The organism is Ruegeria sp. SCP11 (assembly GCF_040329455.1).
Classification (GTDB): Bacteria; Pseudomonadota; Alphaproteobacteria; order Rhodobacterales; family Rhodobacteraceae; genus Ruegeria; species Ruegeria atlantica_E.
This window is the reverse complement of record NZ_JBDZYG010000016.1, coordinates 1-57,671: the sequence shown is the minus strand read 5'-3', so window position 1 is coordinate 57,671 and position 57,671 is coordinate 1. Positions and strand designations below refer to the sequence as shown.

Here is a 57,671-nt window from a genome sequence, read left to right as displayed (position 1 = left end):
TCGGCACTTTGACGTCTTCAAAGAACAGTTCAGCCGTGTCGTTGGCCTTCATTCCCAACTTCTTGAGATTTCGACCCTTGCGGAACCCTTCGGCTCCCTCCGTTTCGACAGCGACCAAAGATACGCCTTTGGAGCCCTGCGACTTGTCGGTTTTGCAGGCCACAAGGATCAAGTCCGCCGACTGTCCATTGGTAATGAATATCTTGGACCCGTTAAGACGGTATGAGTTTCCGTCCTTGTCAGCGGTCGTGCGAATGGATTGCACATCCGATCCGGTTCCAGGCTCAGTCATCGCCAACGCGCCGATCATTTCGCCCGAAGCCAATTTTGGCAACCATTTCTGCTTTTGGTCCTCGCTGCCGTAAGCGGTGATGTAGTGGGTCACGATAGACTGGATCGCGTAGCCCCAGCCGCAATCCCCGTGTGAAGATTGCGCGTACAGCGTGACTGCATCAAAACCAATTCCACCGCCGACACCGCCAAATGCCTCGGGGATCGCCCCGGCCATCAGTCCCATTTCCCCGGCCTTGTGCCAGAAGTCACGATCGACGACGCCGTTCTCGTTCCAGCGGTCGATATTGGGCACCAGTTCATCTTCAATGAATCGGTCCGCCATTTCAGCGAACATCTGATGTTCCTCGGTCACCCAAGCTGCGGTCGTGGTAAATAACGGCATGCGGCACCCTCCCCAAGTCTCTTCCCGATCAAAGTAGCTGGGGTGTCCGCACAATCCAATGCGCCCAAGGCGCTGTAACGCAACGTCCTTTCAATGCTCATGCCAGCGCGGAGTCCAACAGAACTTGCGCGGCCGCCTTGGCATCTCGCGCCGGGTCACAGGATTTCAGGAAAACCGCAGTCACAATTGCACCTTCCTGCAACAACAGAATCTGACAGGCCAGATGTTCCGGCTCACGCACTCCGGCCTGACGCGCCAAATCGGTGAAGTGATCCAGCATGATCCGTTTGTGTTCGGCCGATTGCTTGTGGATCGGGTGATCCCGCTCCTGAAACTCTGCTCCGGCTTTTATGAACATGCAGCCACGATACTCTTCTTCCTGAAACCATTCGCCGAGCACGTCGAAACTGGCCAACAGCTGACCCGCCGGGGAATCCGACATCTCGCCGATACGGCGCAGGAAATCTTCGCGGAAGCTTTCGTCCCGCAACTGCAGGGCCGCCAGAATCAAATCCTCTTTGGTGCGGAAATGTTTGTACATCGAGGTCTTGGACACACCCGTTTCCACCACCAGTTTGTCCATTCCGGTGGCGTGAAACCCGTCGCGGTAAAAGACCTGCAAGGCCTTGCGAACCAGCTCGTCGCGTTTGTTGGGGCGCATAAATCGGCTCCTAAGTGTACAGATCAGTACATAATGAACATCGCACTGAACTACAACCTTCAAGCGAGCTCGGCATTGAACTCAAAATAAGACTTGCAAAAGTTTACCGATCAGTACACATTGACCATAAGATGTACCGATCTGTCAACCTTGGAGCAATCTGATGCGACGCCGTGCCAGCCTTATCTCTCCCCAGTATGTCCCAATCCTTTTGACCCTGGCTTTGATTGCGGCAGCGTTGACATGAAGGACCACGCGATCAGCCGCCCTCCGCTGCCGCCGTTCTCGCAGGAAACCGCGGTCCAAAAGGTCCGCATGGCCGAAAACGCCTGGAACAGCCGCGACGCGGATGTAGTGACCCCGGCCTATACCGAGGACAGCGAATGGAGGAATCGTGCGGAGTTCCTCAGCGGTCACGCCGATATCCACGCCTTTCTCACCCGGAAGTGGAACAAAGAGCTGGAGTATCGGCTAATCAAGGAACTGTGGGCTTATTCCGGCAACCGTATCGCCGTGCGCTATGCTTATGAATGGCGCGACGACAGCGGCCAATGGTTTCGCTCCTATGGCAATGAGAATTGGGAATTTGCCGAGGATGGCCGGATGGCCAAACGGCACGCCTCACTGAACGATCTGCCGATTCCCGAAGAAGACCGCTTGTTCCACTGGACACAAGGCCCACGCCCTGATGACCATCCCGGCCTGTCTGATCTGGGGCTCTGAAAGGACAAGATATGCCGCGCGCCTTTTCCGAACTGACCTTCACCCCTGCCGTCCGCGCGCATCAGGAGAGGATGGGTTCGGCCAAGACCTACGCGAAATTCGTCGAGGATGGCCCACAACAAGGCCACCAGATCGGCCCGACGGAAAAGGCATTTATCGAGGCACGCGACGGGTTCTATCAGTCCACCGTATCCGAGACCGGCTGGCCCTATGTGCAATATCGCGGCGGGCCGGTCGGGTTTCTGAAGGTGCTTGGTCCGCAGACCATTGGGTACGCCGATTTCTCGGGCAACAAACAGTATATCTCGCGCGGAAATTTGGACGGGAATGACCGTATCGCCCTGATCCTGATGGATTATGCCAATCAGCGGCGTCTCAAGATTCTGGGGCGGGTCGAATTCACCGAAGGTGAGACCGCCGCATCCAGCCTTTACCCCGAAGGGGCGGAAGCCCCCGCCGAGCGCGCAGCCGTGATCCGGGTGGACGCGCTGGACTGGAACTGCCCGCGCCACATCACGCCGCGCTTTACCGAAGCCGAGTTGCGCCCGCACCTGAACGCGCTTGGAAAGCAATTGGCGCAGCTTCAAGCCGAAAACGAAAAGCTGAAGCAAGAATTGACCAAATACACCTGACCCCCGCTGCGCCGGACTAACGGGCACAGCAGAAATGAGGAGCCCCGCCCATGCTGCGATCTGCTTTGAATGTTGTCAGCTTATGTCTGATTGGGGCTGTTTTGTTGATCGCGGCCATGATGGTAGCTTTCTTTGCCTCGCCGCAGTCTGTGCGCACCTCCCCGCCCGTGTCATACGATTCACTGCTGCTGGAACGCATTTCGAACAACTGACAGGCTTAGCCGGATTGCGCAGAATTCTGACATGACCCCTTGACCTTCCCGTGACTGGAACCCTCATTTGGAGGGTGTAAGAAGACACAGGATGAGTCGGATGGCCACGCCACAGGCAATACAGTTGAAAATTAATGGCATGGGGTGCGCCTCCTGCGTCGGGCGCGTGGAGACCGCACTGCACGATGTGCCGGGTGTGTCTGACGCCTCGGTCAACTTCGCAACCGAGACTGCACATGTCACTTATGACGGTGAGATCGGCGCACTGGTCGATGCCTTGACCCACGTGGGCTATCCGGCAGAGGTCCGGAAAACGACCCTTAGTATCGGCGGGATGAACTGTGCCTCGTGCGTGTCAAAAATCGAGCGGGCGTTGACCTCCGCCCCATCGGTGGTTGAAGCCCAAGTTAATCTGGCCACCGAAAGCGCCCAAGTCACTTATGTCGACGGCGTCACCGATCCGCAGGCGCTGGCTCAGCTCTGTACAGATATCGGCTATCCGGCACGCGTGGCGAACATGGCCACCGATGCTCCAGACGACCGAACCAAAGAGGCCCACATCCTCACACGCGCGACGGTGATTGCGGCCGTTCTGGCGCTGCCTGTGTTCGTGCTCGAGATGGGCGGTCATATGATCCCTGCTTTCCACCACTGGGTACAGGCCACCATCGGGACGCAAACCAGCCATCTGATCCAGTTCGCACTGACCTCGGTGCTATTGCTGGGGCCGGGGCGGGTATTCTATGCCAAAGGCATCCCTTCTTTGCTGCACGGATCTCCGGATATGAACGCGCTTGTGGCTTTGGGCACGGGGGCGGCATACCTGTTCTCGGTCACGGCCACCTTTGCGCCGCAGATCCTGCCGCCCGGCAGCGCCAATGTGTATTTCGAGGCCGCCTCGGTCATCGTGGTCCTTATCTTGCTGGGCCGGGGGATGGAGGCACGTGCCAAAGGCCGAACCGGGGCCGCAATCCGCAAATTGGTGGGGCTCCAACCCAAAACCGCGCGGGTTGAGGTGGATGGGCGTACAATCGACCGCCCGATTGCCGATATAACAGTTGGCGACATTCTACAGATCCGCCCTGGTGAACGGGTCCCTGTGGATGGCGACGTGCTGGAAGGCACCTCGTACGTCGACGAAAGCATGATCACGGGCGAGCCTGTACCCGTTGGCAAGTCACCCTTAGACCAAGTTGTCGGCGGCACGGTGAACGGCACCGGAGCACTGCGCATGCGCGCCACAAGGGTTGGGTCCGATACGGTATTGGCGCAAGTCATCCGGATGGTTGAGCAAGCACAGGGGGCCAAGCTGCCGATTCAAGGGCTGGTTGACCGTATCACCGCGAGGTTCGTGCCGGTTGTAATCGCCGTCGCGCTGCTGACAATCGCTGTTTGGCTGATCTTTGGTCCTTCGCCCGCGCTGCCGATGGCCTTGGTCACGGGCGTCTCGGTCCTGATCATCGCCTGCCCCTGCGCTATGGGGCTCGCGACACCGACTTCGATTATGGTGGGTACCGGCCGGGCGGCAGAGCTGGGCGTGCTTTTCCGCAAGGGCGATGCACTACAGCAATTGCAGGAGGCCAGGGTTATCGCCTTGGACAAGACCGGAACGCTGACGTTGGGACGGCCCGAGTTGGAGAATGTCTCTACGGTAGATGGTTTTGAACGCGACACGGTGCTACGGCTGGCTGCGGCGGTCGAAGCGCGCTCGGAACACCCGATTGCCAATGCGATCACACGCGCGGGACCAGCGGAATTGCCTAATCCATCCCAGTTTGAGTCCCTCACTGGGTTGGGCGTTCGGGCTAAGGTGGAAGGGCGCGATGTTCTGATCGGCTCACCCCGCCTGATGGCACAGAACGGCATCGAATTGACCGCTCTGACGACCGAAGCCGACCAGCGCGCTAAAGAAGGCGCGACACCCTTGTTCGTTGCGATAGATGGTCAGGCAGCAGCGATGCTCGCGGTCTCGGATCCGGTGAAACCCGGCACGCAACAGGCGTTGGAGCGTCTGCACGCGATGGGCCTAAAACTGGCTATGGTGACTGGCGACAATGCGCGTACCGCCCAGGCACTGGCCGACAGGTTGGGCATCGACCATGTCACAGCCGAGGTTCTGCCGGACGGTAAACTGGCCGCAATCACCGCTTTGCGCGATCAGTTCGGTACTCTTGCCTTTGTCGGGGATGGCATCAACGACGCTCCGGCGCTGGCGGCGGCGGATATAGGCGTCGCCATCGGCACCGGGACCGATGTAGCGATTGAAACGGCGGATGTGGTGCTGATGTCCGGCGATCTGCGTGGTGTAGCCAATGCGGTCGAAATCAGCCGCAGAACCATGCGCAATATCCGCCAGAACCTTGGTTGGGCCTTTGGTTACAACATCCTGCTGATCCCTGTTGCCGCAGGTGTGCTGTACCCGTTCAGTGGCCATCTTTTATCCCCTGCGCTCGCTGCCGGGGCCATGGCCTTATCCAGCGTGTTTGTTGTCTCGAACGCGCTGCGTCTTCGGCGGGTGCGGGCGAGCCTGCCGGACGAGACCCAAAATCAGGTAAATCAAACGGTGACGACATGAATATTGGAGACGTGGCAACCCGGACCGGTCTGCCTGCCAAGACGATCCGGTATTACGAAGATATCAGTCTGATCAAACCGATGCGCGACGCCAACGGCTATCGCCGTTTCCGCGATCAGGATGTGCACAAGCTGAATTTTCTGGGCCGTGCGCGTGCATTGGGGTTCACGATCGAAGATTGCCGCACCCTGATGGCGCTGTACGAAGACGAAACCCGCGCCAGTGCCGATGTCAAAAAGGTTGCTCGTGCCCATCTGGCGCAGATCGAGGCCAAGATCGCCGATCTCAATGCAATGCGTGACACGCTGGGTCATCTGATCGACGCTTGCGCCGGGGATGACCGGCCGGATTGTCCGATCCTGCAGGATTTGGGTGGCAAAACCTGACGCGGGGTTGCTCTTTGCGCGTGGCTTTGCTTTGTCTCTGACTGAAAATTCAGCCTTCCAAAACGAGATGGGCGCAGGCAGCAGAGAGGATCACCAATATGACAAAAGTCGCGTTTCTGGGTCTGGGCGTCATGGGCTACCCTATGGCAGGCCACCTGCAGGCCGCAGGGCATCAGGTTACCGTCTATAATCGTACGACATCCAAGGCAGAAGCATGGGTTGCCGAACATGGCGGCGCTATGGGCAAGACCCCAGAAGAAGCCGCCAAAGGGGCCGAGATCGTTCTTGCTTGTGTGGGCAATGACGACGACCTGCGCAACGTATGCACAGGTGAAGGCGGGGCGTTTCACGGCATGTCTGAGGGCGCGATCTTTGTCGATCACACCACGGTCTCGGCCAAAGTGACCTATGAACTTTACGACGTCGCCAAGGCTCAGGGGGTCGCCTTTGTCGACGCCCCGATTTCGGGTGGCCAGGCTGGGGCGGAAAACGGTGTTCTGTCGATCATGTGCGGCGGTGATCAAGCCGCCTATGACACAGCCGAGCCAGTGATGCAGGTGTATTCGAAAATCTGCCGCCGGATCGGTGAAAGCGGTGCAGGGCAGCTCACCAAGATGAGCAACCAGATCGCCATAGCTGGTGTGGTTCAGGGTCTGAGCGAAGCGCTGCATTTCGCCGAGAAAGCCGGGCTGGATGGTCGCGCGGTGGTTGAAGTGATCAGTCAAGGCGCTGCCGGCAGTTGGCAGATGGTGAACCGGCACGAGACGATGCTGGACGATCATTTCGACTATGGCTTTGCGGTGGACTGGATGCGCAAGGACCTTGGAATCTGCCTGGATGAGGCAAATGACAACGGGGCGTCGCTGCCTCTGACGGCGTTGGTCGATCAGTTTTACAAGGATGTGCAGAAGCTGGGCGGTGGCCGGTGGGACACATCCTCGTTGTTCAAACGGTTGCGCGCGTTGGACTGACAATAAAGGGGCTGTCTGCCCCCTCTTGGCCCGTAGGGCCAATTCACCCCCGAGGATATTTTAAGCCAGATGAAGGGGGTCCCGATGACAGAAGGACAGGGAATCGGATGAGCGACATGACGGAATTCTGGGCAGGTGCCCTGCGCGCGCATTGGGGGCTGGACGCCAAATTGACGCGGCTGGATGGCGAGTATGACCTGAACTTCATGGTTCGGGCCACCAATGGCCAGGATTACGTGCTGAAGGTCATGCGCGCAGGGTGCGAAGCGGAATTCGTCGACCTTCAGGTCAAGGCGCTGGCCCATATTGCGGGTGAGGCGCCGGGCTTGCCCTTTCCCCAGGTCTACCCGGACCTGAACGGAGCGCTGCTGCCAGAGATCACCGACCCGGAGGGGCGCGGGCGGCTGGCCTGGCTGCTCGAATGCCTTCCAGGGCAGTGCTATGCAAAGACCGCACCCAAATCCGAAGAATTGATCCTGAAACTGGGCCGTGTTCTGGGCGCAACCGACAAGGCGCTGGAACGGTTTACCCACAACGGGTTGCATCGTGCCGAGTTTAAGTGGGATCTGACTCAGGCGGGTTGGATCTCGGATCGACTGGATGTGATCGCCGATCCTGCTCGTCGGGGCTTGCTGTCAGAAATATGCGATAGGTTTGAGGCAATATCGGGTCTTCTGACAGGCTTGCCCAAGCAGGCGATCCACAATGACGCCAATGACTACAACATACTGGTCGAAGGTGAGTTGGGGCAGCGCCAGAGCATCTCGGGCCTGATTGATCTGGGTGATATGTGCGCGGCGCCGCGCGTCTGTGATCTGGCAATTTCAGGCGCCTATATCGTTTTGGACCACCCAAAACCCGAACGCGCGCTGACGGCATTGGTGCGCGGGTATCACGCGGCCAACCGGTTGCGTCCCGATGAGATCGATCTGATCTGGCCGTCGCTGCGAATGCGGTTGGCAGTCTCCGTTGTGAACTCGACCCTCATGGCCGTTGAGAACCCGGACGACCCCTATGTGACGATCAGTCAGGGACCCGCTTGGCGGTTCCTGGAAAATACGGGTGTGAATGGCGACCTGATGTCGGCGCGGCTGCGCGCGGCCTGTGGCCTGCCTGTCACGGACGGGGCCGAGCGCATCCACGCTTATCTGTCCGAGCACCGCGGTCAGTTCGCCCCGATGTTCGCTCAGGACCTTAGCGATGTGCCTATGGGCTCGCTATCGGTTGAAAACTCGACATGGCCGCAAAACCCGTTCCATATGCCGCTGGAAGAAGCCGCGCGAGTAGGTGAAGAATTCGGTGAGGGGCTCTGGCTCGGCTACTACAATGAACCACGCCTGATCTATGCCGAGCCTGGGTTCCGCAAGGGGCCATGGAAAGCCTCGGACCGGCGCACGGTGCATCTGGCTGTGGATGTGTTCGCCCTCGCAGGTACTGTGCTGCACTCGCCGATGAGTGGTCGGGTCGAAGCGGTCGAAAACAGGGATGCCCATCTGGACTATGGCGGCGTTGTGATCCTGCACCATGAAACGCCCGAAGGTGATCCATTCTATACACTCTATGGGCATCTGGACCCTGAGGTCTGTGACCGGTTGAAACCGGGCGACCCGGTGGCGCAGGGCGCGGCCTTTGCACGGTTGGGTGACGCCAGCCAAAACGGAGGCTGGGCACCACATGTGCATTTCCAACTTGCTCTGACAACGGACGGGATGCAGACCGACTGGCCCGGTGTCGGCGATCCGGATGAGATGGAGCTATGGCACGCCGTCTGCCCCAACCCTGCGGCGATGTTGAACCTGCCGGACGACAAGGTGTTCTACCGCCCGACAGACAAGCAAACGATCCTGCAGGGCCGGCACGATCATTTCGGCAGCAATCTCAGCCTGACCTATGATGATCCAGTCATGTTGGTAAGGGGCTGGAAACACCACTTATTCGACGAATGGGGCCGTCCATATCTGGACGCATACAACAACGTCCCCCATGTGGGTCACGCGCATCCGCGCATCCAAGCGGTGGCGGCCGATCAGCTGAAGCGGATGAACTCGAACACCCGTTATCTGCATCCGGCACAAACGGCCTTTGCCGACAAGGTGCTATCGAAACTGCCGAACCACTTCGAGGTCTGCTTCTTCGTCAACTCGGGCACAGAGGCCAATGAACTGGCCCTGCGGTTGGCCCGGGCTCATACCGGCGCCAACGGGATAGTGACCCCCGATCATGGCTATCACGGCAATACAAACGCTGCCGTTGCAATCTCGGCCTATAAGTTCAACAAGCCGGGTGGTGTTGGACAGGCGGATTGGGTCGAACTGGTCGAGGTTGCGGACGACTACCGTGGGTCTTTCAAACGCGATGATCCGGACCGCGCTCAGAAATACGCCGATTTGGTGGATAGAGCGGTTGCTGCCTTGCAGAGCAAGGGTCAGGACGTGGCCGGTTTCATCGCCGAGACGTTTCCTTCGGTCGGCGGTCAGATCATTCCCCCCAAGGGCTACTTGCCTGCGGTTTATGAGAAAATCCGCGCTGCGGGCGGTGTCTGCATCGCGGATGAAGTACAGACCGGGTTGGGACGTTTGGGCGAGTACTATTTCGGCTTCGAACATCAAAGTGCGTTGCCGGATATCGTTGTCATGGGAAAGCCCATCGGCAACGGACACCCGCTGGGCGTGCTGGTGACTACAAAGGAAATTGCCCGGAGCTTCGACAACGGGATCGAGTTCTTCTCGACCTTTGGCGGCTCGACCCTATCCTGCCGGATCGGCAAAGAGGTTCTGGACATCGTCGATGACGAAGGGCTTCAGGAGAACGCCCGCGAAATGGGTACACGCCTGATGGACGGCCTGCACAAAATTGAATCCGAGTTTGGTTGCGTTGGCGATGTGCGCGGCATGGGGCTGTTTCTGGGGGTAGAATTGATCAACTCCGACGGCTCGGAAGGCACCGAGATCTGTAAATACATCAAGAACCGCATGCGTGATCACCGCATTCTGATCGGCAGCGAAGGGCCAAAGGACAATATCCTGAAAATCCGCCCGCCACTGACGATCGAGGCCGAGGATGTCGACATGATCCTCTGGGCGCTGCGGGACGTGCTGACTGAGGTAGGTGACCATAGCCCTCCTCCGGTCTGCGACCATCACCATCATCACGCAGGGTGTGGGTGCTGCTGACAAAATACAAAACCCCGCCGCCAATTGAGCACCGGGGTATTGTTTTCGCGGGTCCGCTGCTTAGTGAAGCACGGCTGCGGGCGGTTGATGCCCGGTTGTAGGCAGCGGAACGGAAGCAGCCATGCGCCGCAAGGCCAGCCCCAATTCTTCGGACAATGAGGCCAGAGCAGGTGCAAAATCCGGCCTCACGATCAACGACGCCATCATCATCGCGTCTTCGCGTGCGCCTTCGGAGGCTGCTCCAATCATCTGCGCAAAACAATTCTCATCCGCACCCAGACAGGAACAACTCCGCCCGTGACGGACAAGCGGACGACGCCCATGATGCGCGCAGAGCGAGCACAGATGATCCAACGTCATCATAGCGGCGCGGCCACATTCCATGCCCAGCGCAATCTCAAAGTCACTGGCGGCGTCCGCGCGGCCCTGTACCCCATCGCCCCAGAGTCGCAGATACATCACAGCTCCGGCTTCGATAGGGTTGAGGTCAGAAAGGCGACCAACGGCCGCCCCGCCCCGAGAAGTCGGCTCGCTCATTTCGTCAGGATCAACTTACCAGCGCGGGTGATGCGCAGCGTATACAGCTGATCGCCCAGCTCGATATGGGCAAGGTTCCCACCCTTGGTCAGATCTTCGGCCTTATGGGCAGGAAGCATGGACACGGCGTAGGATTGGCTGGGATTCGGGTTCTGCATATTCATCAGGACAACTCCAGAGGTCTGGGGCGAAATGCCTTAATCTGTTTGCGGTTTTCTGTGTTTTGGCTCACCCGAGTAAAGGGTTGGCTGACGACTTCCTGAGTAATCTGATTATTTTAGTCAGGTATGTCAAGAACGTTCTGCAGATTCTACAAACCTGCTTGATTGCGCTAGAAATTCAGACAGTTTACCTGTTCCGTGGAAAATGACACCAAAGGGGCAGCCGATGAGCGCGACAATCATGTTCGATCTGGACGGAACGCTGGTGGACAGCCTTCCGGACATTGCCGCGGCCACAAACAGGATGCTTCAAGACACCGGTGTCGCGCCACTTCCTCAGGAACAGATCAAACAGTTTGTGGGCAAAGGTCTGCCCAAATTGGTTGAGCGGGTGATCCGCCATTGCGATCTGCCAATGGACCGCCATGCCGAGCTGTCCCGAAAGACGCTGGAACACTACAACGCCGCGTCGAGTGATAAGACCGTTGTCTACCCTGGCGTCCTGCAGGCACTGGTAGAATTGCGTGATATGGGCTGCGTTATGGGCGTCTGCACGAACAAACCCGAAGCCCCAGCCCGCCATGTGTTGGAGGCGTTGGGTCTCGCCCCGCACTTTGCCACTATCATTGGCGGAGACAGCCTGAATACCCGCAAACCTGACCCGGCCCATCTTGAGGCCAGTTTTGCCGCCGTCAGAATCGCCGGACCACAACTGTTTGTCGGCGACAGCGAGGTCGACGCTGAAACCGCCCGGCGCGCAGAAGTGCCGTTTTTGCTTTTCACCGAAGGCTATCGAAAATCACCGATTGCCGAGATTCCGCACACAGTCAGTTATGAAGACTCATCGGAACTGCCTGCGCTTGTCAGATCTGTGCTGCAATCGCTTGGACACAACGCCTGAAGGTCGTTTCCAAGAGAGAGGCCGGCATTTCTCGGAGGTGACTGAGGGGCCGGCCGAGGGGGTAAGTAGCCAGCCCCTCACAGGGGAAAAGTGGTATCGTCCGGGATAACCCTTTTGATACATCACAGATAACGAATCGACACGACAGTCGATATTGGGGGTTTCCCGTAGCCCGCCAAAGAGCGTTGAAATCACGTTCCTTTTTTTGCCAATTCAGGTCAACTGGTGGGTTGCTCTCAAACATTCGGCTGCAAAGCGGGCTTGCCGGGCGCAGGAGACGCGACAGCAAAAGGCGGAGTGGTCATCCCACTCCGCCTTACGCCCTCCCCCGAGGAAAGTGCTGAACAGGTGATCCGGCGCGTCTCAGATCGCCAGATACTCCTCACGCAGTTGCGTGTTTTCCAGCACTTCATTCGCCGACCCATCGAACACGATGCTGCCAGTATCCAGGATGATCGCCCGGTCCGCCAGCTCCAGCGCCCGGACGGCATTTTGCTCGACGATGATCGTGGTCATGCCCTGTTGCTTGACGTGGATCAGCGTCTTTTCGATCTCGTCCACAATGACCGGCGCAAGCCCTTCATAGGGTTCGTCCAGCAGCAGCACCTTGATGTCCCGCGCCAGCGCGCGGGCAATCGACAGCATCTGCTGCTCGCCACCCGACAGCGTCACGCCTTCCTGTTTACGACGCTCGCCCAACCTTGGGAATAACTCGTAAAGACGCTCCAGCGACCAACCGATTGGCGGCGCGATCTGAGCCAGTTGCAGGTTTTCCTCGACCGTCAGGCCAGGGATAATCCGTCTGTCCTCGGGCACAAGTCCCAGCCCAGCGGCAGCAGCCTCATAGCTCGTCATTTTATGCAACGGCTGGTGGTCCAGCCAGATCTCGCCATGGCGCACTTCCGGCTCGCCAACCCGCGCAATCGACCGAAGGGTCGAGGTCTTGCCTGCCCCGTTGCGCCCCAGCAACGCAAGGATTTCGCCTTCATGCACATTAAAGCTGACGCCCTGCACGATATAGCTTTCACCATAGTAGGAGTGCATGTCCCACACCGACAGAAAAGCAGGGGCGGTGCTGGCCTTGTTGGCGTTTCTCGAAAAGTCAGGTTTCTCGTTCATAGCTTTTCCTTACGCAGCCTCGCCCAGATAGGCCTCGCGGACCTTGGGGTTCCCACGGATGTTTTCCGGAATGTCTTCAACCAGAGGCGTCCCTTGCGCCAGAACCGTGATGCGTTCGGCCAGGCTGAAGACCACATGCATGTCGTGCTCGATGATGGCGATGGTGATGTCACGCTCGTCCTTGATCTGTTTCAGCAGATCAATCGTGTTGTTGGTGTCAGCCCGCGCCATGCCCGCCGTTGGTTCGTCCAGCAGCAATAGCCGCGGGTTCTGGCTGAGGCACATGCCGATCTCCAACCGACGTTTGTCACCCCGAGACAGCGAGGCTGCATGCATCTCACGTTTATCGGCCATGTTCATCTCTTCCAGCATCGCCTCGGCCTGTTCGACAACCTCCTTTTCATTGGCGATGGTCTCATAGGCGTGCATCCGGAACGCGCCGTCCCGCATGGCGAAGATCGGGATCAGCATGTTTTCCATCACCGTCAGCTCGCCGAAAATCTCAGGCGTCTGGAACACACGGCTGATGCCCATCTGGTTGATCTGGAAAGGCTCCAGCCCCAGCACCGAGTTGTTGTCGAACAGCACCGACCCGGTATCTGGCATCAGCTTGCCCACCAGACAGTTCAGCAGGGTCGACTTGCCCGCCCCGTTGGGGCCGATGATGGCGTGAACCGAGTTCTCTTCGACATTGAGGTTCACGTCCGTCAGCGCCTTGAGGCCACCGAAGCGTTTGCTCACGTCTTTGACGCGTAGAATTGCCATGATCCGCCCCCTATTCCGCCGGCTCTGTTTTGCCCGACGGCGCATCGTCGGTGCCTGTTTTTCTGCGTTTGAACTTGTTCAGCAGTCGCTGACCGCCTTCAACAAGACCGCCTGGCAGGTAGATCACCACCAGCATGAACAGGATGCCCAGAGTCAGGTGCCAACCCTTGCCGATGAACGGATGGATCAGGAAGACAACCGCGTCCTCCAACCCGTCCGGCAGGAAGGCGAACCAGCTGTGCAAGACGTTGTCGTTGATCTTCGAGAAGATGTTTTCGAAATACTTGATGAAGCCCGCGCCCAGTACTGGACCGATCAGCGTACCGGTTCCGCCCAGGATGGTCATCAGCACGACCTCACCCGAGGCGGTCCACTGCATACGTTCAGCCCCGGCCAGCGGGTCCATCGCCGCCATCAGACCACCTGCCAGACCGGCATACATACCGGAGATTACAAAGGCCGCCAGTGTATAAGGCTTGGAGTTCAGGCCGGTATAGTTCATTCGCTGCTGGTTTGACTTTACCGCCCGCAGCATCATACCAAAGGGTGAGCGGAAGATACGAATGGCCAGATAGAACACCGCCATCATGATGACAGCGCACAGGTAGTAGCCTGCATTGAAGTCGAAACTCCATGCGCCCACATCCATCGTGTAAGTCGCGCGCATCGGCAAGCCAAAGAGATGCGGCAGGTCCGGTGCGTTTGCCCCCTGCAGGATCTGCGGGTCGTCCGCATAGACCTGCAGGCCGGTTTCCCCGTTGGTAAGGTTGAATTTCGGGTTCGACAACACCGAATAGGCCAGCGCAAAGCTCATTTGCGCGAAGGCCAGCGTCAGGATCGAGAAATAAATGCCCGACCGCCGCAGGCTGACAAAACCGATCAGCAGTGAGAACAGCCCGGCGACCACCACGCTCAGCGCGATGGCGGGGATGACGTTATAGCTGAGCAGTTTGAACATCCAAACGGCTGAGTAAGAGCCCACCCCTAAAAACGCCGCGTGGCCAAAGGACAGGTATCCGGTCAAGCCGAACAGGATGTTGAAGCCGATGGCAAAGATGCCAAAGATCACAAACCGTTGCATCAGATCGGGGTACCCCGCGTTGAACTGCGCCATGGCGCTGCCCTCGGGGAACGGGTTCAGGATGAAGGGGGCCAGCAGGGTCAGGATCGCTACGATGATCAGCAGGCTGGTGTCTTTTTTGTTCAGTCCCAACATGACTTAGTCCTCCATCACGCCTTTGCGCCCCATCAGCCCGCGCGGGCGTGTCAGAAGCACAATGATGGCGACAAGGTAGATGATGATCTGATTGATGCCCGGGATCGTGGTGGTGGCCCACGTGGTCGAGGCGAAACTCTCAAGAATACCCAGCAGGAAGCCCGCAAGCACCGCTCCGGGCAATGAGCCCATGCCACCGACAACAACCACAACGAAGCTGAGGACCAGGAAGTCCATGCCCATATGATAGTTCGGTGGGTTAAGCGGCCCGTACATCACCCCGGCCAACCCCGCCACCGCAGCGGCGATGCCGAACATGATGGTAAAGCGACGGTCGATATTGATGCCCAGCAGGCCCACGGTTTCCCGGTCTGCCATCCCGGCGCGCACGACCATGCCAAAGGTTGTGAATTGCAGGAACGAGAACACTGCTCCGATAATCCCCACTGCGAACCCGAAATAGACCAGACGCCAGATCGGATAGATGATTGCATTCGGATCGAAGCCGATCATGGTACCCAGATCGACAGATCCGCTCAGCGCGTCAGGCGGCGGGGTCTGGATCGGGTTGGCACCGAAGAAATACTTGACGATTTCTTGCAACACGATGGCCAAACCGAATGTCACAAGAATCTGGTCTGCGTGGGGGCGCTTGTAGAAATGTTTAATCAGCCCGCGCTCCATCACATAGCCGACGAACAGCATGATCGGGATCGCGAACAGGATGGCTAACGGGACAGACCAGTCGATGATTGATGCGCCGACCTCGGGGCCGAACCAGGCCTCGACATAGGGTGTTTCAACCTTCAGAGGGTTGCCTAGAAAGTCGGTCTGAGTTTCGTCGATGGTCACAAAGCTCAGGTTCATGACCTTCTGCAAGGTCACGGCACAGAATGCACCGATCATGAACAACGCCCCGTGGGCAAAGTTCACGACGCCAAGCGTCCCGAAGATAAGCGTCAAGCCCAGCGCGATCAGCGCATAAGCCGAGCCCTTGTCCAGACCGTTGAGAATTTGCAGTAGGATGGCGTCCATTGGCCCCACCTCAGGGTTGGTCAGCGTGGATTTAGTGGAAGTGACCGGGACCGATATCCCGGCCACAGGGGGTCTGGCCGCCGGTTCGGCGGTCAGACATCAGTCAAAGACTTTATGCGCCCGGGTTGCACTTACCCAGATCGCCACCGGCGAACATCGGGTGTTCCGGATCGTATTCGACCTGCGCACGCGGCGTGATCTCGACAATCTCGAGCGTGTCATAGGCGTTGGTCGGGTTTTGGTTGCCGCGCACAACCAGCACATCTTTGAAGCACTGGTGATCGGCGCCACGGTACCAAGTCGGACCGTTGCCCAACCCGTCGAACTCAAAGTCTTCCAGAGCCTCAACGACACCGCAGGGGTTGAAGGTGCCCGCACGCTCAACCGCATCTGCATAGAGCAGCACCTGCGCATAGCAGGTCTGGGCCGAGTTGGACGGCGGCTTGCCGTACTTTTCACCGAACGACTTAACAAAGGCCTTGGTGCCTTCATCCTGTAGCTGCCAGTTCCAGTTCATCGAACCCAGAACGCCCTTGATGTTCTCGCCCGCACCGGCGGCCATCAGTTCGGAATACAGCGGTACGACAATCTTGAAGTCTTTACCGTTGGCCACCTTGTCGAGCAAGCCGAACTGAATCGCGTTGGTCAGCGAGTTCACCATGTTGCCGCCATAGTGGTTCAGAACCAGCACGTCCGCGCCCGAGTTCAGAACCGGAGCGATGTAGGACGAGAAGTCTGTTGACGCGAGTGGTGTCTTGACCGTGTTGACCGTTTCCCATCCCAAGGCTTCGGTCGAGGCGACGATCGACTCTTCCTGGGTCCAGCCCCAGTTGTAGTCGGCCGTCAGGTGGTAAGCGCGGCGTTCCTTGCCCATCTCAGCCGCCAACACGGGCGCCAGTGCGGCCCCTGACATGTAGGCATTGAAGAAATGGCGGAAACCGTTGGCCTTCTTGTCCTTGCCTGTTGTGTCGTTGGCGTGGGTCAGACCGGCCATGAAGATCACGCCCGCCTCTTGGCACAGACCCTGAACCGCAACAGCCACGCCCGAGGACGAACCACCGTTGATCATGATCGCGCCGTCTTTTTCGATCATCGACTTCGCCGATGCGCGCGCGGCGTCAGATTTGGTCTGGGTGTCGCCGGTGACGAACTCTACCTTTTTGCCCAAGATGCCGTTCCCTTGCAGCGCCTTGGACGAGAAGGTGTTCAGGCAACCGCCATCGCCTTCACCGTTCAGATGCTCGACCGCCAGCTGTTGCGCCAACAGCTCGTCATTCCCTTCTTCGGCATAAGGACCGGTCTGGGGAACATTGAAACCCAGAGTGACGGATGACCCCGTCGGTTCGTTGGTGAAAGCAGCAGCCGACGAAGCCGTGAAGATCGTAGGCAGGGCCAGACCGGTGCCTGCGACTGCACCGGACTTCAGCACGCCGCGGCGTGTGACAGATTTGTTAGTCATTCATTCCTCCCATTTCCCTTTCTTTCGACCTCTGGCTCCTCTTCCAGCGGGCGAAAACGCGGTTTCACGCGAATTTGAGTATGGAGGCGGTTTTGAAAAATCACCAATAACCTATTCAAAATGAAAGAATGTTATGTAAACAAATGCACAAACAAAATGACGAAGTGTAAACAAAATAGGCATCGATAATCATAAACAATTCAAAAAAATACATATTTTTGAAATTTTTGCGCCGCAGCAATTTAGACGATCAGGCAAGCCGATGATCACCTGATGAACGTCAGGTATCAGAATGGGTGTTGCACTGCCCGAGCGACAGGACCCTAAACCGTGACGCCTTGCAAGACCTGATCGCGAGAAAGCTCGGATTTGAGGCCCGACATCAGGATTTCCCCGCGCCTTAAAACGACGAACCGGTCGGCGAGATCATAGGCGAAATCGAAATACTGTTCGACCAAGACAATGGCCATATCCCCCTTCGTGCGCAGATGCCGGATCACCTCTCCGATCTGCTGGATGATGTTGGGCTGGATACCTTCGGTCGGTTCGTCCAACAGCAACAAACGCGGCTTGGTGATCAACGCTCGCGCGATGGCCAGTTGCTGTTGCTGACCGCCCGACAAGTCACCGCCGCGCCGGTTCTGCATTTTCTTGAGCACCGGGAACAGCTCGAATATTTCGTCCGGGATGAAGTGCTCGCTGGCTGGCAAACAGGCAAAACCGGTTTCCAGATTTTCGCAGACTGTGAGCAATGGAAAGATTTCACGCCCCTGCGGCACGTAAGCCACCCCTTTCCACGCCATTTTGTGCGCGGGCAAGATGCCCAGTTCCTCGCCGTTCAGTTCCACCTCGCCACCAGAGCGGGGATGCGTGCCCGAGATCGCTTTGATCAGACTGGTCTTGCCCACGCCATTGGTGCCCATCACGCAGGTCACTTCGCCCAGCGCGGCCTCCATCGAGATGCCGTATAGGATTTGTGAATGCCCGTAGTGCAGAGTGAGCTCGGTAAGTTGCAGCATTGTTCAGCGCCCCAGATAAACGTCGATGACGTTCTGATTAGAAGTCACGTGGTCAAGCGACCCCTCGGCCAGAACCGAGCCTTCGTGCAGCACCGTGACCTTGCAGTTAAGGCGGCGGACGAATTCCATGTCATGTTCTACGACTACTACGGCGCGGGTCTTGGCCGCCTGTACCAGCAGATCGGTCGTGTGTTCGCGCTCCTGCGGGGTCATCCCGGCCGCTGGTTCATCGACCAACAACAGGCGCGGTTCCTGCGCCAGCAGCATGCCGATTTCGAGCCACTGTTTTTGCCCGTGACTCAGTTCGCCGGACTTGCGTGTTAGTTCGTACTTAAGGCCAATCTCGGTTGCCAGTTCTTCGACTTTCTCCAGATCGCCTGCGGAGGGGTGAAAGAACAGAACCCCCAGCCAACCGCGTTTGTTCTTCAGGGCCATCAGCAGGTTTTCCTGAACGGTCTGATCTTCGAACACGGTGGGTTTCTGGAACTTTCGCCCGATGCCCGCCTGAGCGATCTTGGCCTCGCTCATCCGCAGCAGGGACACGGATTTCTCGCCCCAGATCACACGCCCCTCATCCGGCCTGGTCTTGCCGGTGACAATATCCATGAAGGTTGTCTTGCCCGCCCCGTTCGGGCCAATCACGGCGCGCAGCTCGGCCTCGCCGATCTGGAAAGACAGGTTATTGATGGCGCGGAACCCGTCGAAGGTAACGGAAACGCCGCTGACCTCTAGCAGGGTGTTCATTGGCTGGCCTCCTTCTCACGCAAGGCGCCGTCGTCGGGACCTAGATTGGCGCCGTGGCGGTCCGGATGGCGGCGATTGGTCCAGAGGTCGAACAGCCCTCCGATCCCTTGCGGGGCGAACAGCGTGACCAGCACGAAGGACACACCCAACAGCACCTGCCACCAATCGACCCATTTGATCGTGTTGAAGCCCAGCGGGATGTCCGGGGCCTGCCCGCCGGTAAACCACGTGCTGAGCAAGCTGACGAAGGCCGCGCCGATAACCGCACCGTATAGACGGCCCCGTCCGCCGATGGCAACCCAAACGGCCAGATAGATCGAAGCGATGGGGGCCATTTCCTCGGGGTTGATGATGCCCGCCTGCGGGTAATACAGCGCACCCGCGATGGCCGCGATGCAGGCGGTCAGGGTGAAGACGACCAGTTTGTAGACCTCGACCGAGTAACCAAGGAACCGCACCCGTGCCTCGTTATCGCGGATGCCGCGGATAACCGAGCCGAACTTGCCCGACACGATCCACGCCGCCAGCATGTAGCCCAGCCCCAAGGCCAACGCCGAAGCCCAAAGGAACCAGATCGACACCACGTCCTGCGAGGCGGTAATGCCCGGCAGGTTCTGCAAACCCGACAAACCGTTGTTGCCACGCAAGCCACTGTCATTTTGGAAAAGGTACAGCGCCAGTGCCAGCGTCATCGCCTGCGTCAGGATCGACAGGTAGACGCCCGTCACCCGACTGCGGAAGGCAAGCCAACCGAAGATCAGCGCCAGCAGACCGGGCACCAACACGACCAGCGACAATTGCAGCACCAGACTGTCCGAGAAGGCCCAGATCAGAGGGAACTCCGACGAACCGACAACGCCGAAGATTTGTGTGCCGATGGCGTCCACGACCTCAGCAGATGTTGGCGGGATGTCGGCTTGCGACAGCGACTCAACCACGATCAGGCGGGTGCGTTCATACATCAACCACATGCCGATCATGTAACCACCCAGCCCGAAGAAAGCGAAATGCCCCAGTGACAGGATGCCGGTGAAGCCCCAGACCAAATCCATTGCCACAGCGATCAGGCACAGGCACAGGGTCTTGCCCAGCGTCTTGACGAAGCTGGTCGAAATCACACCGATCCCGAACCCTTCGGACAGGACGGTCACGGCGATGGTAAACAGGGACAAGATGGCCAGAAAGACCAGCACCGAAGGGTTCTTGGCAACAAAACTGCGTTCCATGACTCAATCCCCCGCCGCGCGGCCTTTGAGGGCGATGATGCCCCGTGGCCGGAACTGGATGAAAATGATGATGAAGATGATCATGTAGGTCTGCGCCGCGAGGGTGTTCGACGGGTTCATCCACTCGATCCCCTTTTGCAGGAAGCCGATCATCCCGGCACCCGCCAGCGCGCCCCAGATGTTGCCGACACCACCGACAACCACAGTCATGAAGCTTTGCACGATGTAGTCGCTGCCCAGATCGGAGGTGACCTTGGCGAACAAGCCAATCGCGACGCCGGCAATCCCGGCGATGCCCGAGCCCAGTCCGAAAGTCAGCATATTCACCCGACCCGGATTGATGCCCATCGACCCTGCCATACGCGGGTTCTGCGTCACCGCGCGCATCTCAAGCCCCAGCCGTGTGCGTTTCATGATATACAGGAACAGCCCCAGAAAGATCATCGCCAGCACGAAAATCGCGATGCGGATATAGCTGATCGAAACCACATCGTTCATCACCCACGCCCCGTCCAGCCAACCGGGCGCTGTCAGCGGGCGGGCCTGCGTGCCAAAAATGTTCTTGGCCAGCTGTTGCAGGGCAATCGAGATGCCGAAGGTCGCCAGCAAGGTCTCCAGCGGACGGGCATAAAGCCAGCGGATCACCAACCGCTCCATCGCGACGCCCATGGCGAAGGTGACGGCAAAGGCCATCGGGATGGCGAAGATGATCGACAGTGTATGGTCCGGAATGAATTGTTGTACCACGTAACCTGTGTACGCGCCCATCATGATGAACTCGCCATGAGCCATGTTGATCACGCCCATCACGCCGAACGTGATGGCAAGGCCGATGGCGGCAAGAAAATAGATCGAGGCCAGCGATATCGCGTCCAGCGTCAAGTCGAGCGTCTGGTTAAGACTAACCTTCAGCTCGATCTGCTCCAGCGCCTTTTCGGCGGCAGCAGTTACTTCGGGTGAAGGCTCCACATATGTCTCAAAGAACACATGCGCGCCCAGCGCGGCCTCGACATCGGCCTGCGTGACCAGAGCAGGAACCACTCCGGCCTGAGCGAGTGCGGCATAGGCCTGCGCACGTGACGCGTCGGAGTTCAGCTGCGCAACCGGGACACCACCGACCCGGCCACCGTCGATATTGGCGGATAACGCAGCGCGGATACCTTCGGGCGAAACGTGCGGGGCGGCCAGATCATGCGCGACCAGCAGGTCGTATGCGTCGGTCTCGCTCAGCGCATCCGAGCCCGGCTCAAGTATGGTGGCGATGTTGGCGTCCGCAGGAATCTCGGCAGCAACCTGCCTTTTGGTCACGACCAGAGGGTTCAACGCGGCGCGGACGTCAACGCCCAGATCGTCCGACATTTCTTCGATCGCAGCGACCCGCGCCGCTGTGTCATCTTCGTAGCCAATGGTCAGCAACCGCTCGAGCCGTTGCTTCTGCGCTTTCAGACCGGCGTCGGGTTCTTCTTCTATCGAGGCCCTCAACGGCTCCAGCAAAGTCCCATCAGGATCACGCTGAATGGAACGCAGCGCTGCGGACCGCTTGGCGCGGCTTGGGTCCATCAACTGGAATTGCACCAGCGCGGTGCCGATCATCGCGCGGATACCGCTGTTGGGTTTCAACTGTTTCAGGTCGGATTTCTCGAAAGTACCTACGACCTCGCCGGTATCGAAGTCGGTCAGCTCATAAGACCGCCCCTCGGCCTTTGTGCCTGCGAAGAAGTAACCATCCGACTTGCGCATCCACATGTTCTTGGCGGCCCATGTCTCAAGCATCACTTGCGCCTGCGGCAAGCCACTGGCGGCAATCGCATCAATCGCCGGCTTGATCGTCTTGCGCGAGCTTTTGGCGATGATCTCCTGATGCTCTTGCAGGATCGGTTGCAAACCGCCCTCTTGCGCGTTGGCGGTCAGGCAGGCGCACAGGATTGCGAGGCCCGCAAGGAATAGTCGTAACATGTGGTGAAACCCGAGTGTCTTGGGCAAGGCGGGCGCTTACACCCGCCTTGCGAGAGGATTAGTAGTTCGACAGGGTCTGAACGCAGGTCTCGGTCTCGGTGTTGTACATACCGCAACCCAGATCTTTCCAATCCGATTTCAGCACTGCCGATTCCGGCAGGAAATCGGTCCAGGCGTCGCCCGCCACAACGTCGGTTTCGCTGATGATGTCGAACTGGCCGTCTTCCTGAATTTCACCGATCAGAACCGGTTTCGCCAGGTGGTGGTTCGGCAGCATCACGGCGGTGCCGCCGGTCAGGTTCGGGAATTCCTGCCCGTACATGGCCGCGCGCACAGCGTCGACCTCAGTCGAGCCAGCTTCGGTCGCGGCGTTCACCCACATGTTGAAGCCGATGTAATGCGCTTCCATCGGGTCGTTTGTCACGCGGTCTTCACCCATGGTGGCTTTCCATGTTTCGACGAATTCGGCGTTCACGTCGGTATCTGCGGACTGGAAGTAGTTCCACGCGGCCAGGTGACCGACCAGGTTGGTGGTATCCAGACCCGAGAGTTCTTCCTCACCGACCGAGAAGGCCACGACCGGGATGTCGTCCGCCGAAACGCCAGCCGCTGCCAGTTCCTTGTAGAAGCCGATGTTCGCGTCTCCATTGATGGTCGAGATCACGCCGACTTTCTTACCATCCGCACCCAGAGCGACTACGTCTGCCACGATCTTGGACCAGTCAGAATGACCAAAGGGGGTGTAGTTGACGAAGATATCCTCGTCCGCGATGCCTTTGCCCTTCAGATAGCTTTCCAGAATATTGTTGGTGGTCCTGGGGTAGACATAGTCTGTGCCGAGCAGAGCGAATTTCTCGACCCCCAGTTCCTCCAGGAAATAGTCCGTCGCAGGGATGGCCTGCTGGTTCGGGGCAGCACCGGTGTAGAACACGTTTTTCGAACTTTCCTCGCCCTCATACTGAACCGGATAGAACAACAGGCCGTTCAGTTCTTCGATCACCGGCAGTACAGATTTGCGGCTGACCGAAGTCCAGTTACCAAAGATCACGTCCACGTCGTGCACGGTCAGCAGCTCACGGGCCTTTTCTGCGAACAGGGGCCAGTCGGATGCCGGGTCGACCACAACCGCCTCAAGCTGCTTGCCCAGCAGGCCGCCCTTTGCGTTTTGCTGGTCGATCAGCATCAGCATTGTGTCTTTCAGCGTGGTTTCCGAGATCGCCATTGTGCCTGACAGCGAATGCAGAACGCCGACCTTGATTGTATCCTCTGCCGACAGCGCAGCCGTAGCCATGGCAGCAAAAACCGCCGATCCGGCGAGGGTGGATTTTAGAAATGACATGTAAGCCTCCTGGCGGGATCACAGGAGAGGGCTTGCGCAAAAGCGCGCTCTTCTTCTACCTGTTCCCCGCAACTGTTGTTGCGTTCCGTGTGGCGGTTGTGTCCGAGGTCCAATTCGCGCAGCCGTCACACACCCCCGGTTCATCTTCTCGGCGGGCATCCACACGGTTTCCGCATTGCAGCAATCTTGGCAAATTGACTGACACCCAATCGGTAAATTTGGCAGCACCTGCTTAATTTTTAGCCCCTTGTTTCGCCATGTGTTCAAAAATTAATCAGCCATCGCGGAATGCCACCCAAATGCGGCAACGCAGAATAGAGTTCCGACGCCACAGCGGTGAAACATGAGGCACAAATCCTAACCCCGCAGGTGTGCCATCACCCATCTTGCCTCCATATTGCCCACACAGGGAGCGACACCACCACGGGCCCAGGGTGCGATTCGTCTGAGCGCCAAGAAATTGGGCAACAGGACGGTTTTGGACGGTTTCCGCCAATCAGGTTCGTTCAAGTGCCTGTTCCCCAGAAGTGATGACGTGGGGTTGGATGCAGTTCTGCTAAACACGGCAGGCGGGATTACAGGTGGAGATGCGTTCCGGTTCACCGGTCACGCCGCTGTAGGCACGACCCTTACGTTGACGACACAGGCTTGCGAACGCGCCTACAAGGCACAGCCCGGACCATATGGCCAAGTCTCAAACCACCTGAGCGTCGAGGCCGGTGCTCGGCTGAACTGGCTACCGCAGGAAACCATCCTGTTTGACGGCAGCGCCTTGGACCGCAGGTTGCTGGTCGAAATGGCGCCGGACGCAAGTGCGCTGGTAGTGGAACCGCTGATCTTCGGACGCGCCGCCATGGGTGAGACATTGACCGATATCCGCCTGCTCGATCGGATCGAGCTCCGACGTGGAAACACGCCCCTTTTTTTGGATGCCACGCGGTTCGCGGGCGATCTACACGCTCATTTGGCTAAACCTCACATTGCAGAGGGTGCCGGTGCGATGGCGCTGATCGTTTTTGCCTCATCAACTGCGGAGGGCCAAATCGACCCTGTCCGCCGGATGCTGCCCGACGCAGCGGGAGCCAGCCTGATCCAAGATGACCTGCTGGTGATCCGGGTACTGGCCGAGAACAGTTTTGCCCTGCGCCGCACACTGATGCCGGTGCTGCGGCGCTTGAACAACGACACGCTTCCCCGATGCTGGATGATCTGATATGAATCTGACCCCTCGCGAAAAAGACAAACTGATGGTCGCCATGGCCGCCGAGGTCGCCCGCAAAAGGCTGGCCCGCGGCGTTCGGCTGAACCACCCCGAGGCCATCGCCCTAATCACTGATGCTGTGGTCGAAGGTGCGCGTGACGGGCGCTCGGTCGCAGACATGATGCAGGCCGGGGCCGAGGTGATCACCCGCGGCCAGTGCATGGAAGGCGTGCCCGAGATGATCCACGAGGTTCAGGTCGAAGCCACTTTCCCGGATGGCACCAAATTGGTGACTGTCCACAACCCCATTCGCTGAAAAAGGAACTCTGACATGACTCGCATGCTCTTCCCCGCCCTGATACTCGCAAGCCCTGCAGCCGCCCATACCGGCACCCATGTTCACGCGCATGGCACCGACTACGCCAACTTGGGCGTTGGTCTGGCGCTGGTGGCACTGGCCGTGGTTACTCTGATCGCAAAGCTGCCGAAATGATCCCAGGAGAAATCTTCCCGGCAGACGGAATGCTGACGCTCAATGCCGGGCGCAGCGGGAGGCTCGTGATGGTGGCTAACACCGGCGACCGCCCTGTGCAGGTCGGCAGTCACTACCACTTTGCCGAGGCCAATCCGGCGCTGGAATTCGATCGCTATGCGGCCTTGGGAATGCGTCTGGATATTCCAGCCGGAACCGCCGTTCGCTTTGAGCCGGGGCAGATGCGCGAAGTCATACTCGTGCCTTATGGCGGACGACGTCACATTTACGGCTTCAACAAGCATATCATGGGGGCTCTGAAAAATGCCGGGCAAGATCAGTCGGAGTGACTATGCCGCAATGTTCGGTCCGACCGTGGGTGACAAAGTGCGCCTGGCCGACACGGACCTGATCATCGAGGTGGAAAGAGACCTGATCGTTGATCGTGCAACCGCTGCCTGGTTCAGCGAAACGGGCCATCGCGAAGACGTTTATGGTGAAGAGGTCAAGTTCGGCGGCGGCAAGGTCATCCGCGACGGAATGGGGCAGTCTCAGGCCACACGCGCAGAGGGGGCCGTGGATACGGTTATCACCAACGCGCTGATCGTGGATCACTCGGGCATCTACAAAGCGGATGTGGGTCTGAAAGACGGGCGCATTGCCAAGATCGGCAAGGCCGGAAACCCTGACACTCAGCCCGGCGTGGATATCATCATCGGCCCGGGCACCGAGATCATTGCAGGTGAGGGGCGCATCCTGACCGCTGGCGGGTTCGACAGCCATATCCACTTCATCTGCCCGCAGCAGATCGAGGATGCGCTGCATTCCGGACTAACCACCATGCTGGGCGGTGGCACCGGTCCGGCGCATGGGACTCTGGCCACCACCTGCACGCCCGGCCCTTGGCATATCGGGCGGATGTTGCAGGCGGCGGATGCCTTCCCGATGAATCTGGCCTTTGCAGGCAAGGGCAACGCCTCGCTGCCCGCCGCGCTGGAGGAACAGGTCAAGGCCGGGGCCTGCGCCCTGAAACTGCACGAGGATTGGGGCACCACCCCTGCCGCCATCGACTGCTGCCTTTCGGTGGCCGACGCGATGGACGTACAGGTGATGATCCACACCGACACGCTGAACGAATCCGGCTTCGTCGAAAACACCGTGGCCGCCATGAAAGGCCGCACCATTCACGCATTTCACACCGAAGGCGCGGGCGGCGGGCACGCCCCCGACATCATCAAAATCTGCGGCGAGAACCACGTTCTGCCCTCCTCGACCAACCCGACACGGCCTTTCACCGTGAACACGGTCGAAGAGCATCTGGATATGCTGATGGTCTGTCACCACCTCGACAAATCCATACCCGAGGACGTGGCCTTTGCCGAAAGCCGCATCCGGCGTGAAACCATCGCCGCCGAGGACATCCTGCACGACATGGGCGCATTCAGTATCATTGCGTCCGACAGTCAGGCCATGGGCCGGGTCGGAGAGGTTTTGATCCGTACCTGGCAAACCGCCGACAAGATGAAGAAACAACGGGGGCGTTTAGCTGAGGAAACCGGCGACAACGACAACCTGCGCGTTCGCCGCTATATCGCGAAATACACCATCAACCCGGCCATAGCCCACGGCCTCAGTCATCAGATCGGCAGTATCGAGGAAGGCAAGCGCGCCGATCTGGTTCTTTGGAACCCTGCATTTTTTGGCGTAAAGCCTGAGATGGTTCTGCTGGGGGGCACTATTGCTTGCGCGCAGATGGGCGATCCAAATGCCTCGATTCCGACTCCACAGCCGGTTTACAGCCGCCCAATGTTCGGGGCCTATGGCCGCTCGGTCGAACATTCAGCGATCACTTTTGTCTCCGAAGCTGCGCAGGCGGAGGGGATCGGTGATACTCTGGGACTGGCGAAACAGACTGTCGCCGTTCAAAACACACGCAATATCGGCAAGCACGACCTGCTGCTCAACGACGCGACTCCTGAGATCGACGTCGACCCCGAAACGTACGAAGTCCGAGCAGACGGCGAATTGCTCACCTGCCAACCCGCCGAAGTGCTGCCGATGGCGCAGCGCTACTTCATGTTCTGAGATTTAAGGAGGCCCCGATGACCACCGCGATCAAAACCGCCCGCATCTATCACGACCACCATCATTCTCAGGCACACGCCCAGGTTTCGCTGGACTATGACGGGCGGTTCCTACGCCGCAAGATGTTGGCAACCGACGACGGAGAGGCTTTTCTGGTCGATCTGGCGCAAACCAAATCGCTGGACCATGGCGGTATTTTGGTCCTGGAAGACGGCCGCGAGATCGAGATCATTGCGGCACCCGAAGACCTGCTGGAAGTGACCGGCGACAACCTGCTTCGGCTGGCTTGGCATATCGGCAACCGCCACACCCCCTGTCAGATCGAAGAGGACAGGCTGTTAATTCAGCACGATCACGTCATCCGCGATATGCTTGAGAAGCTCGGGGCAGAAATCCGGGAAACCGTCGAGCCCTTCACCCCTGAAGGCGGCGCTTATGGCCACGGCAGGACTCATGGCCACGCCCACTGACGCGGATATTCTGACGCTGACGCAATGGCTGTCGCCTGCCTACCCGGTGGGAGGTTTCGCCTATTCGCACGGGCTGGAATGGGCGATTGAACGTGGCGCAGTTACCAGCGCGACGAATACCGGCGAATGGATTGCTGATGTGATCGAACATGGTTCGGGTCGCAACGATTGCGTATTCTTGGCCATGGCCTACCGGGCGGACACGCCCGAGGCACTGACGGAAGCCGATCAGACTGCGCGCGCATTCAGCGCCTCGTCCGAGCGGTTGTTGGAAACGCACCTGTTGGGTGAGGCATTTTGCAGTGTCACCTCTGACGTCTGGTCGCTGGAGATGAGCACCCTGACCTACCCGGTTGCTGTTGGCCATGCCGCAGCCACCCGGTCCCTTCCCCTTGGCCTGACAGCGCAAATGTACCTACAGGCGTTCATGGCCAACCTGGTGGCATGCGCAACCCGTCTGGTGCCGCTGGGCCAGACCGACGGGCAGCGACTGATCCGCAATTTGACGCCTCTGAGCCAGCGCGTAGCAACTGACGCGATCAAGGCCGGGCTGGACGATCTGGGATCGACCGCCTTCCTGCCTGACATCGCGTCGATGAAACATGAAACTCAATACTCAAGGATATTCCGAACATGAGCAGCATGAACGGTCCTCTGCGCGTGGGCATCGGCGGCCCGGTGGGCGCTGGCAAAACCACTCTGACCGCCGCCTTGTCCGAGGCGCTCCGTGACAAGGTCTCAGTCGGGGTGATTACCAACGACATTTACACGCGGGAGGACGCCGAGGCATTGATGCGCATGCAGATTCTGCCGCAGGACCGGATCATCGGCGTGGAAACCGGCGGCTGCCCGCACACGGCAATCCGCGAAGATGCCTCGATCAATCTGGCCGCCGTGGCCGAGATGCAGGCCCGCCACCCGGATGTCGAAGTTGTGCTGATCGAAAGCGGTGGCGACAACCTGTCGGCCACGTTCAGCCCCGAACTTGCCGATCTCACGCTATACGTCATCGACGTCGCAGCGGGCGAGGAAATACCCCGCAAAGGTGGCCCGGCGATTACAAAATCCGACGTGCTAATCATCAACAAAACCGATCTGGCACCGCATGTCGGCGCTTCGCTTGAGGTGATGGACCGCGACGCTACCAGAATGCGCAAAGACCGACCTTTTGTATTCGCTTCGCTACGGCAAAAACAGGGGGTGGACGAAATCGTGTCCCTTCTGGCACAGATCGGCGGGCTGAACGTCAACGACACGTTAGAGGTGTAGCCCTGCCGGCCGTCCAACGCTCATATGTCCAGCAGGTGTCGACCAACCGTTTTGGGCTGCCCGAATTGTCGAACTAGGCTGTGGTCCTTTGCCGCTCAGATTGAGGGAGCTGTCTGTGAGCGCGTTGACTGAACGGCTTTCCGAACTGAGGCAGTCGCCAGCATTCGCAGCAAATGCATCCGCATTGGGGAAAAAACTATCAGAAGAAGACGGTGTGACCGTTGCTGTCGGTTTGATTGAAGAACATTTTTGCCACTAACAAATCTGACCGCTAGCCCGCCGACAGGATAATGAAGGTGCACCAACCTCCGCTTTCTTCAAGGGTGAAAATCTGCTGACATCCGACGAAGGTGTCGCCAGCGTGTTACTGCTCCAACACTAACGCAGCCCTCGAGCGAACTTGAGAGTGGAGCAGTGTGGGACCCAAAAAAACCAATAATGTTTCTTTTTGATCTATGGCTCGAAATGCCATTGCTTTTGGCTATACAAGGCATTTTTCTTTTTTCATGTTGTTGCCCAGTTTCAAAGAACTAAAGCAAGGACTGCCGAGTGATCTCGTGCGGTATTTGTTGTCTTTCTTAATTTTCCACATCACCTCGGGACCTTCAGCGGCACAATCCCTGGACGATGGGAATGGCTTTGACGTGCGCGAAAATATCAAAGGTGCGCTCGCAATTTTGGGAATTTCGGCTGCGCCAAATGAATCGGCCAGCGTTCTCTTATTGGATAAAAACGCCGCGAATGGAGACGACTATGACCTAAGGGGCGGTCAAATCGGGGGCGGTTTTCGAATTTCAAAAAGCGTTCCAGTTTATTTGGAAGGGTATTTTGGATTTTCCAACTATGATCCCGTGTTTTTGTTGTCTGGGAGCAGTACACGCACGGACATAGAGTCCTATTGGACTAGCATTGCTGCCACGGGAGGGGTCGGTTGGCAATTTGATATTAGCGAGAATTGGAAAATTCGCCCCATGGTCAATTTTTCAATTGGGCGAGTCCAAAGTGACAGTTCAATAGCAGCCCAAGTTATTAGCAATGCCTTGGAAGAAGATCTGGATTTTCTTAGTGACGGAGGCATAACCGCATTGGGTTATGGGGGATCCTTGGTTGCCGAGTTCAATCGCCGTTGGGCCAGTGACTATGAACTGGACCTTCGATTCAGACACACTCACATCATTCTGGAGCCGCTGGATACCGATCTTGTTGGGCAGGCTGAGGCCATATCAACCGTCGCGTGGTCGCGGGTCAGAGTGCCGACGCAGTTTACGGCGTTTTCTCAACCTACCAGATGGGTTGGAGAGGCTTCGGTTTCTTATATCCCGGGTGATCAGGGGATCGTCTTGGACAGCGAATGGCTGGCACAACGGGGAGGTGGTGTGGAGCTGGATTACTCCAGAAACGAATTTGCCTGGATCAAAGAATTTCGACTAATGGCCCGCATTGCGAAAGGTGACAATATCAAAGGGTATTCGGCGGGTATTGCCATAAAGTTCTGACTACTTAAGTCTGGTTTCTCTGCCCAAGCGTTCAGCTCGGGAGGGGGAACTTCCGAGCTGAACGAGACCTCCCCCCAGTGTTTGATGCTGAAGCTCTTGCTCTCGGTGAGCAGCATAAGCGTTTGAAACAGCCGTTACCAACACGGCAAGCGTGACAATTGCCGCAATCATCCATCGATGTGTCATCAGTAGCCTCCTTCGATTCAACGTAAGCATCTCCGGTGGCTCTAAGATGGGGTGGAGAAGGAATTGGCGGTAGGAAGTTACATGTTGCTATACAGTAGTTGTGGTTGACACAAATTAGTTCGTGACAGTGCAGGAGAATAGTCGTGGCCGGAAATGTCGACAAAGCGGATATTCTGAAGCAACTGGAACGCATAACGACGTCTGAAGGGTTCCCATGCAGTGCACGGACAAAGACGTTCCTGGAGCACCTTGTTCATCGAGAGCTTGAAGGCCGTGGTGACGAGTTGCGCGGCACTGCATTGGCAATGGACGTCTTTGGAAGAGGCGCTGAATTTGACCCAAATGCTGATCCGGTAGTTCGGATTGAGGCCGTCAAACTGCGAAAAGCATTAGACTATTACTACCTGACGACAGGGAATAACGACCCGGTTTCTATATCTGTCCCCAAGGGGCAGTACCGTCCACTTTTTGAAATAAACTCCCCAAAAACCGAACCGCAAGAGTCGTTCGCAGTGCTCCAAACAGGGCGGCCCGTTCTCGGGATCACTGCCTTTGACGGCTCGGATACGTCTCGCGCGAAGCTTTTCCGTGAGGGCTTTCCAGAAGAACTAGGTCTGGAACTCGCACGTTTTACTCATATCCGGGTTCTGACCGGATATTCAGACAAGAGCCCAGGCGGGTCTCAGGAGCAAGTCCTCCCCCCTTGCGATTATGTTCTGGATGGTTCAGTGCGGGATAATCAAGCCAACTTGCGCCTGATTGTGAGACTAAAACGGACCGTTGACGGGTCTGTTTTGTGGGCCGACCGGCGTGATATCAATCCGGACGTCTCAGGTCATTTCAAAGCCCAAGAAGAAATTGCCAAACAGTGCGCGGCAAAGTTGGCTGACGCGTATGGGGTTGTCGCTACCGATGCCGCGAGTCATCAAACAAACCGCTCGTTAGCCGGGAGTAGTACCTATCAAGCTCTACTGGCCTTTCATGCCCACGTTCGCACCTCTAGATCGGGCAGCTTGCAGCAAATGTTGGATTTGGCGCGTTCAGCAATTCAGAACGATGGTGCCAGCGGACTGGCCCATGCGCTGATGGCCTTGGGATATGTGGAAGAGGTGGCATTAGGCCAAAAACGCCTAAGTGCCATCTTGGAACTGGGGCAAACTCACGCTGAAAAGGCCGTGGCTCTGGAACCTCAATGCCAAGAAGCTCTGTTTGCAGCGGCGATATATGCGCTATTGGCCAGAGACACCCAAAGGTTCAATCGCTTGATGGACGCAGCAATTCAGGTCAATCCCAACAGTGCCTTACTGATTGCGTTGGCTGGCGCTTGGATTGCGCTGGTGGGTGATATCAAGCTTGGCGCGGAAATGGTAAGGCAGGCTTTGGATATCAATCCGCTGTTGCCGATCTGGACAAACATCACACTTTGCTTGGAGCACGTTGAGGACGGAGACTATGCAACGGCCTCAGAAAAAGTCCAGCGGATTGATGCTCGTGAACATGCAGGCGACTGGTTGCTGATAGCAGCCATTCACGGCTTGGCGGATAATACGGAATTGGCAAAGAACGCGCTGTCGAACTTCCCTACTACTCAGTTTTCTCTCGAAGAGTATCTTGATGATCTTCCTTATGCATCTGGCGTGGTGGAGCTGCTGCGGGAAGGCACGAAACGTGCGCGTTCTGTCGAGACCTGATCTTGTTTTCACAACATTGCAGCCGAACAATCACAGCCCATACACCACTTGTTGTCTATTACTAATGAGTACAGTGATTTCTTCACCAACAGAAGATCGGCTCGGGCTGAAAAGCCGAACTGTGAGAATAGGCGCGGCGGGAAATTCTTCCTGAATCTGTCTGGAAACGTGGAATCTTGCAATCCGCATTACAATTGCTTTTCAATTGGCAACCAACCAGAAACCTTGGCAACCAGTTTTCGCCAAAGTCCCGCTGATGGCTCTTGAGATAACGGGGGGTTATTGTTCGAGGTTGTATCTTCCCATTGCAAATTCCCAGCGTCATTAAGTGACACCGAGTAAGTGTAGATCGGTAAGGCCGCATCCAACTGCGCTTTGATTTGTTTCGCAAGACTAGGGCTGCGCACCAACATTCCGATTTCCGAGTTTTGCCGGATGGACCTGGGATCGACATTTGCAGAACCCACAAAAACATAAGTGTCATCAATCAAGGCAATTTTGGTGTGCAGGGTCAGAGGTGTCTCGACGCCCTCTTTCGAGGGCGGCGCCTTGGGTCGAACCTCAGAGAAGTTAACTCCGGCCTGCAACAGTCGTTTACGATAGCGCGCATAATGACCGTGAGTATAGGGGTGGTTGGTTGAGGCAAGAGAATTTGTCACGATCGAAACGTCAATTCCATTTCGGACCAGCCGCTCAAAGTACCCCGCACCGTAGTCCTCTGGAATAAAGTAAGGCGTAACCACAATTACATTTTTTTTGGCGCGCCCCAGACTATTATAAAATGCGTCCCCTACAGAAAATGGTCCGGTGCCGGAGGGAGTGCGAAGCTTCCTGAGGTCATCCGCAACGATATTTACACGGCCATAGTAGATAGGCACCTGACCATTTTTGAGCTGTCTTATGTATTCAGAATCGAGAGCCCGATCGTAAATAGCAACTTCCTGGTCAAGAGCACGGTTCTGAAACTGTTCATACGCCTCGCTCAGAGGAGCAATGTCGCCATCGTGCATGGCGTCAAAGGGCAGAGACCAGGCATCATTCCAATATGTGTCAAAGGTCGCAGACAGTTTCTGAACAGGCTTGCCTGCGACAAAGAGATCGAAATCGGCAAAGTCGTATTGCGTTCCTATACTGAAGTATTCGTCTGCGATGTTTCTGCCGCCCAGAATTGCAAAACTGCCATCCGTGATCATGATCTTGTTATGCATGCGGCGGTTCACACGGGAAAAATCTAACAGGAAATTGACGGCCACAGTGCTATTTCGGGAAAGTGGGTTGAAAACGCGAATTTCCACGTTCGGGTGAGCGTTCAATGACGCGATCTGATCATCGCGTGCAGTTGTGAAAACGTCGTCGAATAACAGCCTGATTTTAACGCCACGCTCTGCTGCGGAATACAGGGCCAGCCACATTAATGAACCGGCTAGATCGGGTTTGATCAGAAACGTTTGCAAGTCAATTGAGCTTTCCGCTGTTTCGATCATCCGCAGCCGCGCGCCGAGCGCATCATTACCGTCGAACAAGGGGGCCATCGCCAGTACTTGGCTATCGTGGCCCGTGAGGTCGGAAACAACACGTCCCGCACTGGTCCCTTCAGCAGAAATAGCCCGCGAGCTTTCCTTGGGAGTATCGACCGGAACATAGGTACAGCCACTCATGAACAGAAGTAGACCACACACGACAAAGGCGATTATTGCGGTCTTCATTGGTCCTCCGGTTCGGAAAAAGCTGGTCTCGCCGCGCGTCCAGGATGGATTCGTCATTCTTTGAAAACAACTCAACTCAAAGTCCAGCACGTTAGGATCTTGAAGCTGGGCGCGCGAGTGAGGATAGGTCAGAACACCGGTAAGTCAATCGCCGCACCAAGAGCACGCAGGGTGGCAAGCGTAGGTTTCTTGATGTGACCAGGGTTGCTGTATCGAAGAGGTTCTTTGCTTTCAGTTTGCCGGGCCACGGCCGTTGTCTGGGTTAAGAGATCATTCTGATCTTCGCAATGCTTGTCCTTAATTCAGCAGTTCCAAGTTTGTTAGAATTTCGAACTGCCTCGACCAAGCAATGATTTTTATTTTTTCTTGGGCGGTGGTCCTCGCGAATTTGAGAGGGTGGTCTTGGAGCTTATTTGAGAGGACCTGTCGATACCAGCACTGCGACGATCAACGGAATACTACGCACACTGCAAGAGGAAAGAGTTATACCAAGCGCTCCGTAACTTCTCTCATTCCGACCAAGTTTACGCGATATTTCCCAAACATTCTGTTCTAACCTATCATTTCAGATGAGAACGCCGCGTTATGATGGCAGTTCATCGACAGGTCTTAGTCGATGCGAATAACATTGAGGAACTTTGGCGCTGGTCTTTTGAGGTTATGATTGCAACGTAAAGTGAGAACCAACCAGCGGCATAGTTCGTGTCACTCAAACGCAACCCGCGCTCTATGCGGCCCTAGTTATGATAGAACAAGAGAAAGAGCCTTTTATCGTCGGGGAATGAATAATTGATGCATCTTGTCCGAACGCCTGTGGCACTATCTAGTTAAGCGGTGTCTCTTGCAGGAACCATACCTTTATGTGTCACAATAGACTGAAATTTGTATGAGTAGATACATGATGCAATTCAGTTTTGACATCATCGCCAGGGCATTCGTTTCTGCCTGTACTATGGTGTTGTCCGCTGCGTTGCTTTTGTCGCTGTATTTGGGAGCGGCCAATGCACAGCATCTCACTCACTCGGATCCGTATCAAAACTCAATCGCCATTGCGAGCGATGCAAATGTACATGAAGACGTCCTTGCTCGGCATGTGGTTGCATTGGGTGTAGATGATCTCACAGATCTTGCAGATATCTGGCAGCGCCGCGTCCAAACCAACCTGTCGAAAATGGCTGATGGTTTAACGCGGCTGAAAACTGTGGCAGATGATCAAGTTCCCGAACTCGTCGCCGAGATCAAGGCAATAAACCGACAAAACATCGGTGATTTTCAGAACTATATCGTCGTGGTCAACGCTTTGGGGCGCAAAGACGGACCAGAAGAAGAATTGAAGAAGCATGAAGGCTTCATAAAGGGGTTTGTTGGCGAACTTATGTTGTCATACCAGTGGTCCGCAATCGCTCATCTTTCATGGGATTGGTTGCGGTCTGGTAGGGGTGGGCTAAGGGCACTTAGCGGGATTATCCGGTCTGTTTTAATCCTCGGTGCTGCAATTCTCCTCGGGGGAGCTCTAAAACGACTTTCTAGCCAATGGTTGCGTAAGCGCGATGAAGAGCATCAAATTGCTGCCGTTGTAATCCCGAATGTTATTCGATGGAGCGTTATTGCTCTTGGTTTGCTCTTCGCCATGTGGGGACTCGGTGTAAATATAGGTGTCACGACGGCCATTATCGGTGGTATCGGATTTCTTATCGCCTTCATGATGCAGAACCTATTTCAAAGTGTGATAGGTGGTTTTCTGCTTCAAACGACGAACCCGTATTCAAAGGGTGATATTATTTCAATTGACCAAACCATCGGAACTGTCGTCGACGTTAATGTGATTTCTACAAAGCTGAGAACATTCGACAATCGTTTGGTCCAAATTCCAAACCAGTCGATCTGGCAGGGCTCCATGGAAAACCTTACCAAGTATCGTGTTCGGCGCGTCGATCTTGTTTTTGGCATTGGATACAAAGATGATATCGAGCGCGCGAAGGCGATCCTTGCCGAGATGGTGGCCGCTGACGAGCGTTGCCTGAAGAGCCCGGAAGCGCGCATTTTCGTCGGTGAGTTAGGACCCTCTTCTGTGAACATCTTTTGCAGACCGTGGGTGCGTACCGATGACTACTGGGATGTGATGTGGGACTTTACAGAGACCGGTAAGACCCTCTTGCAGAATGAAGGTATCTTTATCGCGTATCCGCAAATGGACGTACATGTACACACCAACGAGGTGGTTTCTCCTGACAGTTGAAACTGTGCTGTGCCGAATTGCTTTTACCAACGAAAAAGCGCTGTTTTGACCGTTGAATTATTAACCATATGCCTCATCTGCACCTATTTGTTTGCAGAAATGCCAGACGGATGAGAGCAACCGGTTCCTCGAATGGTGAATACAACCAACAACGGCAATGGGAGAAATTAACCTGAGGCTCACATTGGGTTTCGCGTGATCGCCGAAAACGTGGTGAAGGCGGAGCTTCACAAAATGCATGTCAAAAAAGTCAATCTCAATCAACAACCTCCGACACATTGACCAATCACAAGCACCTCGGTGTATGGTGGAATGCGTATGCAAATCGCCGCAGCTGGAAACATCAAGATAGCTGATTGACTATTGGGGTGAAGTAAACTCCTCGGGGACCTTCAAACTGGATTGGATTAATGCCCACTTCTACACCAAAAGGTAAAACCCCAAGGTTGGTTTCGACTATCAGTATGGCGTTGATCGGGGCAAGCTTATTTCTGTTGTTCCTGTCTCGCGATCTTTCGGAAGGTTTGCAAGATGAATGGGCAAGGGAGAACTGGGGACTTGTTGTTCGTTACGTTATCGCAATGTTGCTGGGCGGTGCGATAATGGGCTATCTGCTTGCTTCCATGTTTGGTCATGCTGGTTTGGGCGGGTGGATTTGGGCCTTCATAGGAGGGCTACTATCAACTTTGGTTGCGGGGGCCTGTGGAAGCCTCATCGGGTTGCTACCCGATCTACTTGCGGACGGATGGCAAGCGAAAGACTTAGTGGCCATTCTGTTTGGATTTCTGGTTTTACCAATTGCCGCCGCCGAAAAACTTGGCTCATCCGTGATTTGGCTGGCAGCTGTGGCAGCGACACATGTGTTGTCAAAGTATGTACGCTCAAAGCTTAGGAAGCGTGTTTGAGCTGCCCCAAACCACTTAACTGAACTCTCGCAGCCAGGGTCGGAATAGCAATATCAGTTGGATTGGGCGGAAACCGCCCGACAGGTTTAGGCTATATCCTTGCTTGGGGTTCCTGTCGGGCGATCAACTGGTTCAGGCTTGGTATCGTCAACCAGGGTCTGTCCGCTCAAGCCTGGAGCATATGGCCAAGCTCTGGCTGACCTACGCCTCTAACTACCAAATGCTCCCCTTTAACCTGAGCAAGGGCATCGACTAGCATCGAGTCCGCATTTTCACTAGCGTCGAGCAAGTAGTCCGTTACCTGGGGCAAAGCGCCATTCCATCTTGGGCAAGCCAGCGCAAACTGAGCGAAAAAGTTGGCGAGGAACTTAAACAGCCGTTCCGGACTCGTTTCTCTGGATTCTCGGGCCGCCCACAGTAGAGTTTCCCACATAGCGTTTTCAAACGCGACCTGTGCTGTGTTGGATCCTTGAAAGTCAATCCAGATTTGGTTTTCGCGGGCAAGCCTCAGTTCTGATACCTTCAGCACAAGGTTGTGTGCAGCAGCAGTGGTCGAAGGGTATTGATCCCTTAAGATTTTCAGAAGTTCAAATTGTGACATTTGTCTCTCCCGTTTCCGTTTTCACAAAACAGAAATGTGAAAGAGCGACTGCAAACAGCAGGTTTCCTACTGTAGTGTAACTGTAAATTACAGAGACATGATTGCAGGAAAGCCGGACATCTTTTTCCAGCCAACTATCAATTAATATGAAAACCTGTTTAGTTCTCAGCTCGGACTGCATCACATTGAGAAAGCCATTGCAGGATAACTCCGCCAAAAATACAGAGTACATTCGCTGTGTGGAGAGTCAGGGCACCGAAAATTTGCAGAGAAACGAAAGGTAGATAGACTGGTCTAGTAAGGCTCTAAAAATAGAAAAGAAGCTCTCCGAAGGGAGGATAAAACCTGAGGTTTAGGCCAATGTCTACCGTGTCTGTCAGCCTATACCTTTCGTGGAACGTGGAAACAGGCAAAAGAAAAAACGCCGAGGTTTCCCAGATACGTAAGTGACCGACAGAACGGGGCAGAGAATGAGTGACATTTGGGTTGTTGGAATACCTATTTTGTTGGTGGACGTAGTCAGCCCAGTCCTCCTGGCTGCAACGGCTTTTGCCCTGACAGGGAGCCGGCCAATTGCAAATAGTTGCGCGCTTATCTTAGGCCATACAATTGCGTACTTTGTGATGGGGGTCCTGATCGTTTACGGGCTTGCGGAACTGCTAGCTCCAGTGGTGGATTTTGTCGTCACGGGGTTCGTGAATCCAACGCGTATCAATTTCGTAATTGGCTTTCTTCTCGGCTTAGTTTTGCTCGGCCTCGCTTCTAGGGTGAGTACAAGTGCGGAAATGGAAAAACAGTCTGCCCGGTCCGAGGCGAGCCAACAGAAGGAAGGTGTGCTGCCGTCCGTAGTAATGGGGGCGACCCTGTGTATCGTAGGGATGCCATTCGCTGTACCCTATCTCGGCTTCATAAATGAGATGTTCCGATTCAACGTACAGTCGAAACCTTTGGGTTTGCTGGTCTACAACCTCTTCTACGCGCTGCCTTATTTTCTGATTCCAGTTGCATATGCTGTCACTGGCAAGGCAATTGTAGATCGACTAAGCGCGCTCAATCAGTTCATTAGCACTACCGCGGCGTGGCTTGTCCCACTCTTGTTTGGAGTCTTGGGATTGGCTTTCATTGTCGACGCAATCAAGTATTTCCTTACCGGGTCTGGATTGGTTTGAATTCAAACGCATTGTTCGGAAACGAACTTGTGGCATTTAGGCACCTGTTTTCACGCCGATACGTTACTTGTGAACAAACAAACCCAATCCAATCCGGCAATGACGTTTACTCTAAATAGTGGAACAATTGGGCGCTGATTTACCAACAACACAAGTCTTCTTGCGTGAGCGACACTGAACTTTTGACGATACGTCGCACAGAACCTCGCAGCGCTAGCAATACGTTAGTAGTTTAACTGTATAGGGAAATGAATGGGCGTTAGTGCATCAGCTGGTTTGTCCGCGGCCTTGAGGGCATTGGCACTCTTGGCTGGCACACTGGTCTGCAGCATTGCGACAGCCCAATTTCCTATCGCAGGAAACTATGGGCTAGGGGCTGGACTTGGACAGACCTCTGCCATTCTGCCGCCACAAGGGACCAGAGTGATCGAAAACGGATGGATAAATTATGACATCCAACGATACGTCGATGACAACGGAAACGATATCGGCGCACCTACTTCGACAGTGAACGCGGCACGACTGACCTTCCGCTACGTTTTTCGCGACGTCAAACTGCTGGGTGCCGATTATTCGGCGGGGGTAGTCCTTACATACAGAAATCAGGTCTTGCGGCCAGAGCCTGGGCTGGGACAAGGATATCATCTAGGCGACACGGTTGTGACGCCTGTTGCTCTGGGCTGGCATCACGAAAACTGGCATTTTCAAACATCATATACATTGTGGACTCCAACCGGAGAATTTGAAGCCGGAGGATATCCCAATACCGACAAGCGGCTGTGGAGCCATATGCTTTTCGCTGGTACGATCGGGAAGCAAAACGCCGATCTGCCTTGGGCAGCGACGTTTCAAGCAAGGTGCGAGAAATTCGGACGTCAGGAGACCACTGACATACGCCCCGGTGACGTTTTTTCTTTGGAGCCTGCCTTCGGTAAAGAAGTCGCCCGAGCCATTAACCTGGGGCTGTTGGCGGCTCGTTCAGTTCAAGTTTCTAGAAAAAGTGGTACGCCCGGAGGCGACCCTTCGAAGTACGAGATCAACCTGGTTGAACCTTACGGCATATGGAAGCCTGAAGGTCTTCCAGGCGCTCAGATCGCTCTGAGGTTGGGGAAGGGGTTTGACAATCGAAACACCACCTAAGGTGTTGCGACCCTTTTGTCGCTTGCCTACGCATTTTAGAAAGAGCGTATGGACGCGTGCAGTGCGCCAAGTACGTGATCAGTTAATACTGAACGCGACGCAAGTTTGCTTGTCGATTGGAATTCTAGGTTTTGCATCTGCCTCGACAGCGCAATCCGTTAACCCGGATGCATCTGAGGCAGCTGCGCGTGCGGCGCTTGCGGTCTTGAGTATTGCCGCGACGCCAAATGAGACGCTGTCTTCGTTTTCGTTTTTAAGGGCATCAGGCGACACCAACAGTCTGCGATCAACTCAGCTTCGGGGTGGTATCAGTCCTCTTGAAAATGGTCTCTATCTTGAAGGGCTTGTGGCTTATCAGGTGTACAACCCTGTTGTTTTCTTTCCCGACATCGCACCTGGCGTCGACGTGGACGTGACTTGGGCGAGTGTTGCAGCCACCTTGGGAATAGGCTGGGAGTTTCCTTTGGGCAAAGACTGGCACTTTCGTCCTGTCGGTCACTTATCGCTCGGCCATGTTTCGGCAGACGCTTCGATCATAGACTTCCCAATTTTTCCAGCCCGTTCAGGACCGACTGGCCCAATTGATGGTGATTTGAATGCACTGGGTGTCGGTGCGTCTGTCGGGGTCTATCGCGAAGCCAGGTATGGTCCGTGGCAGGCTGAATACCGGTTTCGCCAAACCTTCCTTAAGTTTCATCCAATTGATGAACCACAAGCTGGGGACGCCGAGGCAAATTCCAACCAGACAACATTTTTTTCGCGCTATCGCTATCCCTTGAAAGATGTGGAACTCTTCAATCTGTCGACCCAACTTGTGCTGGATGCCGGCTTGGTATTTTACCACGGAGATGCCGCTGAGGTTCTGGATACGGATTGGCTGGCAACTGCAGGCGTTGGTGTCGAGTTTGACACAAGCCGAATTGGTATTCCTGCGGTCAAAGCAGGGCGCATAATGCTGAACGGTGTAGTTGCAGAAGATTTCGACGGGTTTTCTATAGGCTTTGGTCTCAGATTTTAGTGCTGTATGCAGCGGTTATCTGACCAAGACCCCAAGTCATCATCAAAATTTGAAAGTCACAGCAATCAAGCCTCGATCACTTACGGGCGTACACAGTTTCGCCTCGCTTTGGCTGAAAAAGAAAAACTTTTGGCGCTAATTCAAATGAGTGAATGCACGATCACATCCAATATTGAATGACAGTGCCACGCAAGGTGCTTTGCAAGTTACAGAGATAGAATTGGAGCGTCAGTCATGAAGACCGAAGCAGTCAGTGCCGTCGAAGTAATCAACATGCATTTAAACAGACACTACGAAGCCGATCAGCGCGCAGATGCTGTTGTTGAAATGCTTCTTGAAAATGAAATCTCCAGCGCGGATTTCTGGCCCTTGCTGCAGGGTTTGTGGAGTGGGTTTGAAAAAATTGACCACACCATGTTCGTTCACGCAATGGACGCAGAAAAACGAAAATCACATTGGATTCCCTCGGCCGAGTGGCATCAGCTTCCCAGAGAAATCTCGGTTTTCCGCGGTCAAAGCCTGGGAAAAGAAGTTGGTTTGTCTTGGACGACAAACTTTGATACAGCATTGGAGTATGCAATTGGATGTCATGGTTTGACAGCCAAAACTCCGATCATCCTTGAAACTAGAATCCCCAAAAGTGCTGTCGCAATGGTGATCGAAAAAGGTGAACCAAATGAACTTGTCTTGTGGAAAGCACCATTGATTTCGGACTGCGTAATCACCCAGATATCGTCAGTCGCGCACTAGTGAAGCAGAAGCGTATCTCGGGCGTGATTCAATTGCGAAGGTAGAAATCAGGGCGTCACGTCGGCTTAGTTTTGTCTTTGAAATTCACGCGGTGTTAAATCGGTCCAACGCTTGAACGCAGTGGAAAATGCGGGCTGATCGGCAAAACCCAGGTAGAATGCAACTTCTCCGATGCCGAACCCGTCCTTGAGATACGTCTTCGCAAGATCACACCTTATGTTACTAACAATATTACGAAAACTCAGGCCTTCTTCATTGAGGCGTCGCGACAATGATCGAGTGCTGAGCCCGAGACTTGCGGCCACTTCTTGCACACTAGGAATTTGCCCGGGTAGCGCGTTCAACAACAATGATTCAACCTTGCTACAAGTACTGGGCGCGCACCCGGCTCTTTCATTCAAAAGTTTGTCGCCGTAGTCGGCCAAGTGTTCTTGGAGGGCTGGGTCATAGCTTGGTATTGGGAGATCAAGAGATGATAGCGAAAGGATGAGTTCAGTCTTCTCGGAATCAAAGGAAACGACGCATCCAGCGGCTTTCTGAATCTCGGGTCCCGCTGATCTGACCATATGTTGGAACCGAATCTCCAGAGGATGGACAGGAGCATTCGTAACCACACGCATTAATGATATTGCCGAGAAAACAAGAAACTCTGTCCGACGATGGTATTTGACGAGCCCTCCATCAGTAATTTGCATCTGAAGCGAAGCATGATTTCCCGACAAAACAAGGCTGTAGTCGATAGTATCATCAACCAACGCGCCATAATGCGCTGCGTTTTCAACGGCTTCCTTTAGATTTCGGGAATATTTTGCAATGTACCAGACGATGTCGCGGGGTGAGTTAAATGCCAAACCGGCCATCGTGGCAAATGCCGGGTTGTTCAGATGGTCACAAGCCAAACGAACAAATTGACCTTCTTTATACGGGTCAATCTGACCAGCAGTCTCTTTCAGGTCACTGCGTGTTAAACCAGATCCCTTTAGGACATCATTGAATACACGGCCATCTGACACGTATTCTTCAAACCTTCGGGCAAAGTGCCTTAGCCACGTGTTGTCGACGCCCATGAGCTGTTCCTGTAAAAAAGCTAAGCAGTTCTGATGCGGGGTTCTTTCGGAGCTACGAGTTTCGTTAATTCAACACCAATTTCAGAATCAGCAATAGCAGGGGCCGGAGTTGGTACGAGGCCTTTTGCTACTGGCCTGTTTTTTTCTAGCATAAAGGCAGTGGCTGCCAGAAGAAGGGTGCCTGTCAATTCAACCAGTTTGATTTGCATTGAATCGATCCCAACACATCTAATTCGATGGTCCTTTAGGTTCGGCTGGGCCTTTTCGAAAGGGGCATCATCCATCGCGACATTGACGACATAATTTATATCGGATCACTGTTTTCGAGTGCTACAGGAAAACTCCGCGAACAGGTCTTTAGGGGCGCAGCGAAGCATTGGACGTTGTGTCGAAAAGACTGGCAATCGTTTCGCCTGCATCAGGGTTAGCTAAAACTATGAGATCGTTCTCGACCATTGCATCATAATCGAGAGAATGCCGCCAGCCTGAATGGAGTACATTCACTGTTGTCGTAACGTCGTAATCGGAGATGGTCTTGATCTGAGAAGCTGAAATGATCTCTGGTGCCTTATCACCACCATGAAAGCGTATCGCTGCGACCTCGATAGCTAAAAGCACAGTAAACGTGTCTTCTTCTGACAAGTTTGCAGAAATCTCTGGGGCCATCTCATGCGCGAGCCTGTTCAAGGATTTTAGTGACCAAGAATGATAAGAGACCCCTCGCGTTCCTACGAACGGTCTTGCTTGAACAATGCCTGCCTTTCTGGCAGCCATATCCGCCCTAAAAGCAATCTTGGCTTCGGGGTGGTGTTCAAAAAGAAGAGCCCAAAGCATCGGGTTACCGCAGGCCAAGGATTGCCCTGCCCCACCAAACATTAAACACACGGCCAGTAAAACTCTCAAGACATGCTTCATTTCTGTTCTCCTTTCGGAGGCGGAATGCCAGAATTGCGCTTTCTACTGTTTGGTATGATCCCAAGTCAGATTACCGTCCATGATAGTATAGAGCACTTCAACCTCGTGGATCGTGCTTGGGTCAATCTCGTAGAGGTTCTCTGAAAGCACCACCAAATCTGCGAGTTTGCCAACCTCGATGCTGCCAATTTCATGGTCTTTTCCCATTCCGTAGGCTGCGTTGATCGTATTGGCGCGGATCGCGAGGTCCACAGATACACGCGCCTCCTCACCGCCTAGCGGTGGAACATCGTCGCGCCCAGGAAGCTGACGCATCACCGCCGTGCGGATCGCCACCAGTGGGCGGTATTCCGAAATGTAGCCGGCGGCCGGCCAGTCCGAGCCCAAGGACACGTTTCCGCCCGCCTCTGCAATCGCAAGCATAGGGGAATACCGATTCACCCGCTCGTCGCCAAGGCGCTTCAGGGTTACACTTTGAAGCGCTGGATCAAGGCTCATCCAGGCACCGGTGGAATCCCACGTGACACCAAGTTCCGCAAAACGCGGAATATCGTCAGGATGAACGAGCATCGCATGACTGATTACGTTGCGCCGATCGCGCGGTGGGTTTTGCGAAATCGCCAGTTCGATCGCATCCAAGACCGCACGAACTGCGGCGTCCCCGAAACAATGGCACACTACGTTGATGCCGGCAGCATCCGCGCGCAGCACAGTCTCGTTCAGGACGTCAATTGGAATGATGGGGTCGGGGGAGGCATCCGGGTTGTCACTGTAAGGCTCAGTGTAAAGGGCGCTATAGGCATCATCCCCACCGTCCATGTTGATCTTGAGGCCTTGCGCGGACACAAGATCGGCGTCGAATTGCTCCCGCAGCGCCTCGAGCGGCGGGATCGGGTCGAGGTTTGGATCATTCCAATAGAAATTACCCTGAACCCTGATCGGAAGATCACCGGACGCCGCCAGATCTGTCATGAGTTGGAAGCCTTCGTCCTGCCCGAGGCCCTGAATGCCGTAGTCATGGGCTGTAGTGATCCCTGCCGCTGCGAACCGGGGCAGCCATTCACGAACCCCTTCCTCAGTGTATTCAAGATTTAGATCAAACAGTTTCGAAAGCACCTGCAACTGTGCCGGAACTTCAACAATCCAACCGGCGGGCGTACCGTCGTCGTTTCTGCGGAAGAACGAAAACCCTGGCACAGTTTCGGGCGTGTTCTCGTCGATCCCGGCGATCTCGAAGGCTTTGGAATTCACCCAGGCCTGGTGCCCGTCCACTCCCCAGAGGTAGATCGGGCGGTCCGCGTCGATCTCGTCAAGCATCTCTTTTGTGCCGTAGCCGTCATCCCAAAGGTGAAGCCGAACCCCGTATCCGTGGATTACTGGCAGGTCGGGGTTTTCTTGGGCATAGGTGCGCACGCGCTCAAGGATTCCGTCGATGCTGTCGACCTGGAGGTCCACACCGCGCATGATCAGCGCGCCGGCCGTGGGGTGCATGTGGCCCTCCACGAAGCCCGGAAGCACCATGTTGCCTTCGAGGTCAATCACCTCTGTGCCGATCCCGATAACATTAGCAAGACCCGCCGCGTCGCCGACATAAACGATCTCGTTTCCTTTGATCCCGATGGCTTCGGCAACGGTTCCAGCCTCATCCATCGTGTGGATGACGCCGTTAATAAGCGCATAGTCCGTTGTAGGGTTTAGTCGAGCTGTTTGAGCAACAGAGTTAGTGGCGAGAGAGGTTAACAACCCGATTGTTATCATCATCAATTTCATCACCCGCACTCCCAAGCCAACCAAAACATCTAATAAAGATGAAACATAATATTTGCATGTCAAATAAATATTCTGCGCAACGCCGCCCTTTTTCTTGTCAAAAAGCTCTGTCGCAATTCTATTGTAGAGATAGGTGCGTGGAGCGGGACGACCGATTTTTCGACCGATCGGGCGAACCGCTGATGTAAAGATAGTTCCAGCGTGAACTGAATCATGCAGGTGCTGCAACCAATTCAAAGCGTCACTAAATGCGCCGAGGCGAGCAAAGCCCGACAGGCGGAAACCTCAGAATTCAAAACAATATCCGGCTCCCGCTCCTTCCCCCGTCAAGTGGGAGAAGGCCCTTCTTTTTCTATATCGTATCCGCGCGATGCCTTTGGTCGCAGACCAACAGCTCCCCGCAGACTTCTCACTTGCCCCGCTCCGACGGGCGCCCGGAGACGACCGTCGTCCGGTGGGTTCCGTTGTCGTGTTGCGGCCTGACGGGTCGAACCCATGCCGCCATGTCCCGAAAAACCGGGAAGGGACACGGGAGCGGTTTCTGAGCCACAATGAGTTGCAACGGCTCGGGCAGGTTTTGGCAGAGGCGGAACGGAATGGATCAGAGTCGACCTTTGTCGTCGCGCGTTCCGGTTTCTGATCCTGACCGGGAGTCGCCTCGGCGTTATTCAAACCCTGCTATGATACTACATAACAGACACCGTTATGGAGCTACCAGACACTAAGACGGGCGCGCGGCGCATTTAATCGGCCCGAGCCGCACTGAGCGCACCGCCACGGCTTCCTGACAACCCTCACGTTAAAGCCGGTGCTGTTCCCGGCTATTACGCCACCGACCTGCAAAAGCCATGGCGTCGCATAAGTAAGAGTGCCGGTCTGAACGATGTCCGTATTCACGACCTGCGCCATACCAATGCGTCGAATGCCGGTTCGTCTGGCATGCCTATACAGATGGTCGGGTGGTTTCTGGGTCGCATTCAGATTCAGACCACGATGCGATATGCCCATTTGGCGGACTCTCCAGTACGCCTAGCAGCGAAGAAAGCGCGACACGGCTCAACACATTTGTAAGCGTTCAGGAATCAGCGCAAGTGCTTCGTCTGGTTAGTTAGGGTATTGGGCGCGGACACAGCGCATCAAACGTACATATCAGCGTGCCACATCATGTAGGGTGTCTACGTATACGATACCTATCATAGAGAACTTCCCCCCTACCCGGGGAACACCCAGCCCCGCGTATACTTCGGGTAAGGAAAACCACCGACCAAGCCGATATCTCGAATGACAACTCTGAGCCCAAACTGCACGCCTACTACTTCCTAAATCGCCCATAGTATTGACCCAGTCGAATAGCATGTTGCATGGATCACCCGCTGGGCTGTGTTTGCAGTGGGCGGTTCGCCTAATACGTTGACCCTGTACGCTGATACCACTTACGAAAAAGCCGAGACGCAGGGCGTATTCAAAAGCAAGGAAATTTCCAACAATGACTAAAGCTACAATCAGCCTTTTACTCGTTGGGCTCATGCTACAGGCGGCGTGCACCGAGACAGCTCCTGACTCAAGTTTTTTGCCATCGAAGCAATCCTTGACCACTTATGGACCCTTCGAGGTTCGACAGCACTCCGACCAACCACTTTCCACAAGGGCGCGAAATGCGTTTGACGGTGCTGTCAACCGAGGAGACGGAGCGTTTGGAGCGTTTTACATTCGACCAGATGGCCGCGCATGGGGATTAGTGACAGGCCGTTATTCAGAGAATGACGCAAAACGAATGGCGAAAATCGACTGTGATATTGTGTCTGGAGCAGACTGTATCCTATTCGCAACGTTTGTTCCTCGAGATGAGCCTACAGAACATACAATACCCAAAAATCATACGGGCGTGTTGGCCAAGGCAAAACGGGCCACTAAATCGGGCCGCTATCTCGCGATTGCAAGCAATCCAGCTGGCTACACAGGTTTTGGCATCGATTATGCCACCCAAGCAGAAGCAAAAAGTAACGCGATAAAGGCTTGTGCAGAGTCAACCCAAACAGGTTTGGCAAATGAAGAGGCTCGGTTTAGATCAGCCTACGAAGCGGCCGGATTGTTGGAATGCAAGATTTTCGGTGTTTATCGCTGACCAGCCTTTGACAGATTGCCATTCCGATCAGCTTCATCATCTAAAAGGTCAATGTCGGCTTTGTCCGCAAAGCTGACAACTGGCGCCTGACTCTCAACGTCTGGAATGCGCGGTTCTCGACGTGCCGTGCTTGCAAAGCACCAAAGTGTGGTCAACGGTAGCTAAGGGCTCACCGCGACCTTATGCGTATGATTGGTGGATTTATGCTGTTGCGGTGCTGCCACAGGGTATTTTCGCACCCGCTTTCTTCCACAGTGCTTCCAGTTGTGTTGGCGCAAAGCAAAAAGCCTCGCGAATTGCGAGGCTAAGTGATTGATATTCGACCTTTATATTGGTTGCGGGAGCAGGATTTGAACTATGGCGAACTCTTGCTTGTTGCTGGTGAGCATCATTTCGTTCGTTGTTGCAGAAAATTTTGAACTACGTTAGTCACGATTTAACGCCACTTGTGCAAGATGAACGCAAGAATCGACCCAGGTTAGGATTGACCTCCCATGATTGTTGATTTTTCAGTCACAAACTTTCGCTCAATAAGTGATGAGCAAGTCTTGAACTTCAACGTAGAAGCTGGGCGCGACCGCTTAGCTTGTAACTATTCGGTATACGAAGATGGGAAGATTGCGGTTCTGCGATCTGCTGCGATCTTGGGAGCCAACGCTTCTGGCAAGTCGAATTTCCTTCAGGGGATCCGAGCCTTGAGATGGCTGGTCGAAAACTCGGGCGACCGCAAGGAGGGCCAAAAAATGCTCCCCTACGAACCCTACGCTCTCGGAGTGCGTAGTGAGTCCGACCCTGTTAGATTTGACATCGAGTTCATCGTGCCATCAGGTGCACGATACAGATATGTGATTTCTTTCAATCAAGAACGCATTTTGACAGAAACGTTGCACACATTTCCAAAGCGGCACAAAGCTCTTGTGTTTGAGCGGCTTGAAAACGATTCTTGGGAAACTGTCAAATTTGGCGGAACCTACAAGGGCGGCTCCAGGAAAATCCCCTTTTTCCCTAATAACAGCTACCTTTCCAAAGCAGGAAACACAGCGTCCTCTCCAGACTCGATACGCGAAGTCTATAGATACTTTCGCACTATGGACTTCGTTCGTGCGGGTCAAAGTGTCATGGCTGTTGGCTTCCATAAAAACGAAGCGCATCTTAGCGCGTTATCCTCTTTGATTTCTTTTGCCGACACTGGCATTGAAAATATTTCTGTCGAGGAAAAAGAAAATATTGAAGAAATAAAGCTCCCTGACGACATGCCAGATGAATTGAAGGAAGCTATTTTCGAGCAGAACAAAGTGAAGTTTGCATTCTGGCATCGCTCTGAAGATGGGTCGCTGATTCCTTTCGATGAACACCAGGAATCAGACGGCACAATTCGCCTGTTCGAAATTTTGCCTATGCTTCTTATGGCACTCGCAAAAGGAGGGGTGGTTGTCATTGATGAGCTGGACGCTCATTTACATTCACACCTTATCAAGGCAGTTCTCGACCTATTTCATGATGACGAGATCAACTCGAAGGGTGCGCAAATAATTTTCACCACTCATGACCTCAGCATCCTGTCACCAGAGATCATGAGGAGAGAACAGATTTTGCTGACCAGCAAAGCCCAGGGTAAAACCTCGATCGTTTGCCTTGATGAATTTGACAAAAAGCTTGTTCGGCCCAACAGTCCTTTTTACTCATTCTACAACGACGGGCGACTGGGAGCAGTTCCGCGGATTAACCGCGCAAAAATTCGGGAAGCAGTTTTGGAACTGAAAAATTTTAGACCCTCTGAGGCCGCAGCAGAAGATGCCTAAACCAAGAAAAAAGGACACCAAATCCCCCGAAAAAACCATGCGAATTTTTTGCGAAGGGGAAAAAACAGAACCCTCTTACATAGAGGGATACATCGGTCAAACGCGAGTGGATAACCTGACAACAGTGGTCAAGGTTGAATCCACCCGGAAAAACACGCCCGTTCAATTAGTTGAGGAAGCAGTAAAGCTAAAAAAATCCCGCGTATCACTACCAGATGATGAATTTTGGGTAGTCTATGACAGAGAATCCATTGCGAAGTATCCGGATGCCTTACACGCTAAGGCGGCAGATATGGCCAAGGCCAACGGGATCGAAATAGCACTGACCAATGTTTGCTTCGAGTGTTGGCTACACCTACATTTCGAGCACACAACGGCACCGTATTCTTGCTACGATGACTTTTCGCGCAGAAGTAATTTCAAAACCCTTTTCAAAGAAAAATCTGGAATGGATTATGAAAAATCTTCGAAGTTCCTTTTCGAAACCATAAAAAGCCTCATTCCACAAGCGCGACAAAGGGCAAACAGAATAAATGCCGACTCTTTACGCAACTGCCCTCCAGGAAAGACCGCACACCATCAAATCAACCCCTATTTTGGCATGCCCAAACTTTTGGATGATATTGACAATTTTTAGTGAACCTTCTGAACCCCGATCAAGAAAAATAAAACACCAGGCCAATCTGTTTGTGGTTGTGAGCCCGCCCCGTAATTTCACTTAAAATGTCAATCGCCCCCAGGCATATTTCCTTTTAGGCTCGACGATTGGGTCCACTCGACTAAAATCGCAACCTCGGTCGTTAACAGAGATCTTTTACAAGATATGTGGGGGAGCGTCAGTCTTAAGGGCTGTTGGGTGGGCTCCAATTCTCTTCTGCAAGTCGAGTGGATCCGTAAGCAGCCATTGGCTTCTTGTTCCAAAGAACAGGATACCGCGTTCAAGAGGATCGCACTTCTCTGAGGCTTTGCAGACAAGTTGCCTTCACCCAAGCTTCGGATATTTTTACTTTTTATCAAGTAGTTATATCAATCCTGCTGACGCTTTCACTATCTCCCTCCAGAATTTTCTAAAAAAGTGCTGCCAATTTCTTCGGTTTCGTCAGCTTTGGCCAATTTCCTTTTCAGCCGGAACAAACGCCGGTCAAAACATAAACTGAAAAGGAACATCACTCTATGTCACCCCATGTCCGCAACAACTCCCTCAAAGGAGCCAAGAAGGCTGGCACCCCCTCACCTCGCCTTCTCGACTGTCTTTCCGGGCTAACCCAGGAAGGACAAGAGACTGTCCAAGCCTTCCTGAGCTATCAAGGCTCCCCCGATTGGGATGGTCTGAAGGTGGTTCCTCCGGGTTCATTCCTCGAAGAAATCATTGAACTCTTCCGACGCGAGACGGACATTCCCTTGGAATTGCCACTGGTCGCAGCGCTGTCCATTGTTTCGGGCTACCTAAATGCCCTGGGAGCGAGATACGAGATCAGCGGCTCTCTGTATTCGCCAAAGCTCTGGACTGTAGTTCTCGCGGCTTCGGGATCTGGCAAAACCTTTGCGACTGACAAGGTCGCAAGTTGGCTTACAGATGCTGACGGCAAGCCAGTGGTTCCTGAGTTGCAATCGGCGTCCTCCGCTGCTCAGTTCGTCGCAAATATCCAGCAAGTCCCAAAGGGTTTGATGGTCCGTGACGAATTCGGCCAATTCCTCAACCAGATCCAACACCTCCGGCACATGGAAGAGATCAAGGATATCTTGCTTCAAGCCTATTCTGGCGGAGCTATCACACGCATGACCAAAGAGGCCCAAATTGTCATTCAGGACCATGCCTTCTCGATCCTGGGCATCAATGTTGGCGAGACGTTCGGCGATCAAATTGGGGCCGAATCCTTGGTGGATGGTTTCGCGCAGCGTTACAATTTCATTCACGCCGACCGGGACCCCAAGCGGCTCACGCAGGACTTTCCGATCTATTTCGAGGACTGGGATTGTCCCGCCATCCAGAGCCGCTATGCCCGCTTGCGATCTGATTGGTTGAAATTGCTTTCGCGCAGTGAATTTGAAGACGCCAGCTTCGTCTTCTGCCCGCAAGCAATTGATCTGTTCAAAGACAGCTTCCGCACGCTGTTCATCGAGGCGGAGATTCCGGCCAGCTTCTATCGGCGCGCAATGTTCTCAGCGTTTTCTTACGCTGTCGTATTCCATGCTATCGCGGGCAACAGGGGAACCAGGATCGAGCGCGACAGCATGTCCCTGGCTGTTCGGATGGTGGCGCTGCACCTTGACCAGGCCCGCCGCCTTTTGACCAGCTATGGCCTCTCCGACCTGGAAAAGACGGTCCAAAAGGCCGAGACCATCCGCGATCGGCTCAAAGCACGAGGCAAACCCCTGAAAGCCCGAGATCTGGTTTCTGGTATCCGTGAGATCAAGTCAGCAGCCCAAGCGCACTCTGTCATGAGTCTGATGAAGTGATCTTTAGGGGTAGGGGTTTGTTTTTGGCCTTCTCACTCGCGGGAAGGCCAAAAACAAACCCCTACCCCAGATAGACTTCAACCCCTCCGATACAAGAGATCCATCATGAAAAAAATTTCTGTGACAAAAGAACAAGCCCGTGAAGCTGTTGAACGGCTTCTGGATGCTGTGAGAGCTGACAGCGGGGTGAGCCTCCGGCTGGCCCGCTTCATCCTCTCGACCCATGGCGCTCACAGCGACGTCGATTTCGATCTGTTCCCTTGCCTGGACAACGACAACCTCGAAGCAGCCCACATCGCCATGCGATATTCGCTGTTCGAGCGCCGATATGAGCTTCCGCTCGACTGGGAAGAGGCAATGGAAATCCGCGACTACTGGGAGGAGCGGAACAAAGCCATCGCCTGATTGGCCGCGCCTTGGTCTTCGCCTAAGGCGGCGACCAGGGCGCTATCGCTCACACCCGCGAAAACGCTTCTCGGCCTTTCGCTCATTTGGCGAAATGTCGGGCTCATCGTCACCCTCAGCCACGCGCTGGAGGATTAGCAGGGCAAGACCATACCGATGGATGCGATCTTCCAAATACTGCACGCGCCAAAGGTCCGCATCCATCCCGGCGGACGGCCTTCTCTCCTCGTGCAGCTCCTCCGCGCTGACCAGCCCAGATGCGACCGCCTCTTGATAGAATTCGCTCACCATACGTTCGCGCGCCGGTTCGTTGGCAACGCTTTCGGCAAGGAGGTCTTTGGAAGGCGTATTTGCCTTGATCAGCGCCCCCTGTCGCAGCCTTTCAACCTGTTCTGCTTCGACAGTCGGAAATTCTGCAATATCATCACACAGTTCCCAGAGTGCCATTGTGAATTCGTCATGCTTCATCGGGACCTTCCTCTTGTTCTTGTCTTTGATCGCACCTGTGCCAGGGCTGCACTTGCCACCCTTTGGTCCTTCTGTGGCCTGCGAGACAGGATCGTCTGCCGCAGGCTCTTGAGCTTCTTGCCCAGGTGCATGCGGATCTCGCCATCAAGCAAAGACAATTGAGCTGAAGCCGCTTTGATGCGCCCGTTCAACCATTCCTTCTTTGTCTTGGAGCGGCGTTCTTTCCTGAGTTCGTCCGGGAGCTTGTCGCCTCGACGAATGTCCAGATGCTGCACCGCCGTAGCATACCTGTCGTGTAGATCCTCATAGCTGTTCAGCGCCGCGAACGCTGGGTGCTTGTGGTGGCTGACCTGTTTGACTGTCCGACGTTTGGTTTTCTTGTCATAGGTTGGAACAATCACTGCATGGATATGCGGTGTGGTTTCGTCGAGATGCGTAGCAATATGGACAGCATCCTCACCGAATTCCTTCTTGAGCCATTTGACACTTTCACGAACCCAGGGGTTCAATCTCTCCCGGTCGTATTCCCCGCCTTGGTCTGGACGACCAGGGCGAAAATATTCCGGCGAGGCTGACAACAAAACGCGTGTGATAGGTTTCTCATTGCGCTTGTCGATCTTCGCCCCAGTCTGATCCAGGTATTTCCTGACAGCCGTCTCAGGGCATTTATCGAGGCCGATGGAATCGTTGAGGTGGGTCTTTGCCTCGTCCGTGTGGGTTTGGTCCCCAATCTCTCGGCGCTCATGCTGTGCATGCGCCTTGAGAGCATTGAAGCCGATCCGCTCGATATTCAAAACTGCTTTCATGCAAGGGAAATGGTTCCCAGAGAACGCTCACAAAAACAAAACCGGTTTTTTCATAGCTCACTATGGAAAAATAGGGCCCCGCCTCCGGCACCCCATTTTTCCGCTCGCTCTACGAGGTTTTGGTAGCAGCTGACTTCTAACCCGCTGCGACCTGGGGCAAGTGTCTACCCAATGCCGCCGTCAGCTCTGGGTGAGTGCCGTTTCGCAAGCAACGATTGATCCACCCTTCGAACCTGTCTTTCCGGCAGCCCTTTAGCTGTGAAGCAGCAATAACGAGCAATTCTTTGTTGTCGTAAAACCGCAAGAGCCCTGAAAGATCACGATCAGCAATCGCCTCTTGGATGGCTCTGGTTCTCTCTGCAGCTATTCCCTCAATGTCCAAAGCCGCAGTGCGAGTGTCATACTCGCCCCGGAGTGCTTCGACCGTTTTGGCCCTGGAAAGATCTATCTTCTTCAAAGCCCGGTCAATTCGTCGCTGGCAGTATCGCACAACGACCGCCTCAACCTTCGTCGGCGTATCCAGCGACTGAAAGACCGCATCCGCAAGCTCCGAGAGCTTCTGGTCAAGCGCACCTCCCGTGAACCCTTCCGCATCGGCGATGGCGCTGCTCACGTCCGGCAATAGAAGTAGGTTTTCGATTTCGGCCACTGGCAGCACTGCGATGCCGAGCCTTCCGAGGTATTCCCGATCTTCCTCTTCATAGTCATCGCCATCCACCACGCCGGAACAAGTGACCCGGGTCAGCTCAGCATTGTTGCGCATAGTAACCACGGAGTGAATCACCTCAGTGCAGGAAGAGCGCGGAACGACAGTCCAATCTGGATAGCATGCACGATAAATCGCCAGATCGAGGCTTTCCTGGGTGCCCTCCACGAAAAGCACCGGCTTGCGGCTTCCCAATATGAGAGTTGTGAGTTCCTCGCTGAAACCTGTATTTTCGGGAACAGGCTCTATGTTCCAAGTCGGGGCCGGTGAGTAATCCTTGATTACAAATTTCTGCGCGGCACGAGACGCTGCAAATTCAAGATCGTGAGTAATGAAAATGAACCCGCAATCAGGTCGGGCCGCCTCGATTGCATCCCAGAGCTTTGACATGATCGACCTGTGCACATGTAGCTCTGGTTCATCGACAATCATCACTGTGTTTTCGTCCGCTACGAGAGCTTGACCTATCATATAGAAAATGGCCCGCTCACCATCGCTCATGTGTGAGGCTGTGTATTTTTCTCCGCTTCCAGGGATCGAGACAAGAATATCGTCACCAGAGATATGGAGCTGGCGGTGAGGAAGCAGGCCACTCCAAATCTCCTCAAGCCGATCAAACTTGGTTATCCTGAACGGCTCGTCGGTCGCCTCGGCACCTGGTTTGTGCCGCTGATAAGCCTGCAAGGCCGTATTCGATTGCTCGGCGAAAAGGGCTTGTATCAGATATTCAAAGTCATTCAGCAAATGGGTTGCGTGATTGTTGCCCCACCTGCTGGAAGCCCTGTATCGGGCGTTCTGGAAGGAGTCTTCATGCGCGCGCCCTGTGCGGAGTCCTGCCAGAGCTTTCTTCTCTCCGATCTTCGCCACACTGGGGTTCAAGTTAAGCGCCCGATGCGCAGAAATCCGATGTGATCGGATATCCAGGGCATTCTCAATGTGGACGGTCAATCGTGTTTTCCCACCGCCATTTGCACCAACAAAAATGATTGTCTCACCAGTTCCCAACTCAAAGAGCTTCGGATCGGTTGGCGTTGGGACCGTAAAACTGAAGGTCAAATTTCCAATCCTCGTCAAGTGCCCTGCATAAAAACAGCAGGTGCCCAAATCTTCCAGTGACGATCCCTCCAAGCAAGGCTGACATTAGCCCCCTCTTGAGAAAATCAATTCTTCCAAAACGGGCCTGCCTGACCTAAGCCAAGCAGACCCTCCGCATGCCCACACTTCAGGTTTCAAGACTCTTTCGTGCTGCGTTTTTGAATGTCCCAGCCGAAGGAGAACCGAATGAACCTCTCGAAGATGATAGACCTGATCGCCGAAGTCGCCGCAAAACAAGGGTCCCAGGAAGGAAACTCGAATGAGGAGGCTCCGGATGCAGTGCTGCCTATCATATTGGAATCGCTCGGCGTTCCAAGAGCACTTTTCTCCTTTGGCGGGATTTTTTCACGTGAAGCCCCGTCGATAAGTTGAGCATCTTTGACGAACATTAAACGGAGATATTTCATGCATCAGCCGCGTGTTGCCCTCTACGCCCGTTATTCCACAGACATGCAGAACCCGAAGTCTGTTGATGACCAATTCCGGGAATGCCGACACCACGCGGAGCGCCAGGGATGGGCGATTGCTGACACTTTCGCAGATCGTGGAATCTCCGGCGCAACTGGCGACCGGCCGGAATATCAAAGATTGCTGTCATGCGTTCGGGATCGAACGTTTGACATTGTGCTGATAGAACACATCGACCGCCTGGGGCGTGATAGCGAGCTTGTCTGGGCTTTCTACAAAACCGCCACCCATGCTGATACGGAGATCCATCAACTTGGCCGTGGCAAGCTCGGCATGATGGATGTCGGCGTCCTCTCCACTTTTGCCGCCCTCTTCCTGGAAGAGCTGGGAAAGAAAACACGCCGAGGCCTTGAAGGAAAAGTGGCAAGTGGCAAAAGCGGTGGAGGCCTTTCCTACGGATACCGTGTAGCGACCGGCCAAAACGGTGAAACCCTCAAGGGAGAGTTTGAAATCGTGGATGAGCAAGCCGCGATTGTCCGTCGGATCTTCCGGGAATACGCAGACGGCAAGTCACCTCAGAAGATTGCGGAAGACCTCAACCATGATGGCATTCCCGCTCCAAGGGGTCGCGGTGCAGGATCGGGTCACTGGAAGCAAAACACGATCAATGGAAACCGGGCACGGGCCACCGGAATCCTGAACAACGAATTGTATATTGGCCGCTATCTCTGGGGGCGACTTCGCTATTCGAAACACCCAGAGACTGGCAAGCGTGTGTCGCGTCCCGTGCCCAGAGAGGACTGGCAGATTACTGAGATGCCGGATCAGCGCATCCTGGATCAGGACCTCTGGCTTGCCGTGAAAGAGCGCCAGGACAGCCTTGCGCGACAGCGCTCGAAGCACAAATCCACCGACCCAAAGGGCTTGTCTGCGTCTCAGGGACTACGCCGGAGGAAATACCTCCTCTCCGGCCTTCTGCAGTGTGGCCAGTGCGGCGGCAATTTGACCGTTGCAGGTTCGGCAAAGACAAGGCGCTATTACTGCGCCAACGCCAAGGAAAAAGGATCATCCGTCTGCGAGGGGATGCCAGGATTGAAGGAGGACCTTGCTGCAGAGACCATCCTCAGCAGCCTGCGCGAGCACTTGATGCGGGATGAAGCGTTCCAAGAGTTCAAGACACGGTATCTCCATCATAGGCAACACCAGGAGAAGAGCGTTGGAGAGACTATTCGGTTGAATGACCAAGCGATCAAGGAGCTTGATAGGAAGATCGCAAACTTGATGGACGCCATCGAGAACGGCCAAAGCTCAAAACTGGTCAGTTCACGCCTGAATGACTATGAAAGCGAACGTGAGAGGCGGTTGGAAACCAGAGAGCAGCTTGTTCCAAAGGCCATCAGGCTTCCTGATGACATGCCTGCTCTGTATCGCGGATATGTCGACAATCTGGTAGCAACGCTGACAGACGAAGGTGTTGCTGGCAGAGCGAGCGATGAGCTTCACGAGCTGCTGGACCGGGTTGTCGTTTCATACGATCAAGATGCCAAGAACCACATCCTGGACATGCAGGGCAATTTGATCGCCATGCTTAAAAACGCAAAACCCGCCGAAGCGGCGGGCATTGATGCTTGCGAAAGTTCGCTAAAGTTGGTTGCGGGAGCAGGATTTGAACCTGCGACCTTCAGGTTATGAGCCTGACGAGGTGAAGACGTTAAGCAATTGATCCAGTGGATCAATTGTAGTCTGAACGGGCTGTGTTG

General features: G+C 55.0%; 56 protein-coding genes (1 of these 56 running past the window's edge). 33 read left to right on the top strand and 23 right to left on the bottom strand.

What is annotated here, in order from left to right:
* Together ABLN94_RS20465 and ABLN94_RS20460 are read right to left on the bottom strand one after the other, a co-directional pair.
* Positions 1-676: the 5' portion of an acyl-CoA dehydrogenase family protein gene (locus ABLN94_RS20465; protein ID WP_352995952.1), read on the bottom strand. The gene continues 482 nt to the left of window position 1, outside the view; 676 of the gene's 1,158 nt are visible here — the first part of the coding sequence; it begins with the start codon at positions 674-676; the stop codon falls past the left edge of the window.
* A gap of 97 nt (positions 677-773) precedes the next feature.
* Positions 774-1,337 carry a TetR/AcrR family transcriptional regulator gene (locus ABLN94_RS20460; protein ID WP_352995950.1) on the bottom strand — a complete coding sequence of 188 codons (564 nt, stop codon included), beginning with the start codon at positions 1,335-1,337 and terminating at the stop codon, positions 774-776.
* Between the two features lie 243 nt (positions 1,338-1,580).
* Here ABLN94_RS20460 and ABLN94_RS20455 point away from each other — a divergent pair, with 243 nt between their 5' ends.
* From ABLN94_RS20455 to ABLN94_RS20425, 7 genes are all read left to right on the top strand, one after another.
* Positions 1,581-2,060 carry a nuclear transport factor 2 family protein gene (locus tag ABLN94_RS20455; RefSeq protein ID WP_352995948.1) on the top strand — a complete coding sequence of 160 codons (480 nt, stop codon included), beginning with the start codon at positions 1,581-1,583 and terminating at the stop codon, positions 2,058-2,060.
* 11 nt (positions 2,061-2,071) lie between these two features.
* Positions 2,072-2,692, top strand: a complete 621-nt coding sequence (locus ABLN94_RS20450; protein ID WP_352995946.1) for a pyridoxamine 5'-phosphate oxidase family protein — start codon at positions 2,072-2,074, stop codon at positions 2,690-2,692.
* A gap of 50 nt (positions 2,693-2,742) precedes the next feature.
* Positions 2,743-2,904, top strand: coding sequence for a hypothetical protein (locus ABLN94_RS20445; RefSeq protein ID WP_352995945.1), 162 nt, complete (start codon positions 2,743-2,745; stop codon positions 2,902-2,904).
* Between the two features lie 100 nt (positions 2,905-3,004).
* The gene (locus ABLN94_RS20440) at positions 3,005-5,479 is read left to right on the top strand and encodes a heavy metal translocating P-type ATPase (protein WP_352995943.1); all 2,475 of its coding nucleotides are present in this window, start codon (positions 3,005-3,007) and stop codon (positions 5,477-5,479) included.
* Positions 5,476-5,865, top strand: a complete 390-nt coding sequence (gene cueR, locus ABLN94_RS20435) for a Cu(I)-responsive transcriptional regulator (protein WP_170491733.1) — start codon at positions 5,476-5,478, stop codon at positions 5,863-5,865. Before ABLN94_RS20440 ends, cueR begins: the two co-directional genes overlap by 4 nt.
* A gap of 47 nt (positions 5,866-5,912) precedes the next feature.
* Positions 5,913-6,836, top strand: coding sequence for an NAD(P)-dependent oxidoreductase (locus ABLN94_RS20430; RefSeq protein ID WP_417750538.1), 924 nt, complete (start codon positions 5,913-5,915; stop codon positions 6,834-6,836).
* A 107-nt stretch (positions 6,837-6,943) separates the two neighbouring features.
* Entirely contained in the window at positions 6,944-10,009 is a 3,066-nt protein-coding gene (locus ABLN94_RS20425; protein ID WP_352995939.1) for an aminotransferase class III-fold pyridoxal phosphate-dependent enzyme, read from the top strand.
* Positions 10,010-10,069: 60 nt separating this feature from the next.
* Here ABLN94_RS20425 and ABLN94_RS20420 read toward each other — a convergent pair whose 3' ends face one another.
* Together ABLN94_RS20420 and hemP are read right to left on the bottom strand one after the other, a co-directional pair.
* The gene (locus tag ABLN94_RS20420) at positions 10,070-10,546 is read right to left on the bottom strand and encodes a hypothetical protein (protein WP_352995938.1); all 477 of its coding nucleotides are present in this window, start codon (positions 10,544-10,546) and stop codon (positions 10,070-10,072) included.
* Positions 10,543-10,710 (bottom strand): hemin uptake protein HemP, encoded by a 168-nt coding sequence (gene hemP, locus ABLN94_RS20415; RefSeq protein ID WP_170332270.1) that lies wholly within the window; start codon positions 10,708-10,710, stop codon positions 10,543-10,545. The genes ABLN94_RS20420 and hemP overlap by 4 nt, the downstream gene beginning before the upstream one ends.
* A gap of 223 nt (positions 10,711-10,933) precedes the next feature.
* Between hemP and gph the strand changes: the two genes are divergently transcribed.
* Complete coding sequence (gph, locus tag ABLN94_RS20410; RefSeq protein ID WP_352995937.1) at positions 10,934-11,608, top strand: phosphoglycolate phosphatase; 675 nt, start codon at positions 10,934-10,936, stop codon at positions 11,606-11,608.
* A 363-nt stretch (positions 11,609-11,971) separates the two neighbouring features.
* Here the strand turns inward: gph and ABLN94_RS20405 are convergent, their stop codons facing one another.
* The 10 genes from ABLN94_RS20405 to urtA all read right to left on the bottom strand — a co-directional run bounded on the left by ABLN94_RS20405 (position 11,972) and on the right by urtA (position 23,486).
* On the bottom strand, positions 11,972-12,727 hold the full coding sequence (locus ABLN94_RS20405; protein ID WP_170491747.1) for an ABC transporter ATP-binding protein: 756 nt from the start codon (positions 12,725-12,727) through the stop codon (positions 11,972-11,974).
* A gap of 9 nt (positions 12,728-12,736) precedes the next feature.
* Positions 12,737-13,492 carry an ABC transporter ATP-binding protein gene (locus tag ABLN94_RS20400; protein WP_352995935.1) on the bottom strand — a complete coding sequence of 252 codons (756 nt, stop codon included), beginning with the start codon at positions 13,490-13,492 and terminating at the stop codon, positions 12,737-12,739.
* A 10-nt stretch (positions 13,493-13,502) separates the two neighbouring features.
* Complete coding sequence (locus ABLN94_RS20395) at positions 13,503-14,708, bottom strand: branched-chain amino acid ABC transporter permease (RefSeq protein WP_352995934.1); 1,206 nt, start codon at positions 14,706-14,708, stop codon at positions 13,503-13,505.
* A 3-nt stretch (positions 14,709-14,711) separates the two neighbouring features.
* Positions 14,712-15,743 carry a branched-chain amino acid ABC transporter permease gene (locus ABLN94_RS20390; protein ID WP_352995932.1) on the bottom strand — a complete coding sequence of 344 codons (1,032 nt, stop codon included), beginning with the start codon at positions 15,741-15,743 and terminating at the stop codon, positions 14,712-14,714.
* Between the two features lie 112 nt (positions 15,744-15,855).
* Positions 15,856-17,202 carry a substrate-binding protein gene (locus tag ABLN94_RS20385; protein ID WP_170491760.1) on the bottom strand — a complete coding sequence of 449 codons (1,347 nt, stop codon included), beginning with the start codon at positions 17,200-17,202 and terminating at the stop codon, positions 15,856-15,858.
* A 323-nt stretch (positions 17,203-17,525) separates the two neighbouring features.
* Positions 17,526-18,221: an urea ABC transporter ATP-binding subunit UrtE gene (urtE, locus tag ABLN94_RS20380; RefSeq protein ID WP_352995930.1), complete on the bottom strand. Its 696-nt coding sequence runs from the start codon at positions 18,219-18,221 to the stop codon at positions 17,526-17,528.
* Positions 18,222-18,224: 3 nt separating this feature from the next.
* Complete coding sequence (gene urtD / locus ABLN94_RS20375; RefSeq protein ID WP_352995928.1) at positions 18,225-18,965, bottom strand: urea ABC transporter ATP-binding protein UrtD; 741 nt, start codon at positions 18,963-18,965, stop codon at positions 18,225-18,227.
* Positions 18,962-20,191 carry an urea ABC transporter permease subunit UrtC gene (gene urtC, locus ABLN94_RS20370; protein WP_352995926.1) on the bottom strand — a complete coding sequence of 410 codons (1,230 nt, stop codon included), beginning with the start codon at positions 20,189-20,191 and terminating at the stop codon, positions 18,962-18,964. Before urtC ends, urtD begins: the two co-directional genes overlap by 4 nt.
* Before the next feature lie 3 nt (positions 20,192-20,194).
* Positions 20,195-22,147 (bottom strand): urea ABC transporter permease subunit UrtB, encoded by a 1,953-nt coding sequence (gene urtB, locus ABLN94_RS20365; protein WP_352995924.1) that lies wholly within the window; start codon positions 22,145-22,147, stop codon positions 20,195-20,197.
* A gap of 58 nt (positions 22,148-22,205) precedes the next feature.
* The gene (gene urtA / locus ABLN94_RS20360; protein ID WP_352995922.1) at positions 22,206-23,486 is read right to left on the bottom strand and encodes an urea ABC transporter substrate-binding protein; all 1,281 of its coding nucleotides are present in this window, start codon (positions 23,484-23,486) and stop codon (positions 22,206-22,208) included.
* A gap of 535 nt (positions 23,487-24,021) precedes the next feature.
* On the opposite strand from urtA, the gene ABLN94_RS20355 reads away from it, so the two are divergent.
* The 11 genes from ABLN94_RS20355 (at position 24,022) to ABLN94_RS20305 (ending at position 32,356) form a co-directional block, all read left to right on the top strand.
* Entirely contained in the window at positions 24,022-24,699 is a 678-nt protein-coding gene (locus tag ABLN94_RS20355; protein WP_352995921.1) for an urease accessory protein UreD, read from the top strand.
* Position 24,700: 1 nt separating this feature from the next.
* Positions 24,701-25,003, top strand: coding sequence for an urease subunit gamma (locus ABLN94_RS20350; protein WP_170491776.1), 303 nt, complete (start codon positions 24,701-24,703; stop codon positions 25,001-25,003).
* A 15-nt stretch (positions 25,004-25,018) separates the two neighbouring features.
* Positions 25,019-25,180 carry a peptidase M23 gene (locus ABLN94_RS20345; RefSeq protein ID WP_352995918.1) on the top strand — a complete coding sequence of 54 codons (162 nt, stop codon included), beginning with the start codon at positions 25,019-25,021 and terminating at the stop codon, positions 25,178-25,180.
* On the top strand, positions 25,177-25,509 hold the full coding sequence (locus tag ABLN94_RS20340) for an urease subunit beta (protein WP_352995916.1): 333 nt from the start codon (positions 25,177-25,179) through the stop codon (positions 25,507-25,509). The genes ABLN94_RS20345 and ABLN94_RS20340 overlap by 4 nt, the downstream gene beginning before the upstream one ends.
* A complete protein-coding gene (gene ureC, locus ABLN94_RS20335; RefSeq protein ID WP_352995914.1) occupies positions 25,484-27,244 on the top strand; it encodes an urease subunit alpha in 1,761 nt (586 codons plus the stop codon). The genes ABLN94_RS20340 and ureC overlap by 26 nt, the downstream gene beginning before the upstream one ends.
* 17 nt (positions 27,245-27,261) lie before the next feature.
* Positions 27,262-27,714, top strand: a complete 453-nt coding sequence (gene ureE, locus ABLN94_RS20330; RefSeq protein ID WP_352995912.1) for an urease accessory protein UreE — start codon at positions 27,262-27,264, stop codon at positions 27,712-27,714.
* Entirely contained in the window at positions 27,698-28,351 is a 654-nt protein-coding gene (locus ABLN94_RS20325) for an urease accessory protein UreF (protein WP_352995910.1), read from the top strand. Before ureE ends, ABLN94_RS20325 begins: the two co-directional genes overlap by 17 nt.
* Entirely contained in the window at positions 28,348-28,983 is a 636-nt protein-coding gene (gene ureG / locus ABLN94_RS20320) for an urease accessory protein UreG (RefSeq protein WP_352995908.1), read from the top strand. Before ABLN94_RS20325 ends, ureG begins: the two co-directional genes overlap by 4 nt.
* Positions 28,984-29,098: 115 nt before the next feature.
* Complete coding sequence (locus ABLN94_RS20315; RefSeq protein WP_352995906.1) at positions 29,099-29,242, top strand: hypothetical protein; 144 nt, start codon at positions 29,099-29,101, stop codon at positions 29,240-29,242.
* Positions 29,243-29,438: 196 nt separating this feature from the next.
* Positions 29,439-30,479 carry an autotransporter outer membrane beta-barrel domain-containing protein gene (locus tag ABLN94_RS20310; protein ID WP_352995904.1) on the top strand — a complete coding sequence of 347 codons (1,041 nt, stop codon included), beginning with the start codon at positions 29,439-29,441 and terminating at the stop codon, positions 30,477-30,479.
* 329 nt (positions 30,480-30,808) lie between these two features.
* Entirely contained in the window at positions 30,809-32,356 is a 1,548-nt protein-coding gene (locus tag ABLN94_RS20305) for a hypothetical protein (RefSeq protein WP_352995902.1), read from the top strand.
* 188 nt (positions 32,357-32,544) lie between these two features.
* On the opposite strand, the gene ABLN94_RS20300 is transcribed toward ABLN94_RS20305, so the two are convergent.
* A complete protein-coding gene (locus ABLN94_RS20300; protein WP_352995900.1) occupies positions 32,545-34,062 on the bottom strand; it encodes a phospholipase D family protein in 1,518 nt (505 codons plus the stop codon).
* 898 nt (positions 34,063-34,960) lie between these two features.
* Here ABLN94_RS20300 and ABLN94_RS20295 point away from each other — a divergent pair.
* Both ABLN94_RS20295 and ABLN94_RS20290 read left to right on the top strand, forming a co-directional pair.
* A complete protein-coding gene (locus ABLN94_RS20295) occupies positions 34,961-36,301 on the top strand; it encodes a mechanosensitive ion channel family protein (RefSeq protein ID WP_352995898.1) in 1,341 nt (446 codons plus the stop codon).
* A 410-nt stretch (positions 36,302-36,711) separates the two neighbouring features.
* A complete protein-coding gene (locus ABLN94_RS20290; protein ID WP_352995897.1) occupies positions 36,712-37,206 on the top strand; it encodes a hypothetical protein in 495 nt (164 codons plus the stop codon).
* Between the two features lie 166 nt (positions 37,207-37,372).
* On the opposite strand, the gene ABLN94_RS20285 is transcribed toward ABLN94_RS20290, so the two are convergent.
* Complete coding sequence (locus ABLN94_RS20285; RefSeq protein WP_352995895.1) at positions 37,373-37,807, bottom strand: hypothetical protein; 435 nt, start codon at positions 37,805-37,807, stop codon at positions 37,373-37,375.
* Between the two features lie 470 nt (positions 37,808-38,277).
* Here ABLN94_RS20285 and ABLN94_RS20280 point away from each other — a divergent pair, with 470 nt between their 5' ends.
* The 4 genes from ABLN94_RS20280 to ABLN94_RS20265 all read left to right on the top strand — a co-directional run bounded on the left by ABLN94_RS20280 (position 38,278) and on the right by ABLN94_RS20265 (position 41,884).
* On the top strand, positions 38,278-38,976 hold the full coding sequence (locus tag ABLN94_RS20280) for a GAP family protein (RefSeq protein ID WP_352995893.1): 699 nt from the start codon (positions 38,278-38,280) through the stop codon (positions 38,974-38,976).
* 252 nt (positions 38,977-39,228) lie between these two features.
* A complete protein-coding gene (locus ABLN94_RS20275; RefSeq protein ID WP_352995891.1) occupies positions 39,229-40,116 on the top strand; it encodes a transporter in 888 nt (295 codons plus the stop codon).
* Positions 40,094-41,134, top strand: coding sequence for a hypothetical protein (locus ABLN94_RS20270; RefSeq protein ID WP_352995889.1), 1,041 nt, complete (start codon positions 40,094-40,096; stop codon positions 41,132-41,134). Before ABLN94_RS20275 ends, ABLN94_RS20270 begins: the two co-directional genes overlap by 23 nt.
* Positions 41,135-41,368: 234 nt before the next feature.
* A complete protein-coding gene (locus ABLN94_RS20265; protein ID WP_352995887.1) occupies positions 41,369-41,884 on the top strand; it encodes a hypothetical protein in 516 nt (171 codons plus the stop codon).
* Between the two features lie 65 nt (positions 41,885-41,949).
* Here the strand turns inward: ABLN94_RS20265 and ABLN94_RS20260 are convergent, their stop codons facing one another.
* The 4 genes from ABLN94_RS20260 to ABLN94_RS20245 form a co-directional block, all read right to left on the bottom strand.
* Positions 41,950-42,951, bottom strand: a complete 1,002-nt coding sequence (locus tag ABLN94_RS20260) for a helix-turn-helix domain-containing protein (protein ID WP_352995886.1) — start codon at positions 42,949-42,951, stop codon at positions 41,950-41,952.
* A gap of 20 nt (positions 42,952-42,971) precedes the next feature.
* Positions 42,972-43,160, bottom strand: a complete 189-nt coding sequence (locus tag ABLN94_RS20255; protein WP_352995884.1) for a hypothetical protein — start codon at positions 43,158-43,160, stop codon at positions 42,972-42,974.
* 148 nt (positions 43,161-43,308) lie between these two features.
* The gene (locus tag ABLN94_RS20250; protein ID WP_352995882.1) at positions 43,309-43,866 is read right to left on the bottom strand and encodes a hypothetical protein; all 558 of its coding nucleotides are present in this window, start codon (positions 43,864-43,866) and stop codon (positions 43,309-43,311) included.
* Between the two features lie 42 nt (positions 43,867-43,908).
* On the bottom strand, positions 43,909-45,636 hold the full coding sequence (locus ABLN94_RS20245; RefSeq protein ID WP_352995880.1) for an amidohydrolase: 1,728 nt from the start codon (positions 45,634-45,636) through the stop codon (positions 43,909-43,911).
* Between the two features lie 762 nt (positions 45,637-46,398).
* Here ABLN94_RS20245 and ABLN94_RS20240 point away from each other — a divergent pair.
* From ABLN94_RS20240 to ABLN94_RS20215, 6 genes are all read left to right on the top strand, one after another.
* Complete coding sequence (locus ABLN94_RS20240) at positions 46,399-46,707, top strand: tyrosine-type recombinase/integrase (protein ID WP_352996037.1); 309 nt, start codon at positions 46,399-46,401, stop codon at positions 46,705-46,707.
* Between the two features lie 415 nt (positions 46,708-47,122).
* Positions 47,123-47,761: a hypothetical protein gene (locus ABLN94_RS20235; protein ID WP_352995878.1), complete on the top strand. Its 639-nt coding sequence runs from the start codon at positions 47,123-47,125 to the stop codon at positions 47,759-47,761.
* A gap of 494 nt (positions 47,762-48,255) precedes the next feature.
* The gene (locus ABLN94_RS20230) at positions 48,256-49,563 is read left to right on the top strand and encodes an AAA family ATPase (protein WP_352995876.1); all 1,308 of its coding nucleotides are present in this window, start codon (positions 48,256-48,258) and stop codon (positions 49,561-49,563) included.
* Complete coding sequence (locus ABLN94_RS20225) at positions 49,556-50,200, top strand: RloB family protein (protein ID WP_352995874.1); 645 nt, start codon at positions 49,556-49,558, stop codon at positions 50,198-50,200. Before ABLN94_RS20230 ends, ABLN94_RS20225 begins: the two co-directional genes overlap by 8 nt.
* 536 nt (positions 50,201-50,736) lie before the next feature.
* A complete protein-coding gene (locus ABLN94_RS20220; protein WP_352995872.1) occupies positions 50,737-52,023 on the top strand; it encodes a DUF3987 domain-containing protein in 1,287 nt (428 codons plus the stop codon).
* Positions 52,024-52,128: 105 nt separating this feature from the next.
* Complete coding sequence (locus ABLN94_RS20215) at positions 52,129-52,428, top strand: hypothetical protein (protein ID WP_352995870.1); 300 nt, start codon at positions 52,129-52,131, stop codon at positions 52,426-52,428.
* Between the two features lie 42 nt (positions 52,429-52,470).
* Here ABLN94_RS20215 and ABLN94_RS20210 read toward each other — a convergent pair whose 3' ends face one another.
* The 3 genes from ABLN94_RS20210 to ABLN94_RS20200 all read right to left on the bottom strand — a co-directional run bounded on the left by ABLN94_RS20210 (position 52,471) and on the right by ABLN94_RS20200 (position 55,152).
* Positions 52,471-52,896: a hypothetical protein gene (locus ABLN94_RS20210; RefSeq protein ID WP_352995868.1), complete on the bottom strand. Its 426-nt coding sequence runs from the start codon at positions 52,894-52,896 to the stop codon at positions 52,471-52,473.
* Positions 52,893-53,702 carry a plasmid recombination protein gene (locus tag ABLN94_RS20205; RefSeq protein ID WP_352995867.1) on the bottom strand — a complete coding sequence of 270 codons (810 nt, stop codon included), beginning with the start codon at positions 53,700-53,702 and terminating at the stop codon, positions 52,893-52,895. Before ABLN94_RS20205 ends, ABLN94_RS20210 begins: the two co-directional genes overlap by 4 nt.
* A gap of 136 nt (positions 53,703-53,838) precedes the next feature.
* Positions 53,839-55,152: an AAA family ATPase gene (locus tag ABLN94_RS20200; RefSeq protein WP_352995865.1), complete on the bottom strand. Its 1,314-nt coding sequence runs from the start codon at positions 55,150-55,152 to the stop codon at positions 53,839-53,841.
* Between the two features lie 537 nt (positions 55,153-55,689).
* Between ABLN94_RS20200 and ABLN94_RS20195 the strand changes: the two genes are divergently transcribed.
* Entirely contained in the window at positions 55,690-55,875 is a 186-nt protein-coding gene (locus tag ABLN94_RS20195; RefSeq protein WP_352995863.1) for a hypothetical protein, read from the top strand.
* Positions 55,876-55,908: 33 nt separating this feature from the next.
* Positions 55,909-57,603: a recombinase family protein gene (locus ABLN94_RS20190; RefSeq protein ID WP_352995861.1), complete on the top strand. Its 1,695-nt coding sequence runs from the start codon at positions 55,909-55,911 to the stop codon at positions 57,601-57,603.
* Positions 57,604-57,671: the final 68 nt, after the last annotated feature.

Coding starts and splice junctions, on each gene's coding strand:
- ABLN94_RS20460 (WP_352995950.1), bottom strand. CDS start 1,337: ATGCGCCCCAACAAACGCGACGAGCTGGTTCGCAAGGCCTTGCAGGTC.
- ABLN94_RS20455 (WP_352995948.1), top strand. CDS start 1,581: ATGAAGGACCACGCGATCAGCCGCCCTCCGCTGCCGCCGTTCTCGCAG.
- ABLN94_RS20450 (WP_352995946.1), top strand. CDS start 2,072: ATGCCGCGCGCCTTTTCCGAACTGACCTTCACCCCTGCCGTCCGCGCG.
- ABLN94_RS20445 (WP_352995945.1), top strand. CDS start 2,743: ATGCTGCGATCTGCTTTGAATGTTGTCAGCTTATGTCTGATTGGGGCT.
- ABLN94_RS20440 (WP_352995943.1), top strand. CDS start 3,005: ATGGCCACGCCACAGGCAATACAGTTGAAAATTAATGGCATGGGGTGC.
- cueR (WP_170491733.1), top strand. CDS start 5,476: ATGAATATTGGAGACGTGGCAACCCGGACCGGTCTGCCTGCCAAGACG.
- ABLN94_RS20425 (WP_352995939.1), top strand. CDS start 6,944: ATGAGCGACATGACGGAATTCTGGGCAGGTGCCCTGCGCGCGCATTGG.
- ABLN94_RS20420 (WP_352995938.1), bottom strand. CDS start 10,546: ATGAGCGAGCCGACTTCTCGGGGCGGGGCGGCCGTTGGTCGCCTTTCT.
- hemP (WP_170332270.1), bottom strand. CDS start 10,710: ATGAATATGCAGAACCCGAATCCCAGCCAATCCTACGCCGTGTCCATG.
- gph (WP_352995937.1), top strand. CDS start 10,934: ATGAGCGCGACAATCATGTTCGATCTGGACGGAACGCTGGTGGACAGC.
- ABLN94_RS20405 (WP_170491747.1), bottom strand. CDS start 12,727: ATGAACGAGAAACCTGACTTTTCGAGAAACGCCAACAAGGCCAGCACC.
- ABLN94_RS20400 (WP_352995935.1), bottom strand. CDS start 13,492: ATGGCAATTCTACGCGTCAAAGACGTGAGCAAACGCTTCGGTGGCCTC.
- ABLN94_RS20395 (WP_352995934.1), bottom strand. CDS start 14,708: ATGTTGGGACTGAACAAAAAAGACACCAGCCTGCTGATCATCGTAGCG.
- ABLN94_RS20390 (WP_352995932.1), bottom strand. CDS start 15,743: ATGGACGCCATCCTACTGCAAATTCTCAACGGTCTGGACAAGGGCTCG.
- ABLN94_RS20385 (WP_170491760.1), bottom strand. CDS start 17,202: ATGACTAACAAATCTGTCACACGCCGCGGCGTGCTGAAGTCCGGTGCA.
- urtE (WP_352995930.1), bottom strand. CDS start 18,221: ATGCTGCAACTTACCGAGCTCACTCTGCACTACGGGCATTCACAAATC.
- urtD (WP_352995928.1), bottom strand. CDS start 18,965: ATGAACACCCTGCTAGAGGTCAGCGGCGTTTCCGTTACCTTCGACGGG.
- urtC (WP_352995926.1), bottom strand. CDS start 20,191: ATGGAACGCAGTTTTGTTGCCAAGAACCCTTCGGTGCTGGTCTTTCTG.
- urtB (WP_352995924.1), bottom strand. CDS start 22,147: ATGTTACGACTATTCCTTGCGGGCCTCGCAATCCTGTGCGCCTGCCTG.
- urtA (WP_352995922.1), bottom strand. CDS start 23,486: ATGTCATTTCTAAAATCCACCCTCGCCGGATCGGCGGTTTTTGCTGCC.
- ABLN94_RS20350 (WP_170491776.1), top strand. CDS start 24,701: ATGAATCTGACCCCTCGCGAAAAAGACAAACTGATGGTCGCCATGGCC.
- ABLN94_RS20345 (WP_352995918.1), top strand. CDS start 25,019: ATGACTCGCATGCTCTTCCCCGCCCTGATACTCGCAAGCCCTGCAGCC.
- ABLN94_RS20340 (WP_352995916.1), top strand. CDS start 25,177: ATGATCCCAGGAGAAATCTTCCCGGCAGACGGAATGCTGACGCTCAAT.
- ureC (WP_352995914.1), top strand. CDS start 25,484: ATGCCGGGCAAGATCAGTCGGAGTGACTATGCCGCAATGTTCGGTCCG.
- ureE (WP_352995912.1), top strand. CDS start 27,262: ATGACCACCGCGATCAAAACCGCCCGCATCTATCACGACCACCATCAT.
- ABLN94_RS20325 (WP_352995910.1), top strand. CDS start 27,698: ATGGCCACGCCCACTGACGCGGATATTCTGACGCTGACGCAATGGCTG.
- ureG (WP_352995908.1), top strand. CDS start 28,348: ATGAGCAGCATGAACGGTCCTCTGCGCGTGGGCATCGGCGGCCCGGTG.
- ABLN94_RS20310 (WP_352995904.1), top strand. CDS start 29,439: ATGGCTCGAAATGCCATTGCTTTTGGCTATACAAGGCATTTTTCTTTT.
- ABLN94_RS20300 (WP_352995900.1), bottom strand. CDS start 34,062: ATGAAGACCGCAATAATCGCCTTTGTCGTGTGTGGTCTACTTCTGTTC.
- ABLN94_RS20295 (WP_352995898.1), top strand. CDS start 34,961: ATGATGCAATTCAGTTTTGACATCATCGCCAGGGCATTCGTTTCTGCC.
- ABLN94_RS20290 (WP_352995897.1), top strand. CDS start 36,712: ATGCCCACTTCTACACCAAAAGGTAAAACCCCAAGGTTGGTTTCGACT.
- ABLN94_RS20285 (WP_352995895.1), bottom strand. CDS start 37,807: ATGTCACAATTTGAACTTCTGAAAATCTTAAGGGATCAATACCCTTCG.
- ABLN94_RS20280 (WP_352995893.1), top strand. CDS start 38,278: ATGAGTGACATTTGGGTTGTTGGAATACCTATTTTGTTGGTGGACGTA.
- ABLN94_RS20275 (WP_352995891.1), top strand. CDS start 39,229: ATGGGCGTTAGTGCATCAGCTGGTTTGTCCGCGGCCTTGAGGGCATTG.
- ABLN94_RS20265 (WP_352995887.1), top strand. CDS start 41,369: ATGAAGACCGAAGCAGTCAGTGCCGTCGAAGTAATCAACATGCATTTA.
- ABLN94_RS20260 (WP_352995886.1), bottom strand. CDS start 42,951: ATGGGCGTCGACAACACGTGGCTAAGGCACTTTGCCCGAAGGTTTGAA.
- ABLN94_RS20255 (WP_352995884.1), bottom strand. CDS start 43,160: ATGCAAATCAAACTGGTTGAATTGACAGGCACCCTTCTTCTGGCAGCC.
- ABLN94_RS20250 (WP_352995882.1), bottom strand. CDS start 43,866: ATGAAGCATGTCTTGAGAGTTTTACTGGCCGTGTGTTTAATGTTTGGT.
- ABLN94_RS20245 (WP_352995880.1), bottom strand. CDS start 45,636: ATGAAATTGATGATGATAACAATCGGGTTGTTAACCTCTCTCGCCACT.
- ABLN94_RS20235 (WP_352995878.1), top strand. CDS start 47,123: ATGACTAAAGCTACAATCAGCCTTTTACTCGTTGGGCTCATGCTACAG.
- ABLN94_RS20230 (WP_352995876.1), top strand. CDS start 48,256: ATGATTGTTGATTTTTCAGTCACAAACTTTCGCTCAATAAGTGATGAG.
- ABLN94_RS20225 (WP_352995874.1), top strand. CDS start 49,556: ATGCCTAAACCAAGAAAAAAGGACACCAAATCCCCCGAAAAAACCATG.
- ABLN94_RS20220 (WP_352995872.1), top strand. CDS start 50,737: ATGTCACCCCATGTCCGCAACAACTCCCTCAAAGGAGCCAAGAAGGCT.
- ABLN94_RS20215 (WP_352995870.1), top strand. CDS start 52,129: ATGAAAAAAATTTCTGTGACAAAAGAACAAGCCCGTGAAGCTGTTGAA.
- ABLN94_RS20210 (WP_352995868.1), bottom strand. CDS start 52,896: ATGAAGCATGACGAATTCACAATGGCACTCTGGGAACTGTGTGATGAT.
- ABLN94_RS20205 (WP_352995867.1), bottom strand. CDS start 53,702: ATGAAAGCAGTTTTGAATATCGAGCGGATCGGCTTCAATGCTCTCAAG.
- ABLN94_RS20195 (WP_352995863.1), top strand. CDS start 55,690: ATGAACCTCTCGAAGATGATAGACCTGATCGCCGAAGTCGCCGCAAAA.
- ABLN94_RS20190 (WP_352995861.1), top strand. CDS start 55,909: ATGCATCAGCCGCGTGTTGCCCTCTACGCCCGTTATTCCACAGACATG.